Here is a 55,478-nt window from a genome sequence, read left to right as displayed (position 1 = left end):
GAAGTCGCGCTCCAGCCGGCGCGCCTCGAGCGCACATTGCAGGTCGGTGCTGGAGAACTGCCAGCGCTCGGGCGGTGCGTCGGCCGTGGTGATCTGCACGATGCCGACCTCGACCAGTTGCACCACCCAGGCGGCATCGGCGCCGACGGCGTGGGCCAGTTCGTTCAGCGCGAGCGGTTGCGAGGCGCTGATGGCGGTCGCGGTTGTGACGGAAACAGTCGCCATGCTCAGACTCCCAGATGCTGGCGCGGGTTGAACGAAGAGGCCGCCTGCGCGAGTTGTTCGTAGGCCGCGCGCGCGGCGTCGCTGTCGGCGGGCGGCAGTGCGATCTCGATCAGCAGGTACAGGTCGCCGGGCGTCTTGCCCTTGAGGCCGCGGCCCTTCAGGCGCAGCTTCATGCCGCCGCGCGCATTGCGCGGCACCGTGACCTCGACCACGCCGCCGCCCGGCGTCGGCACCTGGACCTGCGCGCCGAGCGCGGCCTCGGTGGGCGTGACTGGCAGCGTCATGTAGATGTCGCGCTCTTCCACGCGGTAGAGCTTGTGCGGCGCGATGCGCACCTCGAGGTACAGGTCGCCGGCCGCTTCGCCGCCATGGCCGGGCATGCCTTGCCCCGCGAGGCGGATGAACTGGCCGGGGTGCACGCCCGACGGGATCTTCACGCTGAGCGTGCGGTTCTTCCACTGCGGGTGGCCTTGCGCATCGATGGTCTGCGCGCGCAGCGTGATCTCGCGCTCGGCGCCGTTGAGCGCGTCTTCCAGTGCGATCTCGATGGCCGCGTGATGGTCTTCGCCGCGTGCGCGGTAGTTCTGCCGCGCGGCACCGCGGCGCTCGGCCTCGCCGAACATCGAGGAGAAGAACTCGCTGAAGTCTGCGTGGTCGGCCGGTCCCTGGCGTGGGCCCCGGTGGAACTCGAAGCCCGAGTCCCAGCCCGGCGGCGGCTGGAAGTCGCCCTCGGGGCTGCCGCCGCGCGCCACGCGATCGGCCAGCGCGTCGTAGGCGGCGCGTTTTTCCTTGTCGCCCAGCACGTCCTTGGCCTCGTTGATCTCGCGCATGCGCTTTTCGGCGTCGGGCTCCTTGCTGACGTCGGGGTGGTACTTGCGGGCGAGCTTGCGGTAGGCCTTGCGCACCTCGTCGTCCGACGCGGTGCGCTCGATGCCCAGTGCGCTGTAGTAGTCCTTGAATTCCATGGTGGTGGTCGTTTCGATGGATGGCGTACCGGGCGGCCTGGCTAGGCCAGCGCTGATGCGCCGTCTACATGCCGCAGCAGCGGCGTTATGGCCCATGTAGGGCCGCTGCATGAAAAACGCAATGGCTGCGCGTTGCCGAGCACGGTGACGTCGATGGGCACGCCCAGCAGCGCGGCCAGCGCGTACAGCGTGCCGCCGTGCGCCACCACGAGCACCGGCGCAGGTTGCTTCAGGGCCGCATCGAGCGCGGCGCGCTTGCGGGCGACGAACTGGGTGAGCGTCTCGCCGCCCTCGGGCTCGCAGGCCCAGTCGATGTTGGCCGACGAGGTGCCGATCAGCGCGCCGAAGTTGCGCTCGCGCAGCTCGGCCTGCGCGGTGGGCGTGAGCCGCAGCGCCGCGCCCACCGTGTGGGCGGTGTCGAAGGCGCGCCGTGCATCGCTGCAGACGATGGTGCGGATCGGTTCGCCCGCCAGCAGCTCGGCCGCATGCGCCGCCTGCTGCAGGCCGAGCTCGCTCAGGGGCTCGTCGACCGCCTGGAAGATGCGCAGCGCATTGCGTCCGGTCTGGCCGTGGCGCAGGAAATAGAAGTGGTCGCAAGCCGGCGAGAGCGGCTGCGCGGCGGCGATGCGGACCAGCTGATCGAGGCCGCCGGCGGGGGTGTGGGTGGGCGTGTTCTGTGACATGGGTTGGGTCGATTGCTCAGTAGGCCAGTCGAAGCGGCTGGCCTTCGCGTTGCGCCTGCACGTCCGCCGGATGGAAGGGCAGCGAGTGCCACTGCTTCGCCGCGAACAGCGGCAACTGGTCGTAAGCGCGCGGCGAGGCGAGGTCGCTGCTCTGCCCGTAGGTGAGCAGGCCCTGCGCGACCGGCCCGCGTTCGTCGAAGGTCACGACCTGCATGTAGCTGCTGCCGTAGTTGACGTTGTAGCCCTTCGGTTCGATGAGCGACTGGCCCTGCGATTCGAGCTTGTTGAGCACACCCTCGAACTCGTCGCCGCCGTGCAGCGGGATCTTCTGGCCGCGCACTTCGCGCGACTGGGGTACACCCAGCGGCACGTCGGCCGCAAAGCCCGCGGTGCGCACGATGCCGACCGCGTCGCCCAGCGCCTTGAACACCGCCTCGCGCGTGGCGGGCGTGGCCATGTCGAGGCCAGCCGGTGTCGCCACCGGTTGCGCGGGATCGAACGGCACGCGCCACACCTTCGGCAGGTCCTTGGCCTTGCGCCAGAACTCGCGGAACAGCGCGGCGCCCTTCGAATCGGCGTTGCTGGTGCGGTCCCAGGCGGAGAGCACGCGGCAGCCGAGCGCCTGGTCGGCATTCAGCGCCGCGCCGCCGGCGGCGCAGGCGGCCTGCAGGTCGTCCATGACGAGCATGCCGGCGAGGTTCTTGTCGCGAAAGATCACGCTGCGCAGCTCGGCCGCGCCCATGCGATTGCCGGGCAGGTCGTCGGTGCCGGCGAGGCGGCCTTCGATCTCCAGGATGCCGCTGCGCGTGCGCAGCCGCTGCGGCACGCCGACGGGGCCGACCAGTGGCGATACACCCGCCATCGGTGCGATGCGCGGGTTACTGAGCCAGAAGCTGTCGTTGCTGTTCTGCACGTAGTCCGGCGTGACGACGACCGGCATGCGCGCCGGCGCGATGACGCCGGGCGCGGCGGCCGTGGTGTCGCGGTTCCAGGCGCAGGCGCTGCGCGAGCCGTCGAGCACCGGCAGGCCCGTCGCGTCGAGGAGCGCCGCGGCGGCGGGCGAGGGCGCGCAGGCCTGGAGCATGTCGGCCGACACGTCGGGCACCACCGAGAGGTCGGCATACATTGCGTTGCCGTCGCGGTCGGCCGCGATGGTGTTGATCCACGGCATGCCCTGGTTGCCCATGGCGGCGCGCAACTCGGCCACATTGCGGGCGCGCGCCATGCGCATCCAGCTCTCGGCCGAGCGCACGTTGAGCGTGTTGGCATCGCGGATCGCATAGGCCTTCTGCGCGGTCCAGCCGAGGCCGGCGCGCGGCAGCGAGATGACGGGGCCCCAGTCGGTCGCATAGAAGGTGTGCTGCACCGGCGCGCCGCCGCCCGTTGCCGCGGCCGGCAGCACGACGGTGCGCGCGACCATCTTCCTGGGCTGGCCGTCGATCAGGTACACGGTCGGGTCGTTGGGGTCGAGCTTCAGTTCATAGAGCGTGAAGCGCTTGCCGGTCGACACCGTGTGGGTCCACGCCACGTCCTTGTTGAAGCCGATCGCCACCACCGGGCTCAGGCCGCCGGTGGCGCCCATCACGTCGAGCTGGCCGGGGATGGTGAGGTGCATCTGCCAGAAGCGGTTGGTGCCGTTCCATGGAAAGTGCGGATTGCCCAGCAGCAGGCCGCGTCCATCGGGCGTGGCGTTGCGGCCGAAGGCCCAGCCGTTGGAGCCGAGCTCGCCGCCTTCGGGGTTCGCGTTGAAGCTGTGGCGGCCGATCTCGGCCACGGCTTCCTTCAGGTCGACGGGCGCCGCGCCGGTCTTCACGCCGGGTGCCGGTGGAACGGCCGCCAGCACTGCACCGGCCAGCGCGCCCAGGCCGCCCTGGATCATCGACATCTCGGTGGCGCGCGACAGGTCGGCCATGGTCATCGGCCGCACCCAGGGCTTGCCGCGGCAGGCGGCGGGCAGGCCGCTGGGGCCAACGTCCTGCAGATAGCGGTTGTAGCCCGCGACGTAACCGCGCAGCGCCGCCTTCACGTCCAGGCTGGTGGCGGCCCCGGCGCGCGCGAGTGCCTCGTCGTCCATGTGATAACGGATGAACAGGTCGATCTGCGCGTTGGGCGCGCGGCCGAGCCCGATCTCCCCGGTGTTCTGCGCGCCGAGGAACTGCGAGCGCTCGCCGCGCAGCGTGAGCAGGTGTTCGGCGGTCTGGCAGACGTTGTCCTGCGCATGCGCGTAGGCGCTGCCGTAGGCCAGGCCCTCGTAGTCGGGCGCCGTGATGTGCGCAATGCCGTAGGTGGTGCGCTCGATGGTCACGCTTCGTCCGCTGGAGGGCTGGGTGCCGGCGCAGGCGCAGAGCAGGGCGACCAGGCCCAGCGAGACAGCCATCAACGGGAACCGGGAGATCGGAGCGTTCGAAGTCATGGTGCGGGCGTGTGGTTCTGAAAAGGCCTGGAAACCGGGACAGATTAGAGAGCGAGCCTCCGCCGCGCGCTGTCACGGGCGCGGCACGCCGCACGTGCCTCAGCCGAACTTCATGCCCTTGGGGCGCGCCTGCAGGCGGTTGATGTAGGCGTCCAGCTTCGGACGGTTCAGCTTGCCGCCGAAGGCGCGGTGCCAGATGAGGCAGGAACCGATCATCACGTCGGCCGCAGTGAACTGCGCGCCGAAGAGGTAGGGGCCCTCGCCGAGTTCGCGCTCGACCGCATCCTTGGCCTCCTCGAAATTCGTCCAGCCGCGCGCGCTGTTGTTGCTGCGGATCTTCATCAGGCTGTCGCCCATGGCGGGTTCGAACTGCGCGGTCGAATAGACCATCAGAGACAGATAGCGGCCGCGCTCGGGCGTGCCGATGGCGGGTGCGAGCCGCTTCCCGGGAAACTTCTCGGCGATGTACATGCAGATGGCCGCGTTCTCGAAGATGCGCGTGGGGCCGTCGACCAGCGCGGGCAGCTTGCCGGCCGGGTTGATCTTCAGGTACTCGGGGCGCTTGTGCGCCTTGTCCTTGATGAGCGTGGTCACGATTTCGTAGTCGACCTCGGCTTCGTCGAGCATCCATTTGGCGACTTGCGAGCGGCTTCGCGGATCGAAATAGAGCTTCATGGTCATGGGCGGTCTCCTTCGGCTTGAGGAAATCAGAACTTGGGAATGCGCAGGGTCTTGCTGATCATCAGCGTGCCCGAGAGCGCGAACAGCAGTGCGAGCGGATGCAGCAGCCAGGGGCCGATGGCCCAGGCCCCGCCCCAGACGGCGCTGCCGATGTGGCCCTGGGAGGCCGCATACGCCAGCACGCCCACCAGCACCACGCTGGTCGGGATCGGTGTGCCCTCGAAGAACTTCACCTTGTCCGCGCCTTCGGACAGCGCCTCGGCCGTGACGTTGTAGCGCGCGAGCCGGCTCACGCCGCAGCAGACGAAATAGATGAGGAGGACGCAGTCCCAGCCGCCGTTCAGGCCTGCCGCGAAACCCAGCGCGGCGGGTGCGACGCCGAACGAGATCACGTCGGCCAGCGAGTCGAGTTCCCGGCCGAGTGCGGAGTGCGTCTGGCGCCAGCGCGCGATGCGGCCGTCGAACACGTCGAAGATGAACGCCGCCGGCGCAAGTGCGGCCGCCCAGTAGAACTGCGCGAGCGACTGGCTTGCCATGTAGGCCATCGCCAGGAACACCGCGCCGACGCCGCAGGCCGCATTGCCGAGCGTGAAAACGTCGGCCAGGTGGAAGCCGCGGATCATCGAGAAATGCTTGCGGGCCGGGGCGGGAGAAGGTGTGGTCATGGAGAGGCTGAAAAGAACGCCGGAGGACGGGTGAGCCGCACCTTAACCGAAGCGCGCGGTGCCTTTTGTAGTCGCGCTCCGACGCCGTGTCCCGGCATGAGGGACTAGGCGCCGGCCCAGCGCGCGAACAGCACCGTTTCGCCGGTGTCGGTCTCGGCCGACGTGTCAGGCATGGCGATGCGCTTGGGCGATGCGCGCGAAGCGTCCGAGCAGCGCCGCCGCAACCGGGGTTTCGGCCACGCCGCTGCGCAGTGCGGCCGGATCGGCACCGCCGGTCTTCAGGTTGTCGGCCAGCATGTCGATGTAGCCGCGCATTGTTTCGGCGTCGAACTCGGGGTGGAACTGCACGCCCCAGGCATTGGCGCCGACGCGGAACGCCTGCACCGGCTCGTGCGCATTGCCGGCCAGCCGCACGGCGCCTTCGGGCAGGCGCAGCGCACTTTGCAGATGCACGACATGGGCCGGAAACTCGGCCGGCAGGCCCTGCAGCAGCGGGTCGATGGCGGCGGCTTCGTCGAGTGTGACGGTCACCGTGCCGATCTCGATGCCTTGCGGATGGTCGCCTGCCTCGCCGCCGAGCGCGTGCGCGAGCAATTGGTGGCCGTAGCAGATACCGAGCACGGGCGTGCCGTGCGCCACGACTTGCGCGAGCCATTCGGCGGTGCGCTCGCTCCAGGGCTCGCGGTGCGACACCATGGCATGCGAGCCGGTGATCACCACGCCCGACATCGTGTCCGGTGCGGGCAGCGTGTCGCCGCGGCGCGGATCGATCACGAGGAGGGGAAGGGCCTGCGAATCGAGGCCATCGGCGATCCAGTGCTCGAAGTCGCCGCGGCGTTCGCGCAGCCTGGCATGGGTGTCACCGAGCTTGACGATGACGAGCGGGTGAGGGCGGTGGTTGTCCATGGCCGGGATGATGCCGCACCCCGGCCCGCGAGCGCTACCGGCGCCCCGAACGCGGACAAGGTCGACGACGCCCGCCGACGCGGTGTGCGGCTTCAGAGCACATGCGCTTCGTAGGCCGCCTCCAGCTCGGAGAGGTTCGTCCAGAACCCCTGCGGCTTGCGCCCGTGCAGCACATCGTCGAGCACGTCCAGGTGCGCGTGCCAGCCGCTCGCAACGCTCACCGTTTCCTTGCGGTCCGGCAGACGGCGGTGCGTGAGCACGAGCTGCGTGCCTTCGCCCTTCGGTGAGAGTTCGAAGGTGACTTCGGAGGCGGTGTCGCTCTCGCTGCCCCAACTGATGGTCAGGAGCTTGGGTGGCTCGATGCGCACCACGCGCGACTTCTGGATGTGCGTCTTGCGATAGGCCGCGTATCGCTCGGGCGCTTCTTCGCCCGAGAGTTCGGTGTGCTGGAAGCGCAGCTCGAAAACACCGCCCGGCTTCTCGGCCATGGAGCCGCCGGCCAGCCAGGTCCTGCGCTTCTCGGGGTCGACGAGGTAGGCCCACACGCGCTCGATGGGCGCGGGCAGGAGGCGCTCCACGCGCAGGGTGGCGGGTTCGGTCTGCGTGCCGAGGCTGTGCTTGAGGGTCATGGGGGTTGTGCTCCTTGAGGGGGCGTTCGCTTACTTGCCGGATGTGTCGCGCCGCAGCTCCTCTGCCAGCGCGTCGAGATGGGTGTTCCAGAAGCCTTCGTAGTGGCGCAGCCATGCGTCGGCCGTGGCCAGCGCCGCCGGTTCGAGCCGGCAGACATGCGCCCGGCCGAGCACGGTGCGCGAGACCAGACCCGCGCGCTCCAGCGTCTTGACGTGCTTGGAGGCGCCCGCGAAGGACATGTGGAACGGCGCGCCGAGTTCGCCCACGCTGCAGTCGCCCAGGGCCAGCAGCTGCAGCATGGTGCGGCGCGTGCCGTCGGCGAGGGCATGGAATACGGCGTCGAGCCGTTCGTCATCTAGTTCAACCATGAAGTTGAATATAGACGGATTTCGGAATTCATTCAACCACTGGGTTGAATGAAAGCGCGAATCCGTTACACCCGATACACGCGAGACGCCAATGAGCCGTGGCGCCCTTGGGTTCGCACGATGGCGCTCCTACGATGAGGGCTCGTTCCAATCACTCGCCACACAACCCATGAATCCTCTCGTACATCGCCGCACCCTCTTGCTCGCTGCTTCCGTCCTCCCGCTGGCGAGCGCCTGCACTGCATGGTCCGCCAAGGGGGCGCAGCAGGATGCGTTCGCGCAACTCGCTGCGCTCGAAAGCGCATCGGGCGGGCGGCTCGGCGTCGTCGGCTTCAACACCGCCACCGGGGCGCGCGTGCAGTACCGCGCCGACGAGCGCTTTCCGTTCTGCAGCACCTTCAAGCTCGTGCTGGCCGCAGCAGTGCTCGAGCGCAGCGCGAAGGAGAGCAGCTTTCTCTCGCGCCGCGTCAACTACAGCAAGGGCGACCTGGTCACCTATTCGCCCATCACCGAGAAGAACGTCGCAACGGGCATGACGGTGGCCGAGCTGTGTGCCGCCACGGTCCAGTACAGCGACAACGGCGCAGCCAACCTGCTGATGAAGATGCTGGGCGGTCCGCCCGCGGTGACGGCCTTCGCGCGTTCGACGGGTGACGATGTCTTCAGGCTCGAGCGCTGGGAGACCGAGCTCAACACCGCCATCCCCGGCGACCTGCGCGACACCACCACGCCCGCGGCCATGGCAGCCAGCGTCGAGCGGCTGGTGCTGGGCAGCGCACTCGGCGCGGCGCAGCGCGAACAACTCAAGACCTGGCTGCTGGGCAACACCACCAGCACCGAGCGCTTCCTGGCCGGCGTGCCTGCGGGCTGGAAGGTGGGCGACAAGACGGGCTCCGGCTCGTACGGCACGACGAACGACGTCGGCGTGCTGTGGCCACCGGCCGGTGCACCGTTGGTGCTGGCGGTGTACCTGACGTTTCCGGAGAAGGATGCGAAGGGGCGCAACGATGTCGTGGCATCGGCGACGCGCATTGCGGTGGGCGCGTTGGCTTGATCCGGACGGCCGCTACAGCACGAACCACCCCACCGCCACATAGTGGCTCGCCGTCCCCGCCAGCACGAACAGGTGCCAGGCGCCGTGCGCATGTCGCAGCCCGAAGCTGTTGCGATAGAACACGGTGCCGGCGGTGTACAGCACGCCGCCGATCAGCAACCACGCGAGCCCGCCGCCTTCGAGCCGCGCCGCCAGCGGCACGGCCGCGAGCACACCGAGCCAGCCCATGCCGATGTACAGCGCGAGCGGCGGTTTCTGCGGCGCATCGGCATCGCTGCGTCTGGGCGGTCGCAGCTCGCGCCAGATGCCGTAGAACGCAGCGCCCCAGATCGTCGCGAGCAGCAGCCAGCCCCAGAACCCCTGCAGCGTCACGAGCGCGAAGGGCGTGTACGTGCCGGCGATCAGCAAATAGATCGCGCAGTGATCGGCCCGCTCCCACACGCGCTTCAGGCGCCCGCGCGTGCTGTGGAAGAGCGTCGAGGCCGCATACAGCGCCACGGCCGAAAGCGAAAAGACCAGCGCCCCCGCGATGCGCGCGGGGTCGCCGCTCGGCACGGTCTTGGCCAGCAGCAGCGCGGCTGCCGGCAACGCGAGCACCAAGCCCAGCAGGTGGCTGTATCCGTTGAATCGTTCGCCCGGATACATGCGTGCCGCCTGCGGTGCCCGGCTTCAGCGGCCGGTTTCCTTCAGGTAGGTCTGGCGTGCCGCGAAGGCCGTGTTCGCGAAGTCCGAGAACACGCCGTCGATGCCCGCGCGGAAGTACGCGAGGTACTCGGCCACCGGGTCGCCTTTGTAGATGCCCGCGAGGTACTTGGCTTCGTTGCGGAAGGTGTAGCTGTGAACGAACAGGCCGGCCTTGTGCGCGTCGGCGATCAGGGCGGTGGGCTTGATGGTGTTCACGTCGGCCAGGGTGCCCTTGTCCTTGTACGGCACGATGGTGTGCGCCATGACCTGCGGCTTCCACGGGCCCACGCCGTCGGCGTAGGTCTTGATCTCGGCCAGGCCCGCGGGCGTGAGCATCTCGCCGAACCACTTCGGGTTGCCGGCCAGCGTCCAGCTGTAGGGGCGGCCGTCCACGAAGGTGTAGACGTCCTTGGTGACGTAGATCATCGCGCCGGTCTTCAGGTCGATGTCGTTGCCGTCCACCAGTTGCACCGCGCGGGCCTTCAGGCCGGCCGAGCGCAGGTACTTCAGGCTCTCGGGCTCGAAGCTCTGCACGAAGATCGGCGCGTCCTTCCGGTTCAGGTCGTTGGCGTTCATGATCTTCAGGAGCGCGTCTTCCAGCGGATGGCTGCCGGCGACGCCGCAGCCGTTGGCGATGGCCTGCGCGTTGTTCCAGATCGGGTTCTTGGTTTCCGGGTACACGGTGAGCGTGCGGCCGGTGGACTTGGACTTCGCCTTGGCGATGTCGATCACTTCCTGGAAGCTCAGGATCGGCAGCTTGCCGTTCAGCTCGGTGGGCCGCTGGTCGGCGGCGTCGTAGGTGGTGCCGCCAAGCCACTGCTTGAGTTCGGCCATCGTGAAGTCGGTGATCGACCAGTCGCCGGTCTTGTCCGGGCCGAAATGCGGTTCGCCGTCGACTACGAGCGACTTGAGCACGGACTTCGGATCGTTGGGGTCGGTCAGGTCACTGAGGTACTGGGCCGGGCCGTTCTCGGGAATGGCCGGGTACTTCACATCGACCAGCACGCCGGGCACGGTGCGCTTGCGGGCGGCCACGGTGGCGTTGGTCTTGGCAACTTCGAAGACATTGGTGTTGTCACTGAGCCAGGGGTTGTGGCGTGCGACGAGCACGCAGTCCTTGGTGAGGTGCAGGTCGGTTTCGAGCGAATCGGCGCCGGCATCGGCCGCTGCTTCGTACGCCTTCTGCGTTTCCTCGGGGAACAGGCCCGGCAGGCCGCGGTGGCCGATGACCAGGGGCGCCGAGCCATCGAGCGTGCCCAGCGGCGAAGGCTGGGGTGCCGGCGCCGGAGCGGGTGCTGGCGGAATGATCGGGAACACCGGGCCGTCGTTGCCACCGCCGCCGCAGGCTGCGATGGCGAGGCTGCCGCCGAGGGCCACGAGGGCCGCGCGCAGCGGACGGGGAGCGGGCGCAGGAACGTTCTTTGTCATGTTGGTTTTCGAGTGTTTTTGAAGGACGAAAGCCGGCGGATGCTAGGTTTGGCCCGTGACGGCACGGTGACCGCCCCACGCGCCCCACGCGCCCCACGCGCCCCACGCGTCCCACGCGCCCCACGCGCCCCACGCCCCGCACTTCAGATGGCGTACGCGTCGATCGTGCGCCTGACCTGCGCCAGCGCGTCGTGCAGCACGTCCAGGCCGACCGATCCCAGCGCGAGGCGGATCGCATGCGGCACCTGCGCGGAGGTCGCGAAAGGCTCGGCCGTCGACACCGATATCCCGTCGCGCATGAGCGCCTGGGCCACCCGGTCGGCGCGTACCTCTTCTCCCAGCGGCAGCCACACGAAGTAGGACGACGGGTGGCGCACGCACCGCATGCCCGCGAAGACATCGGCGGCAATCGCCTGCCGGGCCATCGCATCGCTGCGCTTCTCCGCCTCCAGGCGTGTGACGGTGCCGTCCTCGAGCCAGCCGCAGGCGATGGCCGTCATCACGCTGGGCGTGTTCCAGGTGGTGGCGCGGATCGCGCGCTCGATCGCGGGCACCCATGCGCCGGGCGCGGCGACGAAGCCGACGCGCAGCCCGGTCGCGATGCTCTTGGAAATACCCGAGACATACACCGTCGATTCCGGAGCCAGCGCGGCCAGCGGCGCGGGCGCGTCCTCGGCGAGAAAGGCGTAGGCCGCGTCCTCGATGATGAGCAACCCGTGCCGCCGGGCGATGGCGACCAGTTGCCGCCGCCGGCTCGCGCCCATCACCCAGCCGAGCGGGTTGTGCAGCGTCGGCATCGTGTAGACGGCGCGCACCCGGCGGCTCTTGCACAGCCGCTCCAGCGCGTCGAGGTCGGGGCCATGGCCGGCCGCGGGAATCGGTGCGAGCTCCAGGCGATGCGCCTCGGCCAACACCTTGAAGCCCGGGTAGGTGAGCGCGTCGGCCGCGACCACGTCGCCCGGCTGCAGCAGTGCCATGACGGTGGTTGCGAGACCGTGCTGGGCGCCGCTCACGATCATCACCTGGTCCACGCCCACGGCAAGGCCGCGCGATGCGAGATGCCCGGCGACGATCGCGCGCTCGTGCGGGCGTCCGCCGTGCGGCTGGTAGCGCAAAAGCGCTTCGAGGTCACCCGAGGCGGCGAGCTGGCGCAGCCCCGCGCGCAGCATTTCGGCCTGGCCCGGCAGCGAGGGGTAGTTGAAGTTCAGGTCCACCATGCCCGAGGCCGCGGCGTGCTGGTCGATGCCCAGGCCCCGGGGCAGCAGGCTCTCCCGCACGAAGGTGCCGCGGCCGGTCTCGCCGCTGACCAGGCCCATCGCCTGCAGCTCCGCATAGACGCGGCTTGCGGTGACGAGCGCTAAGCCCTTTTGCGCGGCAAGTTTGCGCAGTGTCGGCAGGCGCGTGCCGGGTGGCAGGCTGCCCTCGCGGATCTGCGCGGCAAGCGCATCGACCAACTGCTTGTAGCGGGCTTGAGGCATGCGGCAATGTATCCATGACAATTTTTTGATTGTATTGATCAACCTGCCTACGATGCGGTGCATGCATATCGCCATCCTCACCTTCGAAGGCTTCAACGAGCTCGACTCGCTCATCGCGCTCGGCATCCTCAATCGCATCAAGACGCCGGGCTGGCGCGTGTCGATCGCGAGCCCGACCGCGCGCGTGCGGTCGATGAACGGCGTGGTGCTCGAAGCCCAGGCCTCGCTGCGCGAAGCCAGCGAGGCCGATGCGGTCATCGTCGGCAGCGGCATGCTGACGCGCGAGGTGGTTGCCGATGCGGCGCTGATGGCGCAGCTGCAGCTCGACCCGTCGCGGCAGCTCCTGGGCGCGCAGTGCTCCGGCGCGCTGGTGCTGGCGAAGCTGGGGCTGCTCGAAGGCGTGCCGGCCTGCACGGACCTGACGACCAAGCCCTGGGTCGAGGCCGCCGGCGTTGCTGTGCTGAATCAGCCTTTCGTTGCGAACGGCAACGTGGCGACCGCGGGCGGTTGCCTGGCGTCGCAGTACCTCGCCGCCTGGGTCATCGCCCGCCTGGTGGGCGTGGAGGAGGCCCGCAGCGCGATGCACTACGTGGCGCCCGTCGGGGAAAAAGAAGACTACGTCGTGCGCGCGATGCGCAACATCACGCCGTTCCTGACGCCGGCGCCCGTCGCCGCCTGAGACCCGGGTCGCCCCGCGCGGCGCGTACATTCGCGCGCATGGATACGCGATACCTGCAGAGCTTCGTCGCCGTGGTCGAACTGGGCTCGATGGCCGAGGCTGCGCGGCGGCTCGACCTGACACCCGCCGCAATCGCCGCGCGCGTCAAGGCGTTGGAAGACGACATCGGCGTGCCGCTGGTGCAGCGCGCCGGCCGCTCGGTGCGCCCCACCGAGGCGGGCCTGAAGATGCTCGACCGCGCGCGCAACGTGCTGCGCGATGTGCGCGACCTACGCGCCGCCACCAGCGGCGGCGTCTCGCTCGGCGAACTGCGGCTGGGCGTGTTCATCTCGGCGCTGACCGGCGTGCTGCCGCCGGTGCTCGAACGCCTCTACGCGCGCTTTCCCGACCTCTCGGTGTTCGTTGCGCCCGGCAGTTCGGTGGAGCTGTGCCGGCAGGTGGCGAGCGGGGCGCTCGATGCGGCCATCGTGGTCGAGCCGCAGTTCGCCGTCGGCAAGGGCTGCAGCTTCGAGACGCTGCTCGAGGAGCCGCTGGTGGTGGTCGCGCCCGAGGCCTTGGCACACCGCGCGGCGCACGAGCTGCTGGCCGCCGAGCCCTTCATCCGCTACGACCGCTCGGTGCTGGGCGGACAGCTTGCCGACCGGTACCTGCGCGACCACGGCATCCGCGTGCGGCAGCGGCTGGAGATCGACAGCCTCATGGCCGTCGCCGCTCTCGTGGGGCGAGGCCTCGGCGTGGCGCTGCTGCCCGACTGGGCGCCGATGTGGCGCGCCGGCATGAACATCGCCCGCGTGCCGTTGCCCGAGCGTGCGCCGGTGCGGCGCGTGGGGCTCATCTGGGCGGCGCAGGGACCGCGTGCAGCGCTCGCGCAGGCGCTGCTCGCCGAGGCGCAGGCCGTCTTCGGTTAGTTAGCGCGGGACCTTGCCGACCGTGTTCGGCGCGCGCAGGAAGTCGAAGTCCACGCCCTTGTCCGCCTGCGTCACCGTCTGCAGGAACAGCTTCTTGTAGCCCCGGTCGGCCGTCGGCTCGACCACCACCGTTTCCTTCGCGCGGCGCGCGAGTTCGTCGTCGGACACCAGCAGCGCGATCTCGCGGTTCGCCACGCTGAGCCGGATGCGGTCGCCGCTCTGCACATAGGCCAGCGGCCCGCCGATGGCCGACTCCGGCGTGACGTGCAGCACGATGGTGCCGAAGGCCGTGCCGCTCATTCGGCCGTCGGAGATGCGCACGATGTCCTTCACGCCCGCGCGAGCTAGCTTGCGCGGAATGGGGATGTAGCCCGCCTCGGGCATGCCCGGCGCACCCTTGGGGCCGATGTTCTTGAGCACCAGGATGTCGTCGGCCGTCACGTCGAGCGCGTCGCTGTCGATGCGCGTCACCAGGTCCTCGGCGTTCTCGAACACCACGGCGCGGCCTTCGTGTTCCATGAGCTTCGCATCGGCAGCCGACTGCTTGATGATCGCGCCGCCCGGTGCCAGATTGCCCCACAGCACCGCGATGCCGCCCTGCGGGTAGATCGGCTGGCTCGCGGGCCGCACCACGTCCTGCCTGAAGCCCGGCCCGGTGCGTTCGATTTCTTCGCCGAGCGTGCGGCCGGTGACCGTGAGCGCGTCCAGGTGCAGCAGGGGCTTGAGCTCGCGCAGCAGCGTCGCCATGCCGCCCGCGGCGTGGAAGTCTTCCATGTAGTGCTGGCCCGAAGGTTTCAGGTCGAGCAGCACCGGCGTCTCGCGGCCCATGCGGTCGAGCGCGTGCAGGTCGATGTCCAGGCCCATGCGCCCGGCAATGGCCGCGAGATGCACGATGCCGTTGGTCGAGCCGCCGATGGCCAGCAGCACGCGCATCGCGTTCTCGAAGGCGGCGGGCGTCAGCACCTTGTCGATGGTGAGCCGGTCGCGCGCGATCTGCACCGCCTGCGCGCCGGTCTGCTCGGCGATGCGGATGCGGTCGGCCGTCACCGCCGGCGGCGAGGCGCCGCCCGGCATCGTCATGCCCAGCGCCTCGGCGATGCAGGCCATGGTGCTGGCCGTGCCCATCACCGAGCAGGTGCCCACGCTGGCCACGAGCTGGTTGTTGACGTCGGCGGTTTCCTCGATGTCGATCTCGCCCGCGCGGTACTTGCCCCAGTAGCGGCGGCAGTCGGTGCAGGCGCCCACGCGTTCGCCGCGGTGGCTGCCGGTGAGCATCGAGCCGGTGATGAGCTGGATCGACGGCAGGCCGGCCGAGGCCGCACCCATCAACTGCGCAGGCACGGTCTTGTCGCAGCCACCGATGAGCACCACCGCATCCATGGGTTGCGCGCGCACCATTTCCTCGGTGTCCATCGACATCAGGTTGCGCAGGTACATGCTGGTCGGCGCGGCGAAGCTCTCGTGCACCGAGATCGTCGGAAAGTCCATCGGCAGGCCGCCCGCGAGCATCACGCCGCGCTTGACCGCCTCGATGAGCTGCGGCGCGTTGCCGTGGCAGGGGTTGTAGGCGCTGCCGGTGTTGGCGATGCCGACCACGGGGCGGTCGAGCGCCGCATCGGTGTAGCCCGCGCCCTTGATGAAGGCCTTGCGCAGGAAGAGCGAGAAGCCGCGGTCGCCGTAGCTGGTCAGGCCCTTGCGCATGCCTGCGTTGCGGTCGGAGGCGTTGTCGTCGGGCTCGAAAGGGGAATCGGACATGGGTTTTGTTCGTGGGTTGCTTGTCTTATTCGTCGGACTTGATATTGGACTCGGCGATCACTTTTTTCCAGCGTGCCACTTCGGCCTGGATCTGCCCGGCCGACTGCGCGGGCGTGGTGGGCGGCGCCGCGTACACGCCCTGCTTGAGCAGCATCTCCTTCGCCTCGGCCGACTGCACGACCTTCGAGAGTGCTTCGTTCAGCCGCGCGACGATGGCTGTGGGCGTGCCTGCCGGCGCCAGCACGCCGAAGGTGGAGCTCACCTCCAGGTTCGGCACGCCGGCCTCGACCGCCGAGGGCACGTCGGGCAGCATCGAGATGCGCTGCGGCGTGGCAACGGCCAGCGCGCGCAGCTTGTTCGCGGTGATGAAGGGGAGGGACGCCGGCGCGGTCTCGACCATGGTGTTGACCTGCCCCGCGACCATGTCGGTCATCGCGGGGCCGCTGCCCTTGTAGGCGATGTGCGTCATGCGGATGCCGGCCTCGCGCTGGAACAGTTCGGCCGCCATGCGTTGCGGCGAGCCCGCGCCCGACGAGGCGTAGTTGAGCTTGTCGGGGTTGGCCTTGGCGTAGGCGATGAATTCCTTGAGCGTCGTCGCCGGCACCTGCGGATTGACCACGACCACCAGCGGCACCGAGCCGACGACCATCACCGGCGCGAAGTCCTTCACAAGGTCGTAGCGCAGGCGCCCTTTCCCCAGCGTCGCCATGGTCGCGTGCGAGGTCAGCGCGCCCATCAGCAGCGTGTAGCCGTCAGCCGGCGCCCGGGCTACCGCCTCGGCGCCGATGTTGCCGCCCGCGCCCCCGCGGTTGTCCACCACCACCTGCTGGCCCAGTTGCTCGCCGAGCTTGAGCGCGACGATGCGCCCGATCACGTCGGTGGCGCCGCCGGGCGGGTAGGGAATGACGAGCTTCACGGGCTTGTCGGGGTAGGCGGCGAGTGCCGCCGGTGCGAAGGCGGCAATGGCAATGCCGAGGCAGGCCTGCAGCGCGGTGCGGCGCAGGAATCGGGGGGCTTTCATCTTGTGTTGTCTCCAGGTCGCTCTCGGTGCGCAGTGTTGCCCGGGGGGCGTGTGCGTTGAAGCGGCCGGGGCAAGGACACACGATAAAGATTCTTGCGTGTGCGGGAGGGGGCATGCCCGCAGTCGGGCAAACCCCGGTTACCACCTTTGTTTCAAAATCTTACGATCGCCACGCCGGAACCGTTCCGGCGGTCCGCCTGGGTTCTGGCGCGCAATTTGCACAGGGTTGGCCTTCTCAACAGAGGGAGAGTTCATGAAGCGTTTCTTGCCGTGGCGCCGGGCGGGCGTCCTGCTGATGGCACTGGGCGGCGTTGTCGCGAGCGCGGCCGCCCAGGCGCAGGTGCTGCAATTGAAATGGGGCCACGTGTTCGAGCCCGGCAGCATCTTTCACCAGCAGGCGGAGCTGGCGGCACGCAAGATCGGCGAGCAGTCCGAGGGCAAGATCAAGATCGAGGTGGTGCCCTCGTCCAAGCTGGGCCAGGAGGGCGACTTCGCGCTGATGCTCGCCAACGATTCCATGCAGATCGCCTACGTCGGGCAGGCCACGCTGGCCGATGTTTATCCGCCGCTGCGCCTCGGGAGCTACCCCTTCGCCTTCAAGGACCTCGCCCACATGCGCAAGTACCTCGCGAGCCCGCTGCTCGCGGAGTTGATGAAGGGCTACGACGAGAAGAGCGGCAACCACATGGTTGCCCCGGTGTACTACGGCGCGCGGCAAGTGACGTCGAGCAAGCCGTTGCAGAAGCCCGAGGACTTTCGCGACCTGCGCCTGTACGTGCCCGATGCTTCGGCCTACCAGCTCTTCGCCACCGCGCTGGACGCCAAGCCCGTCACGCTGCCCTTCATGAGCCTCTACGGCTCGCTCAAGAAGGGCGAGGCGGAGGCGCAGGAAAACCCGCTCGGCACGGTGAAGGACAAGCGCCTCTACGAGGTGCAGAAGTACGTGCAGCTGACCGGGCACATCTACGACACGCTGGGCATCGTCATCGGCAAGGCCGCGTGGGCGAAGCTCACGCCGGCGCAGCAGGCGATGGTCGAGAAGACGCTCGTGGAAACCGCCAAGTGGACCAACGTCGGCGTGATCGCCGGCGAGCTCGAAGACGAGCAGTTCCTGCGCAGCAAGGGCATGACCGTCTCGCCGGTCAACCGGCAGGCGTTCCTGGAGCGCATCGCCAAGCGTTCGACGCCCGAGCAGTTCGGCGCGCGGCCGGGCGACTACGCGAAGCTGCAGGCGCTGGGCAGCGGCGCGAACTGAGCGATCCGCTACCTGAGCGCGCCGAAGCGGTCCACGTACACCTCGGTCACCCAGTCGATGAACACCCGCACCCGCGGCGAGAGCTGCCGGTGGTGCGGGTACAGCACCGAATGCGGCATCGGCGGGCAGGGCGCATGCGCGAGGATCTCCACCAGCGTGCCTTCGCGCAGTTGCCGCTCGATGCCGTAGCGCGGCACCTGGATGATTCCGCAGCCCTGCTCGGCGCAGATCTTGTAGCTGTCGGCGCTGTTGACGCTGATCCAGCCCTTGAGCGTGTGCTCCTCGACCTTGCCCTTCACCTCGAAGCGGTACGGAAACACATCGGGCCGTGAGGCCGAGAAGAAATTGACGCCGATGTGCTGCGCGAGGTCGGCCGGGGCGAGTGGCGTGCCGTGGATCGCGAGATAAGCCGGGCTTGCGCAGGTGACCTGCGGCACCAGCGCGAGCCGCCGCGTGACCAGCGACGAATCGCGCGGCTCGCCGGCGCGCACCACGCAATCCACGCCTTCGCGCACGAGATCGACCAGCCGGTCGCCGCTGCCCATCGCGAGCTCGATGTGCGGATAGCGCGCATGGAACTCGCCGATGCGCGGCAGCAGAAGGTCGTTGGCGGGCGCGCCGTGGATGTCGATGCGCAGCCGCCCGCGCGGGTTCACGGCCAGTTGCGCGAGCGAGCTTTCCGCATCTTCCAGGTCGCGCAGCAGATGGCGGCAGCGCTCGTAGAAAGCCTGGCCGTCGGCCGTGGTGCGCACCTGCCGCGTGGTGCGCTCGAGCAGCCGCACCTGCAGCCGCGCTTCCAGCTCCTTGATGGCGTGGGTGGCGGTGGCGCGCGGAATGTCGAGCGTGGTGGCGGCCTGCGTGAAGCTGCCCAGCTCGACGATGCGGGTGAACAACCGCATGGCATCGAAGCGGTCCATCTGGCGTCCGTCCTCGGTCTTGATTGTTGAGTTCTGTTGGATTGTATTGACAGGATTAGAGGCTTTATTCAGCGTGTAGGAATAGAGAGACTCGCCCCGAACCAACCACGGAGCGACGCATGCCACTGATCTTTTCGCGCCTCAAAGGCCTCTACGACCGGCTCGAGCACCTCGGCTACCTGCTGCTGCGCATCGCCTTCGGCCTGATGCTCATGACGCACGGCGTGCCCAAGCTGCTGGGCCGCAGCCACGGCAGCATGGCCGACCCGATGGCGGGCTCGGTCAACCTGATCGCCGATGTGCTGCACCTGCCGGCCGCGCCGCTCATCGGCTGGTTCATCGCGCTGCTCGAAGGCGTGGGCGGGCTGATGCTGGCGGTGGGCTTTCTCACGCGCCTGGTCGCGCCGATGGTGACGGTGCAGATGCTGGTCATCAGCTGGCTGCTGGCGCCGACCTTCCCCTGGATCGACCGCGGCTTCGAGTACCCGCTGATGCTGGTGTTCGTGGCGCTCTTCATCACCGCGCGCGGCAGCGGGCCCGGCTCGGTCGATGCCTGGCGCGGCCGCGAGCTCTGACGCTCGCTCCCCCGTTTCCCTCCCCAGAAGAAAGCCCACGATGAACGACACCCCGACATTGCGCGCGGCGGACGGCAAGCCCGCCCTCAACCGGCGCACCTTCATGATGACCACGGCCGCCGGCGCCGGCGTGGCCGCCGCCTGCGGCGCCGTTGCCGCGACACCCGAAGCCCCCGCGAATCCGCATGCCGGCTCGCAGGCCACCCGCGTCACCGTCAACGGCAAGCCTTACGAGCTGGCGCTGGAGCCGCGCGCCTCGCTGCTCGACGTGCTGCGGGAGCAACTGGGCCTCACCGGCGCCAAGAAGGGCTGCGACCACGGCCAGTGCGGCGCCTGCACGGTGCACGTGGACGGCCGCCGCGTGGCCTCGTGCCTCACGCTCGCGGTGAAGACCGACGGCTGCGCCGTCACCACCATCGAAGGCATCGAGTCGCCCGACGGCACGCTGCACCCGATGCAGCAGTCCTTCATCGACCACGACGCGCTGCAGTGCGGCTACTGCACGCCGGGCCAGGTGATGGCGGCGATTGCCTGCGTGCGCGAAGGCCATGCCACCAGCGACGCGCAGATCCGCGAATACATGAGCGGCAACATCTGCCGATGCGGCGCCTACGCCGGCATCCTCGAAGCGATCCGCGAAGCCGCGCCGCAAATGCGCCGCAGCGAGGGAGCCCGCCATGCATGACTTCGCCTACCTGCGCCCCCGCAGCACCGGCGAGGCGGTGCAGCTGCTCGTGGAGCACCAGCCCGGCGCACGCTACTTCGCGGGCGGCACCACGCTGTTCGACCTGATGAAGCTCGGTGTGGAAGCGCCGGCCACGGTGATCGACATCACCCGCATCGAGGGGCTCGCCCGCATCGACGCGAGCGAGCGCACCGAGCTGCGCATCGGCGCGCTCGCCGCGATGAGCGATGTGGCCGAGCACGCGGTGGTGCTGCGCGAGTTTCCGGCGCTCTCCGAATCGCTCTGGAAGGCCGCCTCGCAGCAACTGCGCAACATGGCCACCGTGGGCGGCAACCTGCTGCAGCGCACGCGCTGTGCGTACTTTCGCGGCGGCCCCGAGTTCGCCTGCAACAAGCGCGTGCCCGGCAGCGGCTGCGCGGCCATCGGCGGTGCCAACCGCGGGCATGCGGTGCTCGGCGGCAGCGAGGCCTGCGTGGCGATCTACCCCGGCGACATGGCGATCGCACTCGCGGCCTTCGATGCGGTGGTCGACACCGTGAGCCCGCGCGGCGAGCGCACGGTGGCGGTGCGCGAGCTGCACCGCGAACCCGGCGCCACGCCGCACCTGGAGACGGTGCTGGCGGCCGACGAGCTGATCGTGCGCATCCGCATTCCGCGCGGGCCCGTCGGCCGCGCGTCGACCTACCACAAGATCCGCGACCGTGAGTCGTACGCCTTCGCGCTCGCCTCGGCGGCGGTGGCGGTGCACATCCGCGACAACCGCGTGGCCGATGCGCGCATTGCGCTCGGCGGCGTCGCGACCCGGCCGTGGCGAGCGACCGAGGCCGAGCGCAGCCTGGTCGGCATGCCGCTCACCCGGGCCGCCGCACGGCGCGCGGCCGAGCTGGCTTTCGCGGGCGCGAAACCGCTCGAACACAACGCGTTCAAGGTGGCGCTCGGCATCGAGACGGTGACCGACGCGCTCATGCTGGCCAAGGACAGGAGCTGAAATGGCGACCCCCACGATCACGAACAGGAACACGCCCCGTGCCGGCGCCGAACGCGTCGATGCGCACGACAAGGTGCGCGGCGCCACGCGCTATGCGGCCGATGACGCGCGTCCCGGTTTGCTGCATGCCGCGCTGGTGCCTTCGCGCATCGCGCGCGGCAGCATCACGCGCATCGACACCTCGGCGGCGCAGCGCGTGCGCGGCGTGCGCACGGTGCTCACCCACGAGAACGTCGGCGCGTTCGACACCGGCGGCTTCCTGATGGGCGGCGGCTTCGGCTTCCAGAGCTTCTATCCGCTGCGCTCGGCGCAGATCGCCTACCGCGGCCAGAGTGTCGCGATGGTGGTGGCCGACACGCTCGAAGCGGCGCGAGAGGCGGCCGCGTTGGTGGTGGTCACGTACGAGGCGACGCCGTTCGTCGCGACCCTCGACGCGCCCGACGCCGAACCGCTCGCCCAGACCGCGGTGCTGCCGCAGCCCATGTTCGCCGACCGACGCGCGGGCGATCCGGAAGGCGCGCTCGCCAGCGCGCCCGTGACGGTGGACCTGCGCTACACGCTGCCCGCGCAGCACCAGAACCCGATGGAGATCATCGCGACCGTGGCCGAGTGGAACGACGGCGTGCTCACCGTCCGCGAGCCGACGCAGAACGCCGAAGGCGTGCGGCACGGCCTGGCCAAGCAGCTGGGCATCGAGCCGGCGAAGGTGCGCGTGCTGTCGCCCACGCTGGGCGGCGGCTTCGGGCAGAAGAACTCGCTGCAGTCGCACACCGCGCTGGTGGCCATCGCCGCGCGCGCGTTGCAGCGGCCGGTGAAGCTGGCGATGACGCGCGCGCAGCTCTTCCACAACGCGAGCTTCCGCCCCGCGAGCCGGCACCATGTGCGGCTCGGCGCGGACCGCGACGGCCGGCTCGTCGCGGCGGTCCACGAGATCGACCAGCAGACCTCGCGGCACGACCTGTTCCCCTCGCTCGGCACCGAGATCACCTCGCGCCTCTACGGCATCGCCAATTACCGGGGGCGCGAGCGGCTGGTGCGCACCGACGTGCAGACGCCCGGCTACATGCGCGCGCCCTTCGAGCACCCGGCCGCCTTTGCCTTCGAGAGCGCCGTCGACGAGATGGCCTATGCGCTCGGCCGCGACCCGGTGGCTTTCCGGCTCGCCAACGACGCCGCGGCCGATCCGCTCACGGGCAAGCCGTTTTCGTCGCGCCATGTGGCCGAGTGCCTGGTCAAGGGCAGCGAGACCTTCGGCTGGGCGCGCCGCACGATGGCGCCGGGCTCGATGCGCGCACCCGACGGCAGCCTCGTCGGCTGGGGCGTGGCGATCGGCACCTACAAGGCGGCCGTCGCGCCGGCCATCGCAACTGTCCGCCTGAACACCGACGGCACGGTGCGCGTGGCGGTCGGCGGGCACGAGATGGGGCAGGGCATGCGCACCGCGATTGCCGTGACGGTGTCGCGCACGCTCGGCGCACCGGTGGCGGCCATAGAGATCGCGCTCGGCGACACGACGGCCGCGCCGCAGCACCTGACCGCGGGCTCGTGGGGCACGGCCACGGCGCTGCCGCCCGTGCTGGAAGCCGCACAGCGGCTGATGGACGACTTGCGCAAGAACGCGGGCGGCACGGCGGGCGAAAGCGGCGTCACCGCGCTTGCGTTGCTGCGTGCCTCGGGCCGGCCGTTTGCCGAAGCCGAAAGCCGGCGCCGCGCGCCCGGCCAGCCCGAGCAGGTGTTCGGCCGCCTGACCGGCGGGCTGCCGGCTGCGGCGGGGCCGGTGTATCCGGACTTCGTCGCCTTCAGCTTCATCGCGCATTTCGTCGAGGTGCGCATCGAGCCGACCACGCGCCGCATCCGCGTGCCGCGCGTGGTGAGCGTGGCGGACTGCGGCGCCGTCGCGAGCCCGCGCACCGCGCGCAGCCAGGTCGAAGGCGGCGTGGTCTGGGGCATCGGCGCGGCGCTGCGCGAGGTGAGCGAGGTCGATCCGCGCTACGGCGGATTTCTCAACGCCGACCTCGCCGAATACGTGATGCCGGTAGCCGCGGACATCGGCCGCATCGAGGTCGATTTCGTCGGCAAGCCCGACACGCGGCTCAACGCGCTGGGCGTGAAGGGCCTGGGCGAAGTCGCGATGGTGGGCGTGGCGCCCGCCATCGTGAACGCGGTGTTCCACGCGACCGGCAAGCGGCTGCGCCGGCTGCCGCTGATGCTCGAAGACCTGCTGGAGGGTTGAGCCTCAGCGGCTGCTGCCGAACGCGTTGACGTGCACCTCGACGAGGTCCACGAACTCGGGCAGCTCCAGCAGGAACTCGGGATCGCGCGCCAACGGCGCCACGCGCAGCGGATCGCCGCGCGTGGCGTGCATCGCCTGCATCTCGTCGATCGAGCGCCAGAACGACACGGTGCGGAATTCCGCCACATTGCCGTTCAGCTTGCGAAAGTACTGCACGCCGAGGCAGCCGGGCTTCTTGGCGATCTCGGCGATGCCGTGCTCGACGCTGTAGTGCAGGTATTCATCCGCCCGCGCGATGGGGGTGCGGCCTTCCCAGATGCGCCCGATCAACGGGGCGGCCAAGAGCTTGCATTCGACGGCCATGGGGTGCTCCTTTCGATGTGCCGGTGAACATCGTTCGAACGCTGGACCGTTCGCGGCGGTCGGCGCGTAGGAGCCGGCCAACGCCGGCTGCAAGCGAAGCCCGGCGTCAGGCTTCGAAGGCGGGCAGCAGGGCGCGCGACAGGTCGGCAACCAGCGCCTCGCGCTGCGGCGAAGGGCGCCAGAAGCTGCGCGTCGCGATGCCGGTCGATTCCCACTCGGGGTGGTTGCGTGCCGGTTGCGCGCCGCGCACCGCGGCGGCTGCGGCGCGCGTGGGCGCATCGCCGTCCTCGGGCGTCTCGGTGTGGATGCGCTGCGTTGCCGCATGGCCGCGCTGCTCCAGTGCCTGCGTGAGCTTGAGCTGCCAGGCGACGAGGGTGAAGAGCACCCCATCTTCCACGGTGACTTCGTGCACGTCGCGCAGCTTGTTGGCGAGCTTGCGGCCGAGCGGCCCCCAGCCTTGCGACACCGCGCCGCCGATGGCGCCGCCCAATGCCGCGCCCGCGCCGAGCGAGAGGCCCGCCACCGCGAGGTCGGCCACCACGCCCACGGCGGCGCCGATGACGGCGCCCTTGCCCAGGCGCAGGCCCGCGTCCTTCATCGCCTCGGGGCTGAAGAAGTCGAGCGTCCAGCGGCCTTCGATCATCGGGAGCGGCGCTTCGTCGGCATCGCCCTGGCGAAAGCCGTAGAGCGCGAGCAGGTCGTCGGTGCAGCGCTGGGCCTTGTCGAACACGGTCTTGCGAAGGGCCGCGACGAGGGCTTCGCGCTGCGCAGCGTCGGCGAATTCGGTGGCCGACACGGTGCGGCGGATCGCGGCCGCATCGACCAGCAATCCAGCGATGCGCGTGCAGGCGGCGTGGCGGCGCTCGGCGGCTTCGGTGTCGAGGAAATCGACGATGCCACGCAGCTGGTCGCGGCGCTCGCGCAGCAGCGTGGCCAAATCGTTGTAGAGGTCGCGCTCGGCGCCGACGAAAGGCGCGGCCGCATCGAAGCGCACCTGCACATGCAGGCCGTAGGCCGAGAGCAGTTCTTTCCACGCCGGCTCGCGGCTGGCGGCATCGCGCACGAAGTTCAGCACCGGCAGCACGGGGCGGGCGCAGGAATTGAGCAGCTCGATCTCGTCGCGGAACTTCGGCAGCACCGGCTCGCGCACGTCGATGACCAGAAAGGCCGCATCGATCTCGAGCATGGTGCGCAGCACCTTGGCCTCCTGCTCGAACACGCCCTGAGCCTCGGGCCCCCGCAGGAACTGGCGGATGCGCTCGGGCGGCGTGGCTCCTGCATCGAAGCCCGCGAGGTGTTCGCGCAGCGCGACCGCGTCTTCGAGGCCGGGCGTGTCGAAGAAGCGCACGGCGGCCGTTCCGTTCACATCGAGATCGACCGATTCGACATGCCGCGTGGTGCCCGGGCGCTGCGACACCTCGCCGAAGTTGATGCGCCGTGTGAGCGTGCGCAGCAGCGAGGTCTTGCCCGCGTTGGTGTGGCCGACGACGGCGATGCGGATGGCGGCGTCCTGGGTCATGGTGTGGGGTTGAAGCCCTGCAAGGCGATGTCGAGCCGGTCGCTCGCCGCGATGCGTTCGAGGCCGGTGTCGCGCAGCCAGTCGATCCAGCGGGCGGTTGCGCCGTCGCCAGGCGCATCGGCCAGCCAGAGGCGGCATTCGCCGCAATGCGCGAGCACTTCGCGCAGGAACCGTTCGGTGCCGCGGTCGGGGCTCGATGCGGCGTGGCACACCAGCAGCACGGCGCGCGGGCGGGCCTGCGCCAATTGGTCGAGCAGCATGCGGCGGGTGGGGGCACTGCCGTCGATGCGCAGCACCTGCGCGGCACGGGCGAGCAGATCTACGGGCAGGCCGGCGGGCGGCCACGGCGTGTCGGGCGGCAGTTCGAAGCCGATGACGAAGAGCGCGTCCTGCAGCTCGGAGGGCGCCAGCCGGGCGGGCGCGGCGCCGCGCATGCGCCCCGGGTCCGCATCGACGATGGCGGCCGGCGCGAGGGCTGTGAAACGAGCGAGCAGCTTGCGGTAGTAGGGCTCGCTCCAGTCGGGCTGCAACGCCTTGCGGCGGCTGCGCCAGACGGCGGCGCTCAACAGCACCAGCGCAAGGCGCGGCAGCAGGCCGTAGACGACGATGCAGCCGGTCAGCCACATCGCCCAGGTGCGCTGGCCCGCGGCGCCCGGCGCGGCCGAGAGAACCGTGGCGGCATCAGGCACCGGAAAACCGAGTTGCGACGGCGCCCACCCCAACAGCTGCACCGCGCGCACGAAGAAGGCCGGATCGAGGATCGTCGTCTCCCAGCTCAGCGTGTAGCTGCGAAAGGCGAGCGCGAAGAGCATCGCGGCCAGCACCACGGCGAAAGACAGTGTCCAGATGCCATGGCTCACGAGCCCGAAGGCCCAGGGCAGCAGCCGGGCGCGGGTCAGCAGCCCGGTGGCTGCGCGCATCAGCAGCGGTGCCTGGCCGCGCTTGCCGCCCGCCACGCGCGCGGTGACCGACAGCCAGATCCAGCCGAGCGACGCGGTGCCGAACGACCCCGCCGGCAGCCACAGGCCGACGAGCCAGAGCAGCAGCGTGAGCGCGTGCAGGCCCAGCAAACTCACGAGCGCGACGATCACGTTGATGTGGCGCTCGCCACCGCCCACCACATTGCCCGCGAGGCCCAGCCCCGCGACGACGACGAGCGCCACCAGCCCGAGCAGCACCCACGGCGCCCATTGGCGGGCGCGTGTCAATTCAGATTGGAGCCCGATGCGTTCGCCCAATTGAAGGGCGCGTTCGGTGATGCGGGCGTGACCGTCGTTCGCACGCGAGGCGGCAATGCGCAGGGCCTGCGCGTCGTCGAGCGGACCGGTCTCTTCGGTCCATCGGATCGCCTCGGTGATCACCGCTTCCGGAAAGGCAGGTTCGCGCAACGCGGTGTCGGTCAACAGGGTCCCTTCGCTGGTCGTGCCCTGCGGAGTGCCGGGGCGCCGGAATTATGCCCGGCGCGTTGCGGGCGCCCATATGAAACGGGGCCGCGTGCGGCCCCGTTTTCGAAGGGATGTCGGATCGAAAAGCGCGGTGCGTTCTCAGCGCAGGCCGAAGAACGACAGCACGGCGACGACGACCACGACCAGACCGACGATGTAGATGATGGAATTCACGCGAGGACTCCTCGTTGATTGGGATGAATCAAGGATGAGACTTCGATGGCGTGGGGGATGTCGGCGAGGGGCGGCCTGTGCTGTAGGACTCTCGAAGCGCCGAGGGAGGCACTCTTGGCGCGGCGCTCATGACAAATCTCCGCTTTGCGCGCCTTTGTCGGCACGCACCGCTGGATGTGACCATTGTTTGCAATGCGCCGTCCGCATCCACGCAAGACTCTGGCCCTTCCAGAAAGGCCCAGCCATGCGACCTGCCGAGCAGTTTCCCTTCACCGGCTCCCACCCCGCACACCCCGGGGCGCGTTCGCTCCGTCCGGCCGATGCCCGGGCGGCGCACCCCAACGCGCAATTGCTCCCCACGCTGTTCGACCGCCTGCGCGACGAGGCCCCGAGCCGCACCAGCGAGCTGCCCTCCGAGTACGCCGTGACGCCCGCGCAGATGCGCGACATCGTGCAGCGCGACCTGGCCTACCTGCTCAACACCACCAACGCCGAAGACCTGATCGACCGCGCGCGCCATGCCGAAGCGGCGTCCTCGACCATCAATTTCGGCGTGCCGCCGCTGGCGGGCAGCTACCTGTCGGAGCGCCGGTGGGCGGACATCGAACGCATCATCCGCCGCGCCATCCAGGACTACGAGCCGCGCCTGATTCCCGAGACGGTGACGGTCGTGCCGCTGATGAAGGAGGGCGGCGCGGCGGGTGAGTACAACGTGCTGCTGTTCGAGATTCGCGCGCTGATTCACCTTCGGCCTTACCCGCTGGCCTTCACCGTGCAGAGCGCCGTCGATCTGGAGACCAACCGCATGCGCGTGATCTCTTCCTCGCGCTGATCCTTCGTCACGACAAACAACACAACCCACTTCATTCAGGGAAATCGCACCACCATGGACCCGCAACTGCTCGACTACTACAACAAGGAACTGGTCTACATGCGCGAGGCCGCGAGCGAGTTCGCTGCCTCGCACCCGAAGATCGCGCGGCGCCTGGGCATGCACGGCATCGAGGTGGCCGACCCGTATGTGGAGCGGCTGATCGAGTCGTTCAGTTTTCTTTCGGCGCGCATGCAGATCAAGCTGGACGCGGAGTTCCCGCGCTTCACGCAGCGGCTGCTCGAAGTGCTGTACCCCAACTACCTGAGCCCCACGCCGTCGATGGCGGTGGCGCAACTGCACCCGAGCGTGAAAGAAGGCGACTTCACGCGCGGCTTCGTGGTGCCGCGCGGCACGGCCTTTCATGCGCGCGTGCCGGCGGGCGAAGAAACGCCGTGCGAGTTCCGCTCCAGCCAGGACGTGACGCTCTGGCCCATCGAGATCGTCGATGCCAAGCTCACCGGCGCGCCGCCCGACATTCCCGCGCTGGAGCGCTACCTGCCGCCGCATGTCCAGGTAACGGGCGCGCTGCGCCTGCGTCTGCGCACCGTGGGCGAAATGGGTTTCGGCGCGCTGGTCGGGCTCGACCGGCTGCCCATCTACCTGCGTGGCAACGAGCATGTGGCCTCGCATCTGTTCGAGCTGCTGCACACCTCGGCGGTGGCAACCTTTGTCGGCGAGCCGGGCAAGCTGATGGAGCGGCCGCACGTGGTAACCGAAGGGGCGCTGGTGCACGAAGGGCTGGCGCCGGGGCAGGGGCTGCTGCCGCTGGCATGGAACACCTTTCATGGCCACAACCTGCTGCACGAATACTTCGCGTGCCCCGAGCGCTTCTACTTCTTCACGCTGACCCAGCTGGCGCCGGGACTTGCGCGGGCGCAGGGCAAGGAGGTCGAGATCGTCGTGCTGTTGAGCAAGCCGCCGGGGCCATTGGGTTCGCTGGTCGATGCGGGGCAGTTCGCGCTGTTCAGCACGCCGGTGATCAACCTCTTCGAGCGGCGCACCGACCGCGTCGAACTCAATGCGGCGCAGCCCGAGTTCCACCTGGTGCCCGACCGCTCGCGGCCGCTCGACTTCGAGGTCTATTCGGTCCAGCGCATCGCGGGCCAGCAGGCGCAAACCACGGCCGAGCTGGAGTTCCGCCCGCTCTACCAGACGCTCAACGAAGACGAAGGCAACCATGGCCGCTACTTCTCGGTGCGCCGCGAGCAGCGGCTCGCCTCCGACACGGCGCGCAAGTACGGCACGCGCACGCCCTACATCGGTACCGAGGTGTTTCTCTCGCTGGTCGACCAGCACGAGGCGCCGTATCCGGAGAGCCTTCGCTATCTGTCGGTGAAGGCGATGCTCACGAACCGCGACCTGCCGTGCCTGGTGCCGCGCAACGGGCATTCCGATCTCGCGGTGTCCGATTCGATCCCGGTCTCGGCTGTGGGCTTGATCCGCCCGCCGAGCACGCCGAAGTCGCCGTTCGCGCAGCGCGAAATCGCATGGCGGCTGATTCGCCAGTTGGGCTTCAACCACCTGCCGCTGGCCGACATGCCGCACCGAGAAGGCGCCCAGGCCTTGCGCGACATGCTGCGGCTGTTCGTGTCGGCCGACAGCGACGTGCTGCGCCGGCAGATCGACAGCCTCGTGGGCTCGCGCATCGAGCCGGTGACGCGGCGCCTGCCGGGCTCGGGGCCGTTGATCTACGGACGCGGCGTGCAGTGCACCCTGAGCGTGGACGAAGAGGGCTTCTCGGGCACCAGCCCGTACCTGCTGGGCCTGGTGCTGGAGCACTACCTCGCGCGGCACGTGAGCATCAACGTGTTCACGCAGACAACGCTCGAATCGATGCAGCGCGGCACGGTGGCGAAGTGGCCCGTGCGCATGGGCGGGCGCGGGATCGTCTGAGGGCCGGTCAACGTTTCTTGACGGACCCCAGCGCCTGCTCGACCAGCCAGCGCATGGCGGCGCGGACCTCCTTGGCGTCCGCGCCCGCGTCGATCTCCAGCGCTGCGCGGTCGAAGGCGGCCGACAGCAACTGCGAGAGCGCATCGACCGAGACCTCGCCGCGCCCCATGCCGACGCGTTTGAGCCCCTCGCGCAGGGACTGCGCGGCGTTGGCATCGTCGATTGCCATGGCCTCGGCCATGCCCAGAACGGCCGGGCCATCGACCAGCAAGAGCCGCGTGCGGCCCGGCACGGTCATGGCGTTCAGGTAAGCCTCGCTGCCCTGGAGCAGCGCTTCGCGTGGGCTCAATTGCTCGGGCGTGGCGGCTTCGATGTCGGCCGCGACCGCCATCGCTTCGCGCGCCAGCACCTGCCGGAACAGGTCGCGCTTGTCCGCGAAGTGGTGGTACAGCGCGCCGCGCGTGATGCCTGCGGCCTGCGCGATTTCAGGGGTGGAGGTGTCGCCGTAGCCCTTGCTGACGAAGAGCGCGCGGGCGGCTTCGATCAGCGCGAGCTGGGTGCTTTCGGTACGTTCGCGGTTGGTGGCCATGGAAGGTAATTTACATGCAGGCTGTCTGTAGGTTAGTATTTAACGTACGTACAGTCTGTATGTTTTATGAAAGGACCTGTCCCATGCTTCCCATGAAAGTCACGAGCTACTACCCGGTCGTCATGACCGGGGACGTGGCCGGCACCGCCGCCTTCTACCAATCGCACTTCGGTTTCGTGCCGCTCTTCACCAGCGACTGGTATGTGCACCTGCAGCTGGAGGGCGAGCCTTCGGTGAACCTGGCCGTGCTCGACGGCCGCCACGAGACCATTCCCGCACCAGCGCGCGGCCAGGTGGTGGGCGGGCTGCTGCTGAACTTCGAGGTGGACGACCCCGATGCGGTTCATGACCGGCTGAAGGCCGCGGGCCTGCCGATCCTTTTGCCGCTGCGCGACGAGGCGTTCGGCCAACGCCACTTCATCACGCGCGACCCGAACGGCGTGCTGATCGACATCATCAAGCCGATCCCGCCGAGCGGGGAGTTCGTGCAGCAGTACGAGGCCGGCGCTTTGCCTGGCTGATCGACCTGGGCGCGATCAGGCCCTGAGCGCTTCGTCCTCGTCCAGGCTGTCGCCCAGGAAGCCGCCGCTCTGGTGCGCCCACAGGCGCGCATACAAACCACCCTGCGCCATCAGCGTGCGGTGGTCGCCTTCTTCCACCACGCGGCCTTCGTCCAGCACGATCAGCCGGTCCATCGCCGCGATGGTCGAGAGCCGGTGCGCGATGGCGATCACGGTCTTGCCCTCCATCAGCGTGTAGAGGCTCTGCTGGATTGCTGCTTCCACTTCGGAGTCGAGCGCGCTGGTCGCCTCGTCGAGCAGAAGGATCGGCGCGTCCTTGAGCATCACCCGCGCAATGGCCACGCGCTGGCGCTGGCCGCCCGAGAGCTTCACGCCGCGTTCGCCCACGTGCGCCTCGTAGCCGCGCCGGCCGCTCGCGTCGCCCAGCGTCTGGATGAAGTCGTGCGCCTCGGCGCGTTTGGCGGCCGCCTCGATCTGCGCATGCGTCGCATCGGGCCGGCCGTAGGCGATGTTGTCGGCCACCGAGCGGTGCATCAGCGAGGTGTCCTGCGTGACCATGCCGATGTGGCTGCGCAGCGAATCCTGCGTGACGTGCGCGATGTCCTGCCCGTCGATGAGGATGCGGCCGCTCTCCAGGTCGTGAAAGCGCAGCAGCAGGTTCACCAGCGTCGACTTGCCCGCGCCCGAACGGCCGACCAGGCCGATCTTCTCGCCAGGCTTCACCGTGAGGTTCAGGCCGTCGATGACGCGGCGGCCCGCATCGGCGTAGCGGAAGCTCGCGTTCTCGAAGCGCACTTCGCCGCGCGGCACCTCGAGCACGCCGGCGTCGGCCGCATCGAGCACGGTGCGCGGGCGCGAGAGCGTCTTCATGCCGTCCTGCACCGTGCCGATGTTCTCGAACAGGCTGGTCATCTCCCACATGATCCAGTGCGACATGCCCTGCAGCCGCAGCGCCATCGCGGTGGCTGCGGCCACGGCGCCCACACCCACCGTGCCGTGCGACCAGAGCCACAGCGCGGTGCCCGCCATGCCGGCCGTGAGGCCCATGCTCAGCGTGTGGTTGACGATTTCGAAGGCGCTCACCAGACGCATCTGGCCGTAGCCGGTCTTCATGAATTCGCGCATCGCGTCGCGCGCGAAGCCCGCCTCGCGCTGCGTGTGCGAGAAGAGCTTGACGGTCGCGATGTTGGTGTAGGCGTCGGTCACGCGGCCGGTCATGAGCGCGCGGGCATCGGCCTGCGCCTTGCCGACCTTGCCCAGGCGCGGCACGAAGTAAGCGAGCGAGCCGACATAGAGCGCGAGCCAGATGACGAAGGGCCACACCAGCTGCGCATCGAGCACGCCCACCAGGATGATCATGGTCGCGACATACACGCCCATCGCCACCAGCACGTCGGCCAGCACGAAGATGGTGTCGCGCACCGCGAGCGCGGTCTGCATCACCTTGGCCGTGATGCGGCCCGCGAACTCGTCCTGGTAGAAGGCCATGCTCTGGCCCAGCATCAGCCGGTGGAAGTTCCAGCGAAGGCGCATCGGCAGGTTCACCGCCAGCGTCTGGTGCTTCACGATGGTCTGCAGCCCCACCACGACGATGCTGATCACCAGCACCGCGGCCAGCCACAGCAGCGTGTCGCCGCGCTCGGCCCACAGCCTGGACGGCACCTGGCCGCCGAGCCAGTCGACCACGCGACCGAGGATGGCGAACAGCGCCGCCTCGAAGATCGACATCGTGGCCGTGAGCACCGCCATGACGGCGATCTTGCCGCGCACGCCGTGCGTGCAGGCCCACAGGAAGGCGAAGAAGCCCTGGGGCGGCAGCGAAGGTTCGGCGACGGGGTAGGGGTGAAGGAGTTTTTCGAAGAAGCGGAACAAGGACACGGTCTCCCAGAGAGCTCAGGACTTTAGCCGTGCTCGCATGACCTTGCCCCTAAAAGGTGCGTTCTTCCCGCTTCTGCGTGGCTTCACGCCGACATGCGCCGCGGCCTTGGGTCCTTTGGTTCCAACGCGCCGAGCCGCTCGCCGAGGAAGTCGATGAAAGTACGCAGCTTGGGCGCCATGTACTGCCGGCTGGTGTACACCGCGAACAGCGTGACGGGCTCGGCCTCGTACTCCGGCAGCAGCCGCACGAGGCGACCCTGTGCGAGGTCGTCGTCGATGAGCCACAGCGGCATGAACGCGATGCCCATGCCCGCATGCACCGCGTGCAGCGTGAGCGTGGTGTCGTCCGAGCGCATGGCGGGTGTGAGGCGCAGCGGCAGCATCCGCCCGCCCGGGCCCTTGAGCGCGAGGTTGTCCAGGTTCACATAGCTCGGCACGATCGCGCCGAGCCGCGACAGGTCGGCCGGCAGCGCGGGGCAGCCGCCCATGCGTTTCAAGTAATCGGGCGTGCCCGCGAGATGAAAGGGCACGCGGCACAGCGGCCGCGCGATCAGCGCGGGCGAGGGCTCCTGCGTGGCGCGCAACGCGAGGTCGTAGCCGTCGGCCGCGAGATCGACCTTGCGGTTCCCCAGGTGCATGTCGACCAGCACCTCCGGAAAGCGCTCGCGGTAATCGGCGAGCACGCGCGCGAAGCGGGGCGTGGCACACCACACCGGCGCGCTCACCTTGAGCTGGCCGCGCGGCGCCTCGCGGGTCTGGCCGATGGCGGCCTCGGCTGCATCGAGCAGGTCGAGCGCGCGGCGGCTCTGCTCGTACCAGGCGGTGCCGGCTTCGGTCAGGCTCAGGTGACGGCTGGAGCGATGCAGGAGGCGCGCGCCGAGCGATTTTTCAAGCTGCGCCACATGCTTGCTCGCCATGGGCGGCGACATCGCGAGCCGTGCGGCCGCGGCCGTGAAACTGCCGGCCTCGACGACCTCGCGGAACACGCGCAGACTGGTCATGCGGTCCATTGATAGTTTCCTGTGGAGAAATGATTCGATGCATCGTAGCCTGTCGATTTCCTTTGAGGAAATGTCTACAGTCGACCCAACGCTTGAAGGAGCATCGACTTGACCCACGACAACACCCCATCGCGCCTCCCCACGTACTTCATCTCCCACGGCGGCGGCCCGTGGCCCTGGATGAAGAAGGAGATGGGCGCCACCTACGACCAGCTGGCCGCCTCGCTCGCGGACATGCCGCGCCAGATCGGCCGCACGCCCAAGGCCATTCTCATGGTGTCGGCGCACTGGGAGGCGCCGGCCTTCACGGTGCAGGGCAACCCGAAGCCGCCCATGATCTACGACTACGGCGGTTTCCCGCCCCATACCTACGAAGTGCACTACGACGCGCCCGGCTCGCCCGAACTCGCGGAGCGGGTGCAGTCGCTCATCGCGGCGGCCGGCCTGCCGGTGCAGATCGATCCCGAGCGCGGCTACGACCACGGCATGTTCTCGCCGATGGCCGCGATCTATCCGAAGGCCGATGTGCCGGTGGTGCAGTTGTCGCTGCGGCGCGGGCTCGATCCGGCAGAGCACCTGGCGCTGGGCCGTGCGCTTGCGCCTTTGCGCGACGAGGACGTGCTGATCGTCGGCAGCGGGTTGAGCTATCACAACCTGCGCAACTTCGGCCCGCAGGCGCATGGCGTGTCGAAGGCCTTCGACGACTGGCTCGACGCGGCGGTGGTGAAGGGCGCGCCGGCCGAGCGCGCCGCGCACCTGCAGAACTGGGAAGCGGCACCTGCCGCGCGCATGGCGCATCCGCGCGAGGAGCACCTGATTCCGCTGATGGTCGCGGTCGGTGCGGCCGAGGCGGATGCCGGTGAGCGCGTGTACCACGAGGATGCCTTCATGGGCGGGCTCGTGGTGTCCAGCTACCGCTTCGGCTGACCCTCGCGCTGCAGCGTGAAAGGGTGCGCGGCAAAATCGAGCGATGCCCCTGACCCCCGACAGCCCCGACGCGCTCGCGGCGCGCAGCGAAATCGCGCGCATCGACGCGCTCTCCACCCATCACGACCCGGCACACGACGGCATTCGCGTGCGCTGGCGCCGCTTCGGCACCGACACCACGCTGCCGCCCATCGTGCTGCTGCACGGCGGCCACGGCAGCTGGATGCACTGGCTGCGCAATGCCGAGGCGCTCTCGGCCCATCGCACGCTGCTCCTGCCCGACATGCCGGGCTTTCACGATTCCGATGCGCTGCCGCGCGTGGCACCCGGCGAAGACTCGCTGCTGCCTTTGCTGAAGGCGCTCGGCGGCACGCTCGATGCGCTCGTCGGCGCGGGCACGCCCATCGACCTGGGCGGCTTCTCGTTCGGTGGCCTCACCGCCGCACGCTTCGCGGTGCAACGCGGCGCGGTGCGCAAGCTGGCGCTCCTGGGCAGCGGCGGCCACGGCACGCTGCGCCGCATGACGGCCCAGATGATCAACTGGCGCGCCGCCCCTGATCGAGAAGCCGAGCGCGCGGCGCTGCTGCACAACCTGGGCGCGCTGATGCTGCACGACACGTCGGCCATCGACGCGCTGGCTTTCGAGATCCACGACATCTCGTGCCACGGCACCCGCTTTCGCAGCAAGGAGGTGTCGCAGGCCGGGGGCCTTCGCAAGGCGATCGACACGCTGGGCGTGCCGACGCTGCTGCTCTGGGGCGAATACGACGTCACGGCCGATCCGCGTCCGCTGGTCGCGCAACTCGCGAGCGAAGGGCCGCACCGCGAAGGCGTGGTGATCGACGGCGCGGGGCACTGGGTGCAATACGAGCGCGCCGCCGAGACCAACGCGCGGCTCGTGAAGTTCTTCGGCTGAACTTCGCCGCCGCCGCTGCTGGCTACTGCTTGGTGAGGCCGAGCTTGCGGATCGTCTCGGCCCACTGGTCGTAGGTCGTGCGCGTCAGGTCGGCCAACTGCTGCGGGGTCGACGATTCGGCTTCGTACGCACCCTGGCGGAAGAAGTCGCGCGTGGCCGGCATCGCCAGCACCTGCGCCAGCGCGGCATTGAGCTTTGCCACCACCGGCGCCGGCATGCGCGCCGGGCCGTAGAAACCGAGCCAGCTCGCCATGTCGACGCCGCTCACGCCTTGCTCCGTCATCGTCGGCACGTCGGGCAGCATCGCGCTGCGCTTGGGCGCCGCCACCGCGAGCATGCGCACCTTGCCGGTGGCCGTGTTCTGGATGGCGTTGGGCGCCGCGTCGAAGTAGTACTGCACGCGGCCCGCGAGAAAGTCCTTCGCCGCATCGGCGCCGCCCTTGTAGGGCACGTGCACGACGTCGAGCCCGGCCTGCCGCGCGAAGGCCTCGCCGTAGATGTGCGACGAGGTGCCGGTGCCGAACGAGGCATAGCTCATCTTCCCCGGGTTGGCCTTGATGTAGGCCACCAGCTCTTGCACGTTGCGCGCCGGCACGCTCGTGTGCACCGTCAGCACCAGCGGGCCGCGCGCGCCGAGCGAGATGGGCGTCAAGTCCTTGAACGGGTCGTAGCGCACCTGGGCCAGCGTCTGCGGGTTCTGCGCGACCACGGAAGAGGGCGCGTACATGAAGGTGTAGCCGTCGGGCGCCGCGCGAATCACTTCCTCGGTCGCGAGGATGAAGCTCGCGCCCGGCCGGTTCTCGACGATGACCGGCGTCTGCAGCACCTCGCCGAGCTTGTTGGCGACGAAGCGCGCCTGCGCGTCGGAGGCGCCGCCGGCCGCCAGGCCGAGCACGATGCGGATGCTGCGGCCCTTTTCCGGAAAGTCCGCCGGCGAGGCCGCGAGCGAGGGCAGCGGCAGGGCGGCGGCACCCAGTGCGAGCCATGCGGTGACGCGGCGCCGAGAGATGGAGAAAGCTGTGGTCATTGCTTGGCCAAGCCTACCTGCTGGACCATCGCGCCCCAGCGCTCGTAGGTCGAGCGCGTGATGCCGGCGAATTCTTCCGGCGTCGTCGCGCCCGCCTCGTAGCCGCCCGTGCGATAGAACTCGCGCACCTGCGGCATCGCCAGCACCTGCGTGAGCGCTGCATTGAGCTTGGCGACCACAGGCGCCGGCATGTGCGCCGGCCCGTAGAAGCCGAGCCAACTCGGCAGGTCCAGACCTGCGATGCCCTGCTCGGCGAAGGTGGGCACGTCGGGCAGCGCGGCGATGCGCGCGTTCGCCGCGATGGCCAGGATCTTCACCTTGCCCGAGGCCGAGGTGATGACCGCCGACGAGGCCGAATCGAACATGTACTGCACACGCCCGCCGATCAAATCCTTCGCCGCGTCCGAGCCACCCTTGTAGGGGATGTGCACCGCATCGACGCCGGTCTTCTTCACGAAGGCCTCGCCGTAGATGTGCGACGAGGTGCCCGCGCCGAACGAGGCGTAGCTCACCTTGCCGGGGTTCGCCTTCACATACGCCACGAGTTCCTTCACGTTGTTGGCGGGCACCGTGGTGCTGACCGACAGCACCAGCGGCCCGCGCCCGCCCATCGAGATGGCGGTGAAGTCCTTGAACGGGTCGTAGGGCACCTGCGCGAAGGTGTGCGGGTTCTGCGCCATCGTGGAAGAGGGCGCGTACAGCAGCGTGTAGCCGTCGGGCAGCGCGCGCGACACCTCGTTGGCGGCAAGCATGGTGCTGGCCCCGGGGCGGTTGTCCACGATCACGCTGGTGCCCAGCACCTCGCCGAGCTTCTGCGCCACGATGCGCGCCTGCGCATCGGTGCCGCCGCCGGCGGTGAAGCCCACGACGATGCGGATCGGCTTGTTGCGCGCCGGAAAGTCCTGCGCGAACGCGAGCGGCGCCAGGCCCAGCAAAGCCGCGGCGCTAAGGGCCGAGCCGAATGCACGGCGGGTGCCGTTGAGTTTCTTCATCGATGTCTCCGTTGGAATGTTCTCCTAATATTGATTTAGAAAATCATAAAAATCCATATTTACTAGGGAATACCCCGAATAAATGCCTTTTTACGGTTTATGTATTTGACAAAATGAACATTGAAATCAAAATACGACGAAACAGCCCATCCAAGACAACCATCCATGAAAACTGTCGTCCGCACCGACGAGCGCATCCTGTCCTCCGACATCTTCGACCGCGACAGCCGCGTCAAGCGCCCTGACCACGGCAGCTGGGCCGAGCCCGGCAAGAACATTCAGGTCTATCACCGCTGCGGCGTGCTGGTGGTCGGCGGCGGGCCTTCGGGTACCGCCGCGGCTGCTGCTGCGGCCCGCGCAGGTGCCGACGTGGCGCTGCTCGAGCGCTACAACCACCTGGGTGGTTTGTCGACCGGCGGCCTCGTGATCTGGATCGACCGCATGACCGACTGGGAAGGCAAGCTGGTGATCCGCGGCTTCGCCGAAGAGCTGTTCGACCGCCTGCCCGCCGACGCCATCGCCGGCCCGCAGCGCGAGGACTGGGGCTCGCAGGACACGGCCAAGGCCGCGCACTGGTCGCAGCGCACGGCCGCCTATCACGGCGTGGTCACCTGGTCGCCCACCATCGACCCCGAGCGCCTGAAGCTCCTCTCGCAAGAGATCGTGCTGGAGCGCAAGGTCAAGCTCATCTATCACTCGTGGGCTGCGATTCCGATCGTGCAGGACGGTGCCGTGAAGGGCGTGGTCTTCGAGAGCAAGGAAGGCCGCATGGCCATCATGGCCGACGTGGTGGTCGACGCCACCGGCGACGGCGATCTGTTCGCTCGCGCCGGCGCCGCCTACGTGAACGACATCGAAGAAGCCGACGTGCACCACTGCATGAACACCTCGTGGCTCTTCGGCGGCGTGGACATGAACCGCTGGATCGACTTCAAGGCCGGTCAGCCCGAGGCCTTCGCCGGTTTCATGGCACGGGGGCGCGAGCAGCTGGGCCTCTTCGAGCGGCCCTTCGTCTCGTGGCGCAACGACGTGGCACTCTTCATGGGGCCGCGCCAGTCGGGCTACTCGGCGCTCGACGTGGACGACCTCACGGCGGTCGAAGTGCGCTCGCACCGCGCCATGGCCGCGCACCTGGATTACTTCAAGGCGCACGCGCCCGGCTTCGAGGACGCCTACCTGATGCTGAGCGCGCCGCAGATCGGCGTGCGCCATGCACGCCGCCTCACCGGCGTGGGCGCGGTGCTGCGCAGCCAGTGGCCCGACGGCGTGGCGCTGGCGGACGAGATCGGCGTGTCGCCCGCGGTGTCGCCGAAATTCCCGAACATCTCCATCCCCTATGGCGCGCTGGTGCCGCAGCAGCTCGACGGCCTCCTGGCCTGCGGGCGCCACATCTCGTGCGACCGCAACTCGCACGGCTTCATGCGCGAGATTCCGCAGTGCTGGATCACGGGCCAAGCCGCGGGCGTGGCGGCGGCGCTGGCGTCGCGCGGCGGCATCGCGCCGCGCTTCATCGATATCGGTGCGCTGCAATCCGAATTGCTGGCGCAGGGCGTGTACCTGCGTGCGGGTGCGGGGCAGGGCGCGGCGCCTGTCGCGGCCGAAGCCAGCGCCTAGGAACCTTCGCATGAACCCGTTCGATCCGCCTTCGCGAGCCTCTACATTGCAGAGTCTTGCAAAGCGTTCAAAGGGTCCCTCCATGTCCAACGACAAAAACGACAGCTCTCTTTCCTCGGCCGACGCGAGCGCAGATGCGCGCGGCGAGCGCTCCGACACCGTGAGCGCGCTGGAGCGCGGCATCTCGGTGCTGCGCTGCTTCAGCGAAGACCGCCCGGTGCTCGGCCATGCCGACGTGGCGCGCATCACCGGCATTCCGCGCCCCACCGTCAACCGGCTGGTCGCCACGCTGCTCTCGCTGGGCATGCTCAAGCCCGCGCAGGCGCCCGACCGCTTCATGCTCGGGCCGGGCGTGGTGTCGCTCTCGCGCGTGTTCCTCGGCAGCCTCGATGTGCGCGCCGCCGCGCGGCCCAGCATGCAGGCGATGGCCGAAGAGGTGGGCGCCTCCGTCTACCTCGCGGTGCGCGATGGCATGGAGATGGTGCTGATCGAGGCCTGCCGCCCGCGTTCGTCGATGCTCTCGGCGCGGCTGGACGTGGGTTCGCGCGCACCGCTGCCGAACTCGGCGCTCGGCCGCGCGTACCTCTCGGCGCTGCCCGATGTGCAGCGCAACCAGCTGGTCGATTCGATGCGCCTCCTGCGCGGCCCCGAATGGGACGGCATCGCCGCGCCCATGACGCGCGCCATCGGCGAAGCCAAGCGGCTGGGCTACTGCCTCTCGCTCGGCGAATTCCACCGCGAGATCAACTCGGTGTCGGTGCCGCTCATCGGCCCCGACGGCGAGGTGATGGCGCTCAACGGCGGCGGTGCCGCCTTCGTGTTCACCGAAGACAGATTGCGCAACGAACTCGCACCGCGCCTGCACGACATCGCGCTCACCATTGCGCGCGACATCGGCGGGCATGTGCCCACGCCCTTGCCGGGTTAGCAACCCGGCCGGGGTTCGATCCCCCACGACATAGAAGAACGGAGACACAGGTCATGCACCTGAGCAACGAAGAAAAAGCCATGTACGACGGCCGCGACGGACCGGCCGTGCAGAAGGCGATGGACCTCTTGATGCGCTACGGCGAAGCCCTCGGCGCCGAACGACTGGTCGAGACGCGCAACGTCTGCGCCACCATCACCTCGACCACGCCCTTCCAGCGCGACTTCGCGCTCGCCAAAGGCGGCGGCATGGACGCGGTGTTCTCCGAATTCAGCCTCGACAGCCAGGAGACGGTCGAGATCCCGAAGTTCAAGGTCTTCACCAGCCACCTGCAGCTGGGCTTCGACCCCGGCCAGCCCGAGCGCATGGGCGTGAGCGAGGAGATCGTCCAGTTCTACAACAAGAGCGAGCGCCATGCGGCCGGCCTCGGCGCGCAGATCATGAACACCTGCACGCCCTACCAGGTGGGAAACATCCCGACGCGCGGCGAGCACTGCGCGTGGATGGAATCGTCGGCGGTGGTGTATTGCAACTCGGTGCTCGGCGCGCGCACCAACACCGAGGGCCGCGAGAGCACGGGCGCGGCGATGCTCACCGGGCGCATTCCGTACTGGGGCTACCACCTCGAAGAGAACCGCCGCGCGACGCATGTGGTCGAGCTCGACATCGAGGTCGAGTCGGTGCAGGACTGGGGCCTGCTCGGCTACTACATCGGCGAGCACGTGCAGGAGCGCGTGCCGGTGGTGTACAGCCAACGCGGCATCGGCCGCGTGCCGAATCTGCCGCGGCTCAAGCACTTTGGCGCAGCCGCCTCGTCCTCGGGCGGCGTGGAGATGTACCACATCGCCGGCGTCACGCCCGAGGCGCTGACGCTGGAACAGGCGCTCGGCGGCAAGGCGCCCATCGAGGTGCTGCGCTACGGCGAAGCCGAGCGCCGCGCCACCTACGAGAAGATCAACGTCACCGGCAAGGACAGCGAAGTTCAGTACGTGATGCTCGGCTGCCCGCACTACACCATCGAGCAGATCTGGGAGGCCGCGCAGCTTATCGAAGGGCGCAAGGTACACCCCGATTGCGAGCTGTGGATCTTCACGCCGCGCGCCATCAAGTCGCTGGCTGACCGCAACGGCTACACCAAGATCATCGAAGACGCGGGCGGCATCCTCATGACCGACAGCTGCTCGGCCATGAGCCGCGCCGTGCCCAAGGGCACGAAGACGGTGGCGCTCGATTCCGCCAAGCAGGCGCACTACCTGCCCGCCATCCTCGGCGTGCAGGCGTGGTTCGGCAGCACGGCCGAATGCGTCGATGCGGCCTGCACCGGTCGCTGGAACGGGGGCTACGCATGAGCGCCGCGCCGGGCCGCCCCAAGCAAGCTCGCACCGCAGTGCGGAGCACGGAGGTATTCCAATGAGCGCCACCGTCATGACCGAAGAGAAGACCATCGTGATCCGCGGCCGCAAGGTGGTCGGCGGCGTGGCCGAAGGCGAGGCGCTGGTCACGCACGACCGCATCTCGGGCTGGGGCGGCATCGACCCGCGCACCGGCACCGTCATCGAGACGCGGCACGAACTGCGCGGCCAGAGCTTCGCGGGCAAGGTGCTGGTGTTTCCGGGCGCCAAGGGCTCGTCGGGCTGGTCCGCGATGTTCCACATGACGCGGCTCATGAACTCCGCGCCCGCGGCGTTCCTGTTCAACGAGATGACGACCAAGATGGCGCTCGGCGCTGTGGTGACCCACTCGCCCTCGATGACCGACTTCGAGCGCGATCCGCTCGCATGCATCGAGACCGGCGACTGGGTGCGGGTGGACGCCGACCGCGGCGTGATCGAGATCACCAAGAAGAACAACCACAAGACCGGAGACCGCCCATGACCCGCCCCCTGCGCAGCAACTTCCCGCGCGGCTCCTACCTCTGGTCGGTGCGCAATGCGCACTGGCGCGCGCTCGGCATTCCCGAAGAGGATTGCGAGAAGCCCAAGATCGCCATCGTCAACAGCTCCTCGGAGCTGGCCGCGTGCTTCAGCCACCTGGACAAGGTGGCAGCGGAAATCAAGACCGCGATCCGCGCGGCGGGCGGCGTTCCGTTCGAGATCCGCACCGCGGCGCCCAGCGACTTCATCACCGGCGCGGGTGCGCGCGGCGCCTACATGCTCGGCGCGCGCGACCTGGTGACCAACGACATCGAAGTCGCGGTCGAAGGCGCGCAGCTCGACGGCATGGTCTGCCTCACCTCGTGCGACAAGACCGTGCCGGGGCAGCTCATGGCGGCCGCGCGGCTCAACATCCCGACATTGCTCGTGCCGTGCGGCTACCAACCCAGCGGCGAGTACCGCGGCAAGCACATGGACATCGAGGAGGTGTTCATCGGCGCGATGCATGCGGTCACCGGCCATCTGCCCGTGGAAGAACTCGTGGGCATGAGCCGCGAGGCGATCCGCGGGCCGGGCGTGTGCTCGGGCCTGGGCACGGCCAACTCGATGCACATCGTGTGCGAGGCGCTCGGCATGGCCTTGCCCGGCAGCGCGCCGGTCGCCGCGCTGAGCCCGAAGATGATGGACGACGTGCGAGCGGCCGGCACGCGCATCGTGCAGATGGTGCTGGACGACCTGAAGCCGCGCGACATCCTCTCGGCCGGCGCCTTCGCCAACGCGGTGCGCGCGGTGCTCTCCGTCGGCGGCTCGCTCAACACGGCCAAGCACCTGCAGGCGATATCGACCGAAGGCGAGTGCGGCGTCGATGTGTACGGCCTCTTCGAAAGCCTGGGCCCGACGACGCCGGTACTGGCCGGCGTGCGGCCCATCGGCGAGCATTCGATCGAGGCCTTCGAGGCGGCGGGCGGTTGCCGTGCGTTGATGAAGCAGCTCGCGCCCTTGCTCGACACGGGCGCGCTCACGGTGACCGGCGGCACGGTCGCCGACAACCTGCGCCACGCCGAAGTGATGGACGCCGAGGTGATCCGCCCCATCGACCGCCCGGTCGCACCGCTGCCGGCCATCGTGCTCCTGCGCGGCAACCTCGCGCCCGAGTCGGGCCTCATCAAGACCGGCATCGCCGAGCGCAAGGTGCGGCGCTTCACCGGGCCGGCCGTGTGCTTCTGGACCTCGGATGCCGCCATCGCCGCGATCAAGAGTAACGAGATCGTTCCCGGCCAGGTGGTCGTGATGCGCGGCGCCGGCGCGTGCGGCGGGCCGGCCATGGGCGGCGGCGCATCGCGCGTGGTCTTCGCGGTCGATGGGGCGGGGCTGGGCGACCAGGTCGCGCTGCTGACCGACGGGCATCTCTCGGGCCTGGTCTGCAAGGGGCTCGTGGTGGCCGAGGTGTCGCCAGAGGCGGCACTGGGCGGTCCGCTCGGTCTGGTGCGCGACGGCGATGTGATCACCATCGACCTGGACGCACGCCGTCTCGACATCGCATTGACCGACGCCGAACTCGCCGCCCGCCGCGCCGACTGGCAGGCGCCGCCGCCGGCCTTCGACACCGGCTGGCTGCAGCAGTACCGGCGCAACGTGAGTCCGCTGTCCAAGGGCGCCGTGCTCGTTCGCACGGAGCGCCCACAGCCCGCCAGCTAGGCCTTTTTCACCCCGGCCTTCGCCAACCGGCGCGCACCCTCGTGCGCACCCGGTGGCGCAGCCCTGCGCGCCATCCCCGAGTGATTCCCGAGTGATTCCAGAGTTTTCAACCAAGAAAAGAGCAGGAGACAAGAAACCATGAAGAGACTTTTGATGTGGTCGGCCATCGGCCTAGCGAGCAGCGGCGCGGCAAATGCGCAATCCAGCGTCACGCTGTTCGGCGTGGTGGACCTGGGCGTCCAGTACACGAAAGGCGAGGGCGGCGGCTCGGTCAAGGCGCTGTCGAACGGCGGGCTCTCGACCAGCCGCATCGGCTTTCGCGGCACCGAAGACCTGGGCGGGGGCCTGCGCGCAGGGTTCTGGCTCGAAGGCAGCCTGAACCCGGACCTCGGCACCGGCCGGCCGAGCAACAGCAACAACCAGACGAGCGGCGCGGGCACGGCGGGGCCGATCAGCTTCGACCGCATGTCCTTCGTGAGCCTTTCGCACGATTCGCTGGGCGAGGTGCGGCTGGGCCACGACTTCATTCCGACGCACTACAACAGCATCTACTTCGACCCCTTCAACGCCAACGGCGTGGCGCGCGCGGGCAACCTCACTTTCGCGGGCGCGGGCACCGGGCCGCTGCCCACCGCCATCACCGGCAGCAACACGGTGAGCTACTGGCTGCCGGCCAAGCTGGGCGGCTTCTACGGCATGGCGATGATCGGCACCGGCGAAAACGACTCCACCGCGCCGAACCGCGACGACGGCAACTTCGGCGGCGCGCGATTCGGCTTCGCCTCGGGTGCGTTCGACATCGCGGCGGCGGTGACGCGCTCGCACTTCAACGCCACCTCCGCCATCGGCAACTACACGCACGCCAACATCGGCGGCACCTGGGACGCGGGCTTCGCGAAGTTCTTCGCGCTCTACAACAAGGTGACGGTGAAGCTCGCGGGCGGCACGGTGCGCAAGAACACCGCCGAGATCGGCGCGCACATCCCGGCCTTCGAGGTCGGGCGCATCCGCGTGAGCTACGCCTACCTGGACGACCGCAGCGACGAAAGCCTGCGCAACGCCAACGGCATGCCGCGCAACCGCGACGACGCGCGCCAGTTCGGCATCGGCTACGTGCACAACCTCTCCAAGCGCACCGCGCTCTACGGCACCTACGCCCGGCTGATGAACAGCGGGCAGGCGCGCTACGTGGTGAGCGGCGGCGTGGCGCCCGCGGGCGGGATGCGCTCGTCGGGGTGGGAGTTCGGCGTGCGGCACCTCTTCTGATCTTCTGAACCAAGGAGGCTTTCATGCGACGCAGAGACCTGGCCCTCGCGGCCCTTGCAACGACGATGCTGCCGGGCACGGCGGCCTGGAGCGCCGACGCTTATCCGAACAAACCCTTGCGGCTGATCGTCGGCTTCGCGCCCGGCGGCGGCGCCGATTCGCTCACACGGATCATCGCGGAGGGCTTGTCGAAACAGCTCGGCCAGCAGGTGATCGTGGAGAACCGCCCGGGCGCCGACGGCGTGCTCGCGGCGCAGGCCACTTCATCTGCCAAGCCCGACGGCTACACGCTGCTGATGGGCACCAACACCGCGATGGTCGCCGCGCCCACGCTGCGGCCGACCTCGCCCTACGACCCGTTCAAGGCCTTCACGCCGATCAGTTCGGCGGGGCAGTTCTCGATGTTCCTCGTGGTGCCATCGAGCTTGCCGGTGAAAAGCGTGAACGAACTGCTGGCGCTCGTGGCGGCCAAGCCCGGGGCGCTCAACTCGGCATCGAGCAACAGCGCCTCGGAGCTCGCGATGCTGCAGTTACTCGGCGACCGCAAGGTGGTCAACGCGCGCTACAAGGGTGACATGCAGGCCATGACCGACCTGCTGGGCGGGCAGATCCACATGATGTTCACCACCGGCACGCTGGCGCCGGGCTTCGTGAAGGAGGGCCGCATCCGCGCGCTGGTCACGCTGCTGCCGCAACGCAGCGGCTTGCTGCCCGATGTGCCCACGGGCGGCGAGCTGGGGCTGGGCAAGCTCACGATCACGCCGTGGGCCGGCTTCTTCGGGCCGCCGGGGCTGCCGAAAGAGATCACCGACAGGCTCTCGCTGGAGCTGCAGAACACGCTCAAGCGGCCCGACGTGCATGCGCAGCTGGTGCAGCAGGGCTTCGAGGGCTACGGCATGAGCCCCGCGAAGTTCGCCGAGTTCTTCCGCACGCAGTACGACGCCTTCGGCGCGACGGTGCGGGAGCACAACGTCAAGTTCGAATAGCGGCGGCTTCGCGGCGCCAGAAGGCGGCATCGGGGAAGGTGCCGGCGCCAGCCGCGGCGTTGTCGGCCATATGCTCCGCGCGGCTCGTGCCGGGGATCGTGCAGGTCACGGCCGGATGGCTCAGCACGAACTTCAGCAGCACCTGCGCCCAGCTCGTGCAGCCGATCTCGCCGGCCCAGGCGGGCAGCGGCTTGTCGCGCAGGCGCCGCAGCAAGCCGCCACCGCCGAAAGGCATGTTGACGATCACCGCCACGCCGCGTTCGGCCGCGAGCGGCAGCAGGCGCTGTTCGGCATCGCGCGCATCGAGCGAGTAATTGATCTGCAGAAAGTCGAGCTTCTCGGCGCGCAGCACGGCCTCGACCTCGTCGTAGGCCGAGGCGGTGTAGTGGGTGATGCCGATGTAGCGCACACGGCCTTTTTCCTTCCAGCCGCGCAGGGTGGCGAGGTGGGTGCGCCAGTCGACGAGGTTGTGCACCTGCATCAGGTCCATCTGTTTGGTGCGCAGCCGCGCGAACGATTGCTCCATCTGCGCAATGCCGGCCTCGCGGCCCGAGGTCCAGACCTTGGTGGCGAGAAAGGGCTTGGTGCGCGGCTTCGCGGCGGCCAGCAGTTCGCCGGTGGTTTCCTCGGAGCGGCCGTACATCGGCGAGCTGTCGATCACCGTGCCACCGGCCGCGAAGAGCGCGTCGAGCACGCCGGGCAGGCGCTGGTATTCCTCGGTGCCGGGGCGCTGGTCGAAGCCGATCCAGGTGCCGCAGCCGACGACCGGCAGGGCTTCCTTCGTGGAGGGAATGGGGCGGGTGGTCATTTGCATCGCGGGCCTGCCTGGTTGCTGCTGGGCGAAGGAGGGGAGCGCGGCGCCCGCGCAGAGTGCCGCGCCCAGCCGGAGGAACCCGGCGCGCGTGAGGGCTGGAAAGATGGGCGCGTTCGTGGTGGGCGTCACGAACGAAATTCTGCGCCCATCGGCAACGGTTTCAGCGGAGGTACCGCCCGTCGGCCTTGAGCATCGAGAGCTCGGAGAAGGTCAGCCCGCGATGCTCGCCGGGCCGGTACGACACGGCAATGCCGCCGATGTCGAGCGTCTTGAACGACTCCAGGCCCTTCTGCAACGACTCGGGCGTCGGGTTCGCGCCCGCGCGCTTGAGGCCTTCGACCATGACCTTGGCCGTGACATAGCCCTCCAGGCTGGCGTAGCTGAAATCGTTCATGCCGATCTTCTTCATCGCCGCCTGGTACTCGGCGATGACGGGCATCGCGCTGTTCCACGGGTAGGGCACGACCTGCGAGATGACCACGCCGGCCGCGTCTTTCTTGATGTCCTGGAAGAGCTTCTGCCCATTGAGGAAAGAGAACGAATAGAAGGCCGTCTCGCCGCCCGCCGCGCGGTAGGCGGTGATGAACTTGGCCGCCACGTCGTTGGTGGCCGACAGCACCACCGCCTTGGGCTTGAGCTTGACCAGCTCGGCCGCGCGCTCGACGGCGTCGGAGCCGTCGTTCTTGATGGCGACGCTGCCCACCATTTTTTCGCCGCGCTCTGCAATGAACTTCTGCGTGCTCTCCATCGCCGAGCGCGCGCCGGGGTTGTCGTTGTGCGCGAAGGCGATGCGCGAGAGGCCGATGGTGAACAGGTGGTTCACGATGCGGCTGTATTCCTCGTCGAAGCTGATGCGCACCGGAAAGCCGTACTCGGTGAACTTCACCACCGGGCCCGCGCCGGTGTACGGGCCGACCACGGGAATCTTCAGTTCGTTGGCCGCCTTGATCGCGCCGACCGACGACGAGGTGCCGATGGGCATCAGCACCCCGATGGCGCCGTCTTTGGCGAAGGTCTTGACGTTCTCGGCGCCCTTGGCGGGGTCGTAGGCATCGTCGAGCTGGCGCAGCTCGACCGGCCGGCCGTTGATGCCGCCGTTCGCGTTCAGCGTGGTGAACATGGCACGGATGCCGACCAGCGGTTCGGTCGACAGCGACGCGAGCGGGCCGGTCTGCACGTAGGTCTGGCCGATCAGCAGGGGTTTGCCGGTCTGCGCATACGCCGAAGCAGACAGTCCGAGAACGAAGGCGGCAAGGGTCGAAGCCAGGAATTGAATCTTTTTGTGTGTCATGGTCACAAACTGTTAACAATTCATCTTAAGGGGCGAGACCTTCCGAGTAAATCGATCTCCGGTTGCGGCTCAGGAAATACTGTATAAAAATACAGTGAAAACTCCGATCATGGGCCTTCCTTTCCTCGACTCCTTTTCCGCCGCCGCGGGCCGTGGCGTCTGGCATGCCGACGAACTCGGCCTGGCCGACGCGCAGGTCGTCGCAACCGGCCACGCCGCGCTCGACGCCGAGTTGCCCGGCGGTGGCTGGCCGGTCGGCGCGATGACCGAGCTGCTGCAAAGCGCGCCCGAAGCGCATGTCTGGCGGCTGCTGCTGCACGCGCTGGCGCAGGCGGTGGAGGCGCGCGGCGGGCCGGTCGTGCTGATCGGCCCGCCTTACGAGCCCTGCGGGTCGTCGCTCGCGGCGCAAGGTCTGCCGGTGGAGGCGCTGATGTGGATCAAGAGCGATGCGCCGGCCGCGCGGCTCTGGGCCTGCGAGCAGGCGCTGCGTTGCGCGGACGTGGCCGCGGTGCTGGCGTGGCTGCCGCAGGCGCGCGTGGGCGAATTGCGGCGGCTGCAGCTGGCAGCCGCGCAGCACGACGTGATGCTCTTCGTGTGCCGGCCCGGGTCGGCTGCGCTGGGGGCTTCGCCGGCGCGGCTTCGTTTGCAGGTGGAGACCTGCGAGACCGATGCGTCGCAGATCGAACTTCGCATCCTCAAGCGCCGCGGCCCGCCGCTGGCTTCGCCGGTGATGCTGCCAGCGCGCAACCAGCGCATGACCGCGCTGCTTGCCGCCGCCCGGCTGCGCCGCAGGCTGCGCCTGCAGCAGCAGGGCATGGTGCCGGTCGGCGACGCGGCAACGTCCGCGACGGTGGTCCGCATCGATGCGTGGAAAGGAGGCCCCAATGCACTGGATCGCATTGCGGTGGTCGCTTGAAACCGACGCGCCCGACGCACCGCAACTGCCCACGCCCGAGGCCCTCGGCTGGTGGGCGCTGGAATACACGCCGCACGTCGCCTGGCAGGACGAGGCGCTGATGCTCGAGGTCTCGGCCTGCGAGCGCCTGTGGGGCGGGCGGCTCCAGTTGATGCGCCAGCTGGTCGCCGCCAATCCCGCACCCGACGTGCGCATGCTCGGCGCGCAGGGTGCCACGAGCCTGATCGCGCTCGCGCGGCTGCGGCTGTTCGAACGGCAGGAAGAGCGCCCGAAGGACATGCCGTCCGGCCTGCCGCTCGACACGCTCACTGCCGCCCGTCCCCACCTCGACCTGCTCGCGCGCCTGGGCTGCCGCACCTGGGGCGAGGTGGCCGCCTTGCCGCGCGGCGGCCTCACGCGGCGCTTCGGCACCGAACTGCGCATGGCGCTCGACACCGCCTGGGGCCTGCGTCCCGAGGGCCACGACTGGCTCACGCTGCCCGACGTGTTCGAGCAGAAGCTGGAGCTGCCCGCGCTCGCCGAGACCGCACCCGAACTCATGTGGTCGGCCAACCGCCTGCTCTCGGCGCTGCAGATCTGGCTGCGCGCCCGCCAGCGCGGCGCCCGCGCGCTCGAACTGCAGTGGACGCTCGACCTCAAGCGCTACAACGGCGTGAACCTGCCGCCGCACCAGCAGGTCACCGTGCGCACGGCCGAGCCCACGCAGGACCTCGCGCACCTGCGCCGCCTGCTGTCGGAAAAGCTCGCTCTCACCACGCTCGCAGCGCCCGCGAGCTGGCTTCGGCTGCGCACGCTCGAAACCGATCCGTGGGCCGGCGCCAGCACGAGTTTTCTGCCCGAGGACAACCGCAAGGGCGACAAGCTGCACGAGATGGTCGAGCGCCTGAGCGTGCGGCTCGGGGCGCACCAGGTCGTGGTGCCCTGTGCGGAGGCCGACCACCGGCCCGAGCGCAAACAGACATGGCGGCCTGCGTTGCAGAAGGAAAAGGACAAGGCCGCGCCCGACAAGGCGCGCAAGCAAGCGAAGGCTGCAGCCTCGCAGCCCGATGCGGTCTATCCGCCGTGGCTGCTGCCCGAACCCCTGTTGCTCGAGATGGACGGCGAGCGCCCGTGCTACCGCGGCCCATTGAGCAAGCTGGTCGGGCCGCAGCGCGTCGAGGCCGGCTGGTGGGGCGGCAAGGAAGACGGCGGCCAGCCGGCGATGCGTGACTACTACGTGGCCGAAAGCCCCGAAGCCGGCCTGGTGTGGATCTTTCGCGAACGGCCCTCGGCGCGGTTTTCTTCGGGCGAGGTGCGCTGGTATCTGCAGGGGTTCTATGCCTGACCTGAGCGACAAGGAAGAGCGCAAGCGCCGGCCTGCCAAGGTGCATGCGCTGCCGGTGCCGTTGCGCAAGAACACCGTGGCGAAGTTGCCGGACTATGCCGAGCTGCACTGCCTCACGAACTTCAGCTTCCAGCGCGGCGCGTCGACGCCCGAGGAAGTGGTCGAGCGCGCCTATCAGCTGGGGTATGCGGCGTTGGCGATCACCGACGAGTGCTCGGTGGCCGGCATCGTGCGGGCGTACGTCTGCCGGCGCGACATGGAGCGCACGCTCGACGACTACGAGCGCGAGCACCCCGACGAGCCGCCGATCCCGCGCAACCTCACGTTTCGCCTGCTGTTCGGCAGCGAGTTCCGCTTCGAGCGCTTCAAGCTCGTGGTGATCGCGAACGACACCGAGGGCTGGGGCAACCTCTGCGAGTTCATCACCGCCGCGCGCAACACCGAATTGCCCAAGGGCGAGTACCGCGTGAGCTGGGAGGGCAGCGACGTGGCTTCGCTGCAGGACTGCCAGGTGCTCTTCGTGCCGCATCGCGAGCCGGGCGGCGCGATGGACGTCGCCACGCTGCACGAAGACCTGCTGGCCGCCAAGGCCCTGTATGGCGGCAACCTCTGGCTGGCGGTGGAAATGCTCAACGAGCTCGACGACGACCTGTGGTTCGTCACGCTGATGCAGGCGGGCGAGCAGGCCGGCGTGCCGTTGGTGGCGGCTGGCGACGTGCACATGCATGCGCGTGCCCGCAAGCCGCTGCACGACGTGTTGACCGCGGTACGCGAAGGCAAGACGGTTGCCGAGTGCGGCTTTGCGCTGCAGTCGAATGCGGAGCGGCATCTGCGGCAAAGGGTTCGGCTGGCGGAGCTTTATCTGCCTGAGATGCTGGCGAACACGCTGGTGGTGGCGGGGCGGTGCAAGTTTGATCCGGCGGTAATTCGGGAGAACTACAAATATCCGCTTGAAACCGTGGGCAGCAGCGAGACGGCCGCACAGACGCTGGTGCGAAAGACGTGGGAGGGGGCACTCAAACAATATCCGCTCGAACGGTATGCCTCGGGCATTCCGGAGGTCGTCTGCCGGCAGGTGCAGAAGGAACTGAACCTCATCCTCGAACTTGAATACGAGATGTTCTTTCTCACGGTGGAAGACATCGTGCGCTTTGCCAAATCGAAAAACATCCTCTGCCAAGGCCGTGGCTCATCGGCCAATTCAGCGGTCTGCTACTGCCTCGGCATCACCGCGATCAATCCAGAGAAAGGTCACCTGCTGTTCGAGCGCTTCCTGAGCCGCCATCGCAAGGAACCGCCCGACATCGACGTCGACTTCGAGCACCAGCGCCGCGAAGAAGTCATCCAGTACATCTACGAGAAATACGGCCGCGAGCGCGCCGCCATCGCCGCTGTCGTCATCTGCTATCGCTCCCGCAGCGCGTTGCGCGACGTGGGCAAGGCCCTCGGCATCGACGAGCGATTGGTCGACGAATTCGCCAAGGACCACTACTGGTTCGACGATGCCGTGCTCGGCGAACAGTTGAATGCCGCATGCGTCCGTGTCGGCGTGAAGGAAGACGAACTCAAGCTCGTCCAGTGGATCGAGATGACGCATCGGCTCAAGGGCTTTCCACGCCACCTGAGCCAGCACGTCGGCGGCTTCGTGCTCACGCACACCAGGCTCACGCGGCTCGTGCCGGTCGAGAAGGCGTCGATGAAAGACCGCTCCGTCATCCAGTGGGAAAAGGACGACCTCGAAGCCATGGGCATGCTCAAGGTCGACGTGCTCGCGCTCGGCATGCTCAGCGCCATTCGCCGCGGGCTCGATCACATGAACCGCTGGCGGGGCTCGATGGTGGAGATGCACCACGTTCCCAACGACGACCAGAAAGTGTTCGACATGATCTGCGACGCCGACACCATCGGCGTGTTCCAGATCGAGAGCCGGGCGCAGATGTCGATGCTGCCGCGCCTGAAGCCGCGCACTTATGAAGACCTGGTGATCGAAGTGGCGATCGTGCGGCCGGGGCCCATTCAGGGCGGCATGGTGCATCCGTATCTCAAGCAGCGCGAGCGGGTGCGCAAGGGCTTGCCGATCCTCTATGAAAAAGACGAACTGAAGCCCGCCTTGGAACGCACGCTGGGCATTCCGATCTTCCAGGAGCAGGTGATGCAGATCGCCATGATCGCGGCCAAGTTCAGCGCCGACGAAGCCGACCAGCTGCGTCGTGCCATGGCGGCGTGGAAGCGCAAGGGCGGCCTCGACAAGTTCCACGCGAAGCTCGTGGATGGGATGGTGGACAACAAGTACCCGAGGGAGTTCGCCGAAGCCATCTTCAAGCAGATCCTCGGCTTCGGCGACTACGGCTTCCCCGAAAGCCATGCCGCGAGCTTCGCGCTGCTGGTCACCATCAGCAGCTGGCTCAAGAACTACGAACCCGCCTGCTTCCTCGCCGCATTGCTCGACTCCCAACCCATGGGCTTCTACAGCCCCTCGCAGCTCGTGCAGGACGCGCGCCGCCACGGCGTCGAAGTTCGTCCGGTCGATGTCACGCACAGCGATTTCGACACCACGCTCGAACCCCGCGCGCCCGATGCGCCGCGCATGCCGACAGGCACCGACGCGCGCTACGCCGACCGCCTGGGCAACGAGAACCAGCCGGCGGTGCGGCTCGGCCTGAACCGCATTGCCAGCCTCAGCAAGGACGGTGCCGAACGCCTGCTGAAAGCGCGCGAACAGGCCCCGTTCGCCAGCACCGAAGACCTCGCCCTGCGCGCCGAACTGGACGGCAAGGACATGGCTGCGCTCGCCGCGGCCGATGCGCTGATGTCGCTCTCGGGCCATCGCCGTCAGCAGGTGTGGGACGCCACCGCGCAGCGGCGCTCGCCGGCCTTGCTCAAGGGCGTGCCGATCAACGAGCAGGTGCTGCTGCTGCCCGCGGCGCCCGAGGGCGAGGAGATCGTCGGCGATTACGCATCGCTGGGCCTCACGCTGCGCCGCCATCCGCTCGCGCTGCTGCGCTCGCGCCTTTCGCGCATGAAGCTAATGAGTGCGGAGGAACTGCGCGCGCAACCCACCGGCCGCACCGTGCGCGCCTGCGGCATCGTCAAGGGCCGGCAGCGGCCCGGAACGGCCAACGGCACGATCTTCGTCACGCTGGAGGACGAGACCGGCAACGTCAACGTGATCGTCTGGAGCCATGTCATCGACGCGTGGCGCGAGCCCTTGCTGAAGTCGCACCTGCTCGCGGTGCAGGGCACCTGGCAGCGCGACGACGACAGCGGCGGCAAGGTGCAGCACCTGGTCGCCACCGGCTTCAAGGACCTGACGCCGCTCATGGGCCGGCTTGCGCAAAGCAACACCAGCCGCGACTTTCATTGAATTGAATGCGCGATGCCGATGGATGCAACCGATCGTTCCACGCCTCGCGCGCCCCACGACTTTTCGCTAACCTGTTCCTCATGCCCGCACTCGCCATTGACCCCATCGTCGCCACGCCGATCGGCCCGCCGCCACCGGCGCCCGATGTGCCGATTCCCGTGACGCCGCCACCGCCGCCCGCACCGCCTCCCGAGGGCGATCCGCCGCCGTCCGTGCCGCCTGTCACCGACCCCGGATTTCCACCGCCCGTGGTGGAGCCGCCGCCGATGCAGACCGCCATGGTGCCTTTCGGCAAGCTGCACGCGCGGCGCCTGCGCGAGGTCTACCGTTCGGCGGGCTGGCCCTGCTGCGATGGCATCGAGGTCGAGCTGCTGGCCGGCGGATTCCTCGAACGCGTGCGCACCGCGCACGGCCACGAGACCCTGCGCGTGACCGACGCCGGCATCGCCCGCATCGCGACCACGCTCACCATCAACCGCGCGGCACTGACGCCGCACGAGGCTCTGGTCGAACGCGTGGCGCGCGAGATGACGCGCGGCGGCCGCATCGCATGGCGGGGCCTCGGCCTCCGCGCGCGCCTGCCGCCGCTGGAGGAGGGCGGCAAGCCGCGCTGGTGCATGGCGCGGCCCGATGTTTTTTCGATCCGCAACACCAGCGTCGAGGCCTATGCGCATCCCATCGTCCACGAGGTGAAGGTGAGCCGCGCCGACCTGCTGGGCGACCTGCGCAAGCCCGACAAGCGCGCGGCCTACCTCGACCTGGGCGGCGAGTGCTGGTACGTGCTGGGCAACGATGCGCGCGGCCGCTGCATCGCCACGCCCGAGGAGATTCCGGCGGAATGCGGCGTGCTGGTGCTCGAAGGCGAACGCCTCGTGGTGGCGCGCGCTGCGGTGCACCGGCCGATCGAGCGCATGCCGTTCGCGGTCTGGCTGGCGCTGGCCAAGGCGCAGCCGATCGCGGGCTTCGACGAGGATGTGCAGGACATGCTGATCTAGCTGGCGACCTCGCCGCCGCGCAATCAGGTGACCGCTTCGTAGCTCCGGTGCGCAATGGCGACCACGTTGCCGGGCTGGAACTGGCTCGCCATCTGCCGCATGGCCTCTTCGCGGTCCTCGGTGCTTGCGGACGCATCGAAGACCTGGTCGCTGATCTCGAGGATGTCGCGCACGATGCGCTCGTGGCGGTAGTAGGCGAGGGCGACCGCATCGATGTCCGTGGCGCCGTAGCCTTGGTAGAACTGCGCTTCTTCCTCCGGCTGGTTCCAGACGTGGCCGACACCGCCGCCGACGAACATCAGGTCGCGCTCCTTGGGCGCGAGGACGAGCGTGTCCCAGTCGACGATGGCCAGCCGGTCTTCATCGCCCAGGAGCACGTTGCCCGCGTGGATGTCGGCGTGGCACACGACCTGCGGCAATGCCTTCTCCAACAGGATCGACGCAAGCTGCTCACTGCGATAGACAAGCGTGTCGATCTCCTCGTCATGCTGCCCCCAGAAGGCGTGGAACCGCTGGACGATGGCGTCGCCCACGAAGCCGTTGATGAAGCGGCGCTGGTAGCGCCTGACGCCCTCGCGCCAATGGTGTGCGTAGATTTCCTTGGGGATGCCTGCGAGCAGCGCGGGAGGCAATTCGGTGCGGTGAATGCCGCCCAGCGCTGCGCCGAGTGCGGCCCATTGCGCGGCGGTCAAGGCGCGTTCGAATCCGCTCCGGCCTTCGAAGAAGGGATAGAGCATCCAGTTGAAGCCGTGGCGCTGCACGCTGAGTTGATGGTCCGTCGTAGGCAGCGGCGCCATCACCGCGGCAATGCCTTTGTCGTGGTGGAGAAAGGCGGGCACGGCCACGGCCGACTTGTCGAAATCGCCACTGCGCAGCTTCAGGAAGTACCCCGTGCCGTTGTTCGCCTGCACGCGGAAGACCGCGGAGTGGACGTCCGCGCCCAACGGAAGGAATTCAGCGTGTGTCGCCTGGAGGCCGTAGTTTTCGGCAAGGCACTTGTGAATGGCGTCGTGGGCGATATCGGGTGGTGTCAGCATGCAGGGGTGATGGGCGTTCGTTCGATGGGCGCCGAAAATTGTCTCACCCGATAAGG

Annotated in this window: 50 protein-coding genes (1 of these 50 only partly in view); 24 read left to right on the top strand and 26 right to left on the bottom strand. The window is 68.8% G+C overall.

Features of this window, described 5'->3' with window-relative positions; genetic code table 11:
- From J2W23_RS02315 to J2W23_RS02275, 9 genes are all read right to left on the bottom strand, one after another.
- Positions 1-225, bottom strand: the 5' portion of a protein-coding gene (locus J2W23_RS02315; RefSeq protein WP_176658174.1) for a chaperone modulator CbpM. It extends 93 nt beyond the left edge of the window; the window shows 225 of its 318 coding nt (coding positions 1-225); the start codon lies at positions 223-225; the stop codon falls past the left edge of the window.
- 2 nt (positions 226-227) lie between these two features.
- The gene (locus tag J2W23_RS02310; protein ID WP_176658173.1) at positions 228-1,190 is read right to left on the bottom strand and encodes a DnaJ C-terminal domain-containing protein; all 963 of its coding nucleotides are present in this window, start codon (positions 1,188-1,190) and stop codon (positions 228-230) included.
- A gap of 41 nt (positions 1,191-1,231) precedes the next feature.
- Entirely contained in the window at positions 1,232-1,873 is a 642-nt protein-coding gene (locus J2W23_RS02305; protein WP_176658172.1) for a histidine phosphatase family protein, read from the bottom strand.
- Positions 1,874-1,889: 16 nt separating this feature from the next.
- A complete protein-coding gene (locus tag J2W23_RS02300) occupies positions 1,890-4,286 on the bottom strand; it encodes a penicillin acylase family protein (RefSeq protein ID WP_307647536.1) in 2,397 nt (798 codons plus the stop codon).
- Between the two features lie 99 nt (positions 4,287-4,385).
- Positions 4,386-4,967, bottom strand: a complete 582-nt coding sequence (locus J2W23_RS02295; protein ID WP_307647535.1) for a glutathione S-transferase family protein — start codon at positions 4,965-4,967, stop codon at positions 4,386-4,388.
- Between the two features lie 26 nt (positions 4,968-4,993).
- A complete protein-coding gene (locus J2W23_RS02290) occupies positions 4,994-5,632 on the bottom strand; it encodes a CDP-alcohol phosphatidyltransferase family protein (RefSeq protein ID WP_307647533.1) in 639 nt (212 codons plus the stop codon).
- A 165-nt stretch (positions 5,633-5,797) separates the two neighbouring features.
- Positions 5,798-6,538 carry a glutamine amidotransferase gene (locus tag J2W23_RS02285; RefSeq protein ID WP_307647532.1) on the bottom strand — a complete coding sequence of 247 codons (741 nt, stop codon included), beginning with the start codon at positions 6,536-6,538 and terminating at the stop codon, positions 5,798-5,800.
- Between the two features lie 92 nt (positions 6,539-6,630).
- Positions 6,631-7,167, bottom strand: coding sequence for an SRPBCC family protein (locus J2W23_RS02280; protein WP_307647531.1), 537 nt, complete (start codon positions 7,165-7,167; stop codon positions 6,631-6,633).
- A gap of 30 nt (positions 7,168-7,197) precedes the next feature.
- Complete coding sequence (locus tag J2W23_RS02275) at positions 7,198-7,536, bottom strand: ArsR/SmtB family transcription factor (RefSeq protein ID WP_307647530.1); 339 nt, start codon at positions 7,534-7,536, stop codon at positions 7,198-7,200.
- 169 nt (positions 7,537-7,705) lie between these two features.
- On the opposite strand from J2W23_RS02275, the gene bla reads away from it, so the two are divergent.
- Positions 7,706-8,590 (top strand): class A beta-lactamase, encoded by an 885-nt coding sequence (bla, locus tag J2W23_RS02270; protein WP_307647529.1) that lies wholly within the window; start codon positions 7,706-7,708, stop codon positions 8,588-8,590.
- A 12-nt stretch (positions 8,591-8,602) separates the two neighbouring features.
- Here bla and trhA read toward each other — a convergent pair whose 3' ends face one another.
- The 3 genes from trhA to J2W23_RS02255 form a co-directional block, all read right to left on the bottom strand.
- On the bottom strand, positions 8,603-9,235 hold the full coding sequence (trhA, locus tag J2W23_RS02265) for a PAQR family membrane homeostasis protein TrhA (protein WP_307647528.1): 633 nt from the start codon (positions 9,233-9,235) through the stop codon (positions 8,603-8,605).
- A 24-nt stretch (positions 9,236-9,259) separates the two neighbouring features.
- Entirely contained in the window at positions 9,260-10,702 is a 1,443-nt protein-coding gene (locus tag J2W23_RS02260; RefSeq protein ID WP_307647527.1) for a glycerophosphodiester phosphodiesterase family protein, read from the bottom strand.
- A gap of 143 nt (positions 10,703-10,845) precedes the next feature.
- On the bottom strand, positions 10,846-12,180 hold the full coding sequence (locus J2W23_RS02255; RefSeq protein ID WP_307647526.1) for an aminotransferase-like domain-containing protein: 1,335 nt from the start codon (positions 12,178-12,180) through the stop codon (positions 10,846-10,848).
- A gap of 61 nt (positions 12,181-12,241) precedes the next feature.
- On the opposite strand from J2W23_RS02255, the gene J2W23_RS02250 reads away from it, so the two are divergent.
- Both J2W23_RS02250 and J2W23_RS02245 read left to right on the top strand, forming a co-directional pair.
- Positions 12,242-12,859 (top strand): DJ-1/PfpI family protein, encoded by a 618-nt coding sequence (locus tag J2W23_RS02250; protein ID WP_307647525.1) that lies wholly within the window; start codon positions 12,242-12,244, stop codon positions 12,857-12,859.
- Positions 12,860-12,897: 38 nt separating this feature from the next.
- A complete protein-coding gene (locus J2W23_RS02245; RefSeq protein WP_307647524.1) occupies positions 12,898-13,767 on the top strand; it encodes a LysR family transcriptional regulator in 870 nt (289 codons plus the stop codon).
- On the opposite strand, the gene J2W23_RS02240 is transcribed toward J2W23_RS02245, so the two are convergent.
- Positions 13,768-15,522 (bottom strand): IlvD/Edd family dehydratase, encoded by a 1,755-nt coding sequence (locus J2W23_RS02240; protein WP_307647523.1) that lies wholly within the window; start codon positions 15,520-15,522, stop codon positions 13,768-13,770. It lies immediately after the preceding gene.
- 25 nt (positions 15,523-15,547) lie between these two features.
- On the bottom strand, positions 15,548-16,543 hold the full coding sequence (locus J2W23_RS02235) for a Bug family tripartite tricarboxylate transporter substrate binding protein (protein ID WP_307647522.1): 996 nt from the start codon (positions 16,541-16,543) through the stop codon (positions 15,548-15,550).
- Positions 16,544-16,796: 253 nt separating this feature from the next.
- On the opposite strand from J2W23_RS02235, the gene J2W23_RS02230 reads away from it, so the two are divergent.
- On the top strand, positions 16,797-17,798 hold the full coding sequence (locus tag J2W23_RS02230; protein WP_307647521.1) for a sialic acid TRAP transporter substrate-binding protein SiaP: 1,002 nt from the start codon (positions 16,797-16,799) through the stop codon (positions 17,796-17,798).
- Between the two features lie 8 nt (positions 17,799-17,806).
- Here the strand turns inward: J2W23_RS02230 and J2W23_RS02225 are convergent, their stop codons facing one another.
- Positions 17,807-18,715 carry a LysR family transcriptional regulator gene (locus J2W23_RS02225; RefSeq protein ID WP_307647520.1) on the bottom strand — a complete coding sequence of 303 codons (909 nt, stop codon included), beginning with the start codon at positions 18,713-18,715 and terminating at the stop codon, positions 17,807-17,809.
- 119 nt (positions 18,716-18,834) lie between these two features.
- On the opposite strand from J2W23_RS02225, the gene J2W23_RS02220 reads away from it, so the two are divergent.
- Genes J2W23_RS02220 through J2W23_RS02205 form a run of 4 tightly spaced genes read left to right on the top strand, consistent with a single transcriptional unit; the run spans position 18,835 to position 23,196 of the window.
- Positions 18,835-19,290, top strand: a complete 456-nt coding sequence (locus tag J2W23_RS02220) for a DoxX family protein (protein ID WP_307647519.1) — start codon at positions 18,835-18,837, stop codon at positions 19,288-19,290.
- Positions 19,291-19,330: 40 nt separating this feature from the next.
- Positions 19,331-19,975 carry a (2Fe-2S)-binding protein gene (locus J2W23_RS02215; protein WP_307647518.1) on the top strand — a complete coding sequence of 215 codons (645 nt, stop codon included), beginning with the start codon at positions 19,331-19,333 and terminating at the stop codon, positions 19,973-19,975.
- Positions 19,968-20,963 carry an FAD binding domain-containing protein gene (locus J2W23_RS02210; RefSeq protein WP_307647517.1) on the top strand — a complete coding sequence of 332 codons (996 nt, stop codon included), beginning with the start codon at positions 19,968-19,970 and terminating at the stop codon, positions 20,961-20,963. Before J2W23_RS02215 ends, J2W23_RS02210 begins: the two co-directional genes overlap by 8 nt.
- Position 20,964: 1 nt before the next feature.
- The gene (locus J2W23_RS02205) at positions 20,965-23,196 is read left to right on the top strand and encodes a xanthine dehydrogenase family protein molybdopterin-binding subunit (RefSeq protein WP_307647516.1); all 2,232 of its coding nucleotides are present in this window, start codon (positions 20,965-20,967) and stop codon (positions 23,194-23,196) included.
- A gap of 3 nt (positions 23,197-23,199) precedes the next feature.
- On the opposite strand, the gene J2W23_RS02200 is transcribed toward J2W23_RS02205, so the two are convergent.
- The 3 genes from J2W23_RS02200 to J2W23_RS02190 form a co-directional block, all read right to left on the bottom strand.
- Positions 23,200-23,559 carry a hypothetical protein gene (locus J2W23_RS02200; protein WP_307647515.1) on the bottom strand — a complete coding sequence of 120 codons (360 nt, stop codon included), beginning with the start codon at positions 23,557-23,559 and terminating at the stop codon, positions 23,200-23,202.
- Between the two features lie 106 nt (positions 23,560-23,665).
- A complete protein-coding gene (locus J2W23_RS02195; RefSeq protein WP_307647514.1) occupies positions 23,666-25,078 on the bottom strand; it encodes a GTPase/DUF3482 domain-containing protein in 1,413 nt (470 codons plus the stop codon).
- On the bottom strand, positions 25,075-26,481 hold the full coding sequence (locus J2W23_RS02190) for a DUF2868 domain-containing protein (RefSeq protein WP_307647513.1): 1,407 nt from the start codon (positions 26,479-26,481) through the stop codon (positions 25,075-25,077). Before J2W23_RS02190 ends, J2W23_RS02195 begins: the two co-directional genes overlap by 4 nt.
- Positions 26,482-26,941: 460 nt before the next feature.
- On the opposite strand from J2W23_RS02190, the gene tssE reads away from it, so the two are divergent.
- Positions 26,942-27,529 (top strand): type VI secretion system baseplate subunit TssE, encoded by a 588-nt coding sequence (gene tssE, locus J2W23_RS02185; RefSeq protein ID WP_307647512.1) that lies wholly within the window; start codon positions 26,942-26,944, stop codon positions 27,527-27,529.
- A 54-nt stretch (positions 27,530-27,583) separates the two neighbouring features.
- Entirely contained in the window at positions 27,584-29,464 is a 1,881-nt protein-coding gene (gene tssF, locus J2W23_RS02180; protein ID WP_176658148.1) for a type VI secretion system baseplate subunit TssF, read from the top strand.
- A gap of 7 nt (positions 29,465-29,471) precedes the next feature.
- Here the strand turns inward: tssF and J2W23_RS02175 are convergent, their stop codons facing one another.
- On the bottom strand, positions 29,472-30,053 hold the full coding sequence (locus tag J2W23_RS02175) for a TetR/AcrR family transcriptional regulator (protein ID WP_307647511.1): 582 nt from the start codon (positions 30,051-30,053) through the stop codon (positions 29,472-29,474).
- A 92-nt stretch (positions 30,054-30,145) separates the two neighbouring features.
- Between J2W23_RS02175 and J2W23_RS02170 the strand changes: the two genes are divergently transcribed.
- Positions 30,146-30,574, top strand: a complete 429-nt coding sequence (locus J2W23_RS02170) for a VOC family protein (RefSeq protein WP_176658976.1) — start codon at positions 30,146-30,148, stop codon at positions 30,572-30,574.
- A gap of 15 nt (positions 30,575-30,589) precedes the next feature.
- Here J2W23_RS02170 and J2W23_RS02165 read toward each other — a convergent pair whose 3' ends face one another.
- The gene (locus J2W23_RS02165; protein WP_307648051.1) at positions 30,590-32,446 is read right to left on the bottom strand and encodes an ABC transporter ATP-binding protein; all 1,857 of its coding nucleotides are present in this window, start codon (positions 32,444-32,446) and stop codon (positions 30,590-30,592) included.
- 89 nt (positions 32,447-32,535) lie between these two features.
- Positions 32,536-33,462 (bottom strand): LysR family transcriptional regulator, encoded by a 927-nt coding sequence (locus J2W23_RS02160; protein WP_307647510.1) that lies wholly within the window; start codon positions 33,460-33,462, stop codon positions 32,536-32,538.
- 99 nt (positions 33,463-33,561) lie between these two features.
- Here J2W23_RS02160 and J2W23_RS02155 point away from each other — a divergent pair, with 99 nt between their 5' ends.
- Positions 33,562-34,380 (top strand): DODA-type extradiol aromatic ring-opening family dioxygenase, encoded by an 819-nt coding sequence (locus J2W23_RS02155; RefSeq protein WP_176658144.1) that lies wholly within the window; start codon positions 33,562-33,564, stop codon positions 34,378-34,380.
- Positions 34,381-34,423: 43 nt separating this feature from the next.
- Complete coding sequence (locus J2W23_RS02150) at positions 34,424-35,296, top strand: alpha/beta fold hydrolase (RefSeq protein WP_307647509.1); 873 nt, start codon at positions 34,424-34,426, stop codon at positions 35,294-35,296.
- A gap of 22 nt (positions 35,297-35,318) precedes the next feature.
- On the opposite strand, the gene J2W23_RS02145 is transcribed toward J2W23_RS02150, so the two are convergent.
- Together J2W23_RS02145 and J2W23_RS02140 are read right to left on the bottom strand one after the other, a co-directional pair.
- Positions 35,319-36,323: a Bug family tripartite tricarboxylate transporter substrate binding protein gene (locus J2W23_RS02145; RefSeq protein ID WP_307647508.1), complete on the bottom strand. Its 1,005-nt coding sequence runs from the start codon at positions 36,321-36,323 to the stop codon at positions 35,319-35,321.
- Positions 36,320-37,315 carry a Bug family tripartite tricarboxylate transporter substrate binding protein gene (locus J2W23_RS02140; RefSeq protein WP_307647507.1) on the bottom strand — a complete coding sequence of 332 codons (996 nt, stop codon included), beginning with the start codon at positions 37,313-37,315 and terminating at the stop codon, positions 36,320-36,322. Before J2W23_RS02140 ends, J2W23_RS02145 begins: the two co-directional genes overlap by 4 nt.
- A gap of 165 nt (positions 37,316-37,480) precedes the next feature.
- On the opposite strand from J2W23_RS02140, the gene J2W23_RS02135 reads away from it, so the two are divergent.
- The 7 genes from J2W23_RS02135 to J2W23_RS02105 all read left to right on the top strand — a co-directional run bounded on the left by J2W23_RS02135 (position 37,481) and on the right by J2W23_RS02105 (position 45,681).
- Entirely contained in the window at positions 37,481-38,929 is a 1,449-nt protein-coding gene (locus J2W23_RS02135; RefSeq protein ID WP_307647506.1) for an FAD-dependent oxidoreductase, read from the top strand.
- Between the two features lie 82 nt (positions 38,930-39,011).
- The gene (locus J2W23_RS02130; RefSeq protein ID WP_307647505.1) at positions 39,012-39,857 is read left to right on the top strand and encodes an IclR family transcriptional regulator; all 846 of its coding nucleotides are present in this window, start codon (positions 39,012-39,014) and stop codon (positions 39,855-39,857) included.
- Positions 39,858-39,910: 53 nt separating this feature from the next.
- Positions 39,911-41,206, top strand: a complete 1,296-nt coding sequence (locus J2W23_RS02125; RefSeq protein ID WP_307647504.1) for an aconitase X catalytic domain-containing protein — start codon at positions 39,911-39,913, stop codon at positions 41,204-41,206.
- 61 nt (positions 41,207-41,267) lie between these two features.
- On the top strand, positions 41,268-41,732 hold the full coding sequence (locus J2W23_RS02120) for an aconitase X swivel domain-containing protein (protein WP_307647503.1): 465 nt from the start codon (positions 41,268-41,270) through the stop codon (positions 41,730-41,732).
- The gene (ilvD, locus tag J2W23_RS02115) at positions 41,729-43,429 is read left to right on the top strand and encodes a dihydroxy-acid dehydratase (protein WP_307647502.1); all 1,701 of its coding nucleotides are present in this window, start codon (positions 41,729-41,731) and stop codon (positions 43,427-43,429) included. Before J2W23_RS02120 ends, ilvD begins: the two co-directional genes overlap by 4 nt.
- Positions 43,430-43,567: 138 nt before the next feature.
- The gene (locus J2W23_RS02110) at positions 43,568-44,695 is read left to right on the top strand and encodes a porin (protein WP_307647501.1); all 1,128 of its coding nucleotides are present in this window, start codon (positions 43,568-43,570) and stop codon (positions 44,693-44,695) included.
- 23 nt (positions 44,696-44,718) lie between these two features.
- The gene (locus J2W23_RS02105; RefSeq protein ID WP_176658134.1) at positions 44,719-45,681 is read left to right on the top strand and encodes a Bug family tripartite tricarboxylate transporter substrate binding protein; all 963 of its coding nucleotides are present in this window, start codon (positions 44,719-44,721) and stop codon (positions 45,679-45,681) included.
- Here the strand turns inward: J2W23_RS02105 and J2W23_RS02100 are convergent.
- Both J2W23_RS02100 and J2W23_RS02095 read right to left on the bottom strand, forming a co-directional pair.
- Positions 45,668-46,495, bottom strand: a complete 828-nt coding sequence (locus J2W23_RS02100) for an aldo/keto reductase (protein WP_373423862.1) — start codon at positions 46,493-46,495, stop codon at positions 45,668-45,670. The two genes, J2W23_RS02105 and J2W23_RS02100, sit on opposite strands and share 14 nt — an antisense overlap.
- Positions 46,496-46,655: 160 nt before the next feature.
- The gene (locus J2W23_RS02095; protein ID WP_176658133.1) at positions 46,656-47,786 is read right to left on the bottom strand and encodes an ABC transporter substrate-binding protein; all 1,131 of its coding nucleotides are present in this window, start codon (positions 47,784-47,786) and stop codon (positions 46,656-46,658) included.
- A 109-nt stretch (positions 47,787-47,895) separates the two neighbouring features.
- On the opposite strand from J2W23_RS02095, the gene imuA reads away from it, so the two are divergent.
- The 4 genes from imuA to J2W23_RS02075 all read left to right on the top strand — a co-directional run bounded on the left by imuA (position 47,896) and on the right by J2W23_RS02075 (position 54,385).
- Positions 47,896-48,702 carry a translesion DNA synthesis-associated protein ImuA gene (imuA, locus tag J2W23_RS02090; protein WP_307647500.1) on the top strand — a complete coding sequence of 269 codons (807 nt, stop codon included), beginning with the start codon at positions 47,896-47,898 and terminating at the stop codon, positions 48,700-48,702.
- Complete coding sequence (locus tag J2W23_RS02085; RefSeq protein WP_307647499.1) at positions 48,671-50,026, top strand: Y-family DNA polymerase; 1,356 nt, start codon at positions 48,671-48,673, stop codon at positions 50,024-50,026. Before imuA ends, J2W23_RS02085 begins: the two co-directional genes overlap by 32 nt.
- The gene (locus J2W23_RS02080; protein ID WP_307647498.1) at positions 50,019-53,390 is read left to right on the top strand and encodes an error-prone DNA polymerase; all 3,372 of its coding nucleotides are present in this window, start codon (positions 50,019-50,021) and stop codon (positions 53,388-53,390) included. The genes J2W23_RS02085 and J2W23_RS02080 overlap by 8 nt, the downstream gene beginning before the upstream one ends.
- 80 nt (positions 53,391-53,470) lie before the next feature.
- On the top strand, positions 53,471-54,385 hold the full coding sequence (locus J2W23_RS02075; protein WP_307647497.1) for a hypothetical protein: 915 nt from the start codon (positions 53,471-53,473) through the stop codon (positions 54,383-54,385).
- 23 nt (positions 54,386-54,408) lie between these two features.
- Here J2W23_RS02075 and J2W23_RS02070 read toward each other — a convergent pair whose 3' ends face one another.
- Positions 54,409-55,422 (bottom strand): aminoglycoside phosphotransferase family protein, encoded by a 1,014-nt coding sequence (locus J2W23_RS02070; RefSeq protein WP_307647496.1) that lies wholly within the window; start codon positions 55,420-55,422, stop codon positions 54,409-54,411.
- Positions 55,423-55,478 lie beyond the last annotated feature (56 nt).

The organism is Variovorax boronicumulans, from assembly GCF_030812215.1.
Taxonomy (GTDB): Bacteria; Pseudomonadota; Gammaproteobacteria; order Burkholderiales; family Burkholderiaceae_C; genus Variovorax; species Variovorax boronicumulans_C.
This window is presented reverse-complemented; position numbering and strand designations above follow the sequence as displayed.

What these genes read in the sequence shown, in the direction of transcription:
- J2W23_RS02070 (WP_307647496.1), bottom strand. Translation starts at nt 55,422, where the DNA reads ATGCTGACACCACCCGATATCGCCCACGACGCCATTCACAAGTGCCTT.
- J2W23_RS02305 (WP_176658172.1), bottom strand. Translation starts at nt 1,873, where the DNA reads ATGTCACAGAACACGCCCACCCACACCCCCGCCGGCGGCCTCGATCAG.
- J2W23_RS02110 (WP_307647501.1), top strand. Translation starts at nt 43,568, where the DNA reads ATGAAGAGACTTTTGATGTGGTCGGCCATCGGCCTAGCGAGCAGCGGC.
- J2W23_RS02215 (WP_307647518.1), top strand. Translation starts at nt 19,331, where the DNA reads ATGAACGACACCCCGACATTGCGCGCGGCGGACGGCAAGCCCGCCCTC.
- J2W23_RS02300 (WP_307647536.1), bottom strand. Translation starts at nt 4,286, where the DNA reads ATGACTTCGAACGCTCCGATCTCCCGGTTCCCGTTGATGGCTGTCTCG.
- J2W23_RS02105 (WP_176658134.1), top strand. Translation starts at nt 44,719, where the DNA reads ATGCGACGCAGAGACCTGGCCCTCGCGGCCCTTGCAACGACGATGCTG.
- J2W23_RS02205 (WP_307647516.1), top strand. Translation starts at nt 20,965, where the DNA reads ATGGCGACCCCCACGATCACGAACAGGAACACGCCCCGTGCCGGCGCC.
- tssE (WP_307647512.1), top strand. Translation starts at nt 26,942, where the DNA reads ATGCGACCTGCCGAGCAGTTTCCCTTCACCGGCTCCCACCCCGCACAC.
- J2W23_RS02250 (WP_307647525.1), top strand. Translation starts at nt 12,242, where the DNA reads ATGCATATCGCCATCCTCACCTTCGAAGGCTTCAACGAGCTCGACTCG.
- J2W23_RS02175 (WP_307647511.1), bottom strand. Translation starts at nt 30,053, where the DNA reads ATGGCCACCAACCGCGAACGTACCGAAAGCACCCAGCTCGCGCTGATC.
- J2W23_RS02100 (WP_373423862.1), bottom strand. Translation starts at nt 46,495, where the DNA reads ATGCAAATGACCACCCGCCCCATTCCCTCCACGAAGGAAGCCCTGCCG.
- trhA (WP_307647528.1), bottom strand. Translation starts at nt 9,235, where the DNA reads ATGTATCCGGGCGAACGATTCAACGGATACAGCCACCTGCTGGGCTTG.
- ilvD (WP_307647502.1), top strand. Translation starts at nt 41,729, where the DNA reads ATGACCCGCCCCCTGCGCAGCAACTTCCCGCGCGGCTCCTACCTCTGG.
- J2W23_RS02095 (WP_176658133.1), bottom strand. Translation starts at nt 47,786, where the DNA reads ATGACACACAAAAAGATTCAATTCCTGGCTTCGACCCTTGCCGCCTTC.
- J2W23_RS02130 (WP_307647505.1), top strand. Translation starts at nt 39,012, where the DNA reads ATGTCCAACGACAAAAACGACAGCTCTCTTTCCTCGGCCGACGCGAGC.
- J2W23_RS02075 (WP_307647497.1), top strand. Translation starts at nt 53,471, where the DNA reads ATGCCCGCACTCGCCATTGACCCCATCGTCGCCACGCCGATCGGCCCG.
- J2W23_RS02220 (WP_307647519.1), top strand. Translation starts at nt 18,835, where the DNA reads ATGCCACTGATCTTTTCGCGCCTCAAAGGCCTCTACGACCGGCTCGAG.
- J2W23_RS02120 (WP_307647503.1), top strand. Translation starts at nt 41,268, where the DNA reads ATGAGCGCCACCGTCATGACCGAAGAGAAGACCATCGTGATCCGCGGC.
- J2W23_RS02245 (WP_307647524.1), top strand. Translation starts at nt 12,898, where the DNA reads ATGGATACGCGATACCTGCAGAGCTTCGTCGCCGTGGTCGAACTGGGC.
- J2W23_RS02285 (WP_307647532.1), bottom strand. Translation starts at nt 6,538, where the DNA reads ATGGACAACCACCGCCCTCACCCGCTCGTCATCGTCAAGCTCGGTGAC.
- J2W23_RS02260 (WP_307647527.1), bottom strand. Translation starts at nt 10,702, where the DNA reads ATGACAAAGAACGTTCCTGCGCCCGCTCCCCGTCCGCTGCGCGCGGCC.
- J2W23_RS02160 (WP_307647510.1), bottom strand. Translation starts at nt 33,462, where the DNA reads ATGGACCGCATGACCAGTCTGCGCGTGTTCCGCGAGGTCGTCGAGGCC.
- J2W23_RS02195 (WP_307647514.1), bottom strand. Translation starts at nt 25,078, where the DNA reads ATGACCCAGGACGCCGCCATCCGCATCGCCGTCGTCGGCCACACCAAC.
- J2W23_RS02140 (WP_307647507.1), bottom strand. Translation starts at nt 37,315, where the DNA reads ATGAAGAAACTCAACGGCACCCGCCGTGCATTCGGCTCGGCCCTTAGC.
- J2W23_RS02235 (WP_307647522.1), bottom strand. Translation starts at nt 16,543, where the DNA reads ATGAAAGCCCCCCGATTCCTGCGCCGCACCGCGCTGCAGGCCTGCCTC.
- J2W23_RS02210 (WP_307647517.1), top strand. Translation starts at nt 19,968, where the DNA reads ATGCATGACTTCGCCTACCTGCGCCCCCGCAGCACCGGCGAGGCGGTG.
- J2W23_RS02125 (WP_307647504.1), top strand. Translation starts at nt 39,911, where the DNA reads ATGCACCTGAGCAACGAAGAAAAAGCCATGTACGACGGCCGCGACGGA.
- J2W23_RS02170 (WP_176658976.1), top strand. Translation starts at nt 30,146, where the DNA reads ATGAAAGTCACGAGCTACTACCCGGTCGTCATGACCGGGGACGTGGCC.
- bla (WP_307647529.1), top strand. Translation starts at nt 7,706, where the DNA reads ATGAATCCTCTCGTACATCGCCGCACCCTCTTGCTCGCTGCTTCCGTC.
- J2W23_RS02135 (WP_307647506.1), top strand. Translation starts at nt 37,481, where the DNA reads ATGAAAACTGTCGTCCGCACCGACGAGCGCATCCTGTCCTCCGACATC.
- J2W23_RS02310 (WP_176658173.1), bottom strand. Translation starts at nt 1,190, where the DNA reads ATGGAATTCAAGGACTACTACAGCGCACTGGGCATCGAGCGCACCGCG.
- J2W23_RS02290 (WP_307647533.1), bottom strand. Translation starts at nt 5,632, where the DNA reads ATGACCACACCTTCTCCCGCCCCGGCCCGCAAGCATTTCTCGATGATC.
- J2W23_RS02225 (WP_307647520.1), bottom strand. Translation starts at nt 18,715, where the DNA reads ATGGACCGCTTCGATGCCATGCGGTTGTTCACCCGCATCGTCGAGCTG.
- J2W23_RS02230 (WP_307647521.1), top strand. Translation starts at nt 16,797, where the DNA reads ATGAAGCGTTTCTTGCCGTGGCGCCGGGCGGGCGTCCTGCTGATGGCA.
- J2W23_RS02280 (WP_307647531.1), bottom strand. Translation starts at nt 7,167, where the DNA reads ATGACCCTCAAGCACAGCCTCGGCACGCAGACCGAACCCGCCACCCTG.
- J2W23_RS02275 (WP_307647530.1), bottom strand. Translation starts at nt 7,536, where the DNA reads ATGGTTGAACTAGATGACGAACGGCTCGACGCCGTATTCCATGCCCTC.
- J2W23_RS02200 (WP_307647515.1), bottom strand. Translation starts at nt 23,559, where the DNA reads ATGGCCGTCGAATGCAAGCTCTTGGCCGCCCCGTTGATCGGGCGCATC.
- J2W23_RS02080 (WP_307647498.1), top strand. Translation starts at nt 50,019, where the DNA reads ATGCCTGACCTGAGCGACAAGGAAGAGCGCAAGCGCCGGCCTGCCAAG.
- J2W23_RS02240 (WP_307647523.1), bottom strand. Translation starts at nt 15,522, where the DNA reads ATGTCCGATTCCCCTTTCGAGCCCGACGACAACGCCTCCGACCGCAAC.
- J2W23_RS02255 (WP_307647526.1), bottom strand. Translation starts at nt 12,180, where the DNA reads ATGCCTCAAGCCCGCTACAAGCAGTTGGTCGATGCGCTTGCCGCGCAG.
- J2W23_RS02150 (WP_307647509.1), top strand. Translation starts at nt 34,424, where the DNA reads ATGCCCCTGACCCCCGACAGCCCCGACGCGCTCGCGGCGCGCAGCGAA.
- imuA (WP_307647500.1), top strand. Translation starts at nt 47,896, where the DNA reads ATGGGCCTTCCTTTCCTCGACTCCTTTTCCGCCGCCGCGGGCCGTGGC.
- J2W23_RS02295 (WP_307647535.1), bottom strand. Translation starts at nt 4,967, where the DNA reads ATGACCATGAAGCTCTATTTCGATCCGCGAAGCCGCTCGCAAGTCGCC.
- J2W23_RS02145 (WP_307647508.1), bottom strand. Translation starts at nt 36,323, where the DNA reads ATGACCACAGCTTTCTCCATCTCTCGGCGCCGCGTCACCGCATGGCTC.
- J2W23_RS02085 (WP_307647499.1), top strand. Translation starts at nt 48,671, where the DNA reads ATGCACTGGATCGCATTGCGGTGGTCGCTTGAAACCGACGCGCCCGAC.
- tssF (WP_176658148.1), top strand. Translation starts at nt 27,584, where the DNA reads ATGGACCCGCAACTGCTCGACTACTACAACAAGGAACTGGTCTACATG.